This is a genomic window from Slackia exigua ATCC 700122 (assembly GCF_000162875.1).
Classification (GTDB): Bacteria; Actinomycetota; Coriobacteriia; order Coriobacteriales; family Eggerthellaceae; genus Slackia; species Slackia exigua.
This window is the reverse complement of the sequence record NZ_GG700630.1, coordinates 78328-135880: the sequence shown is the minus strand read 5'-3', so window position 1 is coordinate 135880 and position 57553 is coordinate 78328. Positions and strand designations below refer to the sequence as shown.

The window sequence follows — 57553 nt, the reverse complement described above, 5'->3', positions numbered from 1 at the left end:
ACGCCGGCGTCGACCGCCTCGACCGCGGCGCGGGCGGCGGGAATCATGCCCGTGTGCCCCACCATGTCGCAGTTCGCGAAGTTCACGATATACACGTCCGCGACGTCCGACTCGATCGCCTCGACGAGCGTGCGCGCAACCTCGGGTTCGCTCATCTCGGGCTGCAGGTCGTAGGTCGCGACCTTCGGCGAAGACACGAGCCTGCGCGTCTCCCCTGCTTTGGGCTCTTCGACGCCGCCGTTCAAGAAGAAGGTGACGTGCGCGTACTTCTCGGTTTCGGCCGTGTGGTATTGCGTGAGGCCTGCATCGGCGATGACGTCGGCGAGCACATGCTCGGGAAAGGTCTTCGGGAAGGCGACCAGCGCATCGAGCGTCGGGTCGTATTCGGTCAGGCAGACATAGGTCACGCGAGGCGCGCGCCCGCGCACGAAGCCGTCGAAATCGGGTTCGGTGAAGGCGCGGCTGATCTGGCGGGCGCGGTCGGGGCGGAAGTTGAAGAAGAGGACCGCATCCCCGTCGACGACGCCGCGCCCGTCGAATGCGCCGGGAACGATGAATTCATCGGTCGTGCCCGCGTCATAGGAAGCCTGCACGAACGCCTCGGGCGCTTGGTCGAAAAGAGGCTGCGCGCAGACGACGGCATCCCAAGCCGCGTGGACGCGCTCCCAACGGTTGTCGCGATCCATCGCGTAGTAGCGCCCGGAGATCGATGCGATGCGGACTCGATCGCCCCATTCGTGTTCCTCGATCATGGTCTCGAGCTCGCGTACGAATCCGATGCCGCTCGTCGGCGAAACGTCGCGGCCGTCCATGAAGCAGTGGACGCGCACATCGGGAACGCCCGCCGCCACGGCATGGCGTATGAGCGCGAGCAGATGCGTGATGTGCGAATGCACCCCGCCATCCGAGAAGAGCCCCATCAGGTGCAAGGCGGAACCCGGCGTCGATGCGGCCTCGAACGCCGCCTGAACGCCCTCGCTGCGCGCGATGGACCCGTCGGCGCAGGCGGTGTTGATGCGCGTGAGCTCCTGATGCACGACGCGTCCGGCGCCGATGTTGAGATGCCCGACTTCGGAATTGCCCATCTGGCCCGCCGGAAGCCCCACGGCTTCTCCCGAGGCCTCGAGCGTCGTGCGCGGACAGGTCTTCCAATATCGGTCGAGGTTCGGCGTGGATGCGAGCGAAATGGCGTTTCCTTCTCCCGCCTCGTCGATTCCGAAGCCGTCCATGATGACGAGCAGGGCCGGCAGGGTGTATTCGTGCATGTCGTGGTGCATCTCGAGGCTCCTCTGGAACAGGGCCGGACGGATAGTGCCGTCCGGCTGGATCTAACGTATCGTCGCGGCCGCAGCGACAAGGTAGGCGAAATCGTCGACGTTGAGCGAGGCGCCGCCGATAAGCCCCCCGTCGACATCGGCGAGCGCAAGGAAGCCCTCGACGTTTTCAGGCTTCATGGAGCCGCCGTATAGAACGCGCATCTCATCGGCGACGCCTACGCCGAACAGATCCGCGAGCGTCGCGCGGATGGCTGCGCATACCTCCTGCGCCTGATCCGGCGTCGCCGTGCGTCCCGTTCCGATGGCCCAGACAGGCTCGTAGGCGACGACCGCCAGCCGAGCTTCTTCCGGTTCGAGTCCGGCGAAGGCCGCACGCACCTGGTCGACGACGAAGGGCACGGTCGCGCCCGACTCGCGCATGGCGAGGCTTTCCCCCACGCAGATAATCGGATGCAGCCCGGATTCGCAGAGCGCGCGCACCTTGAGATTGACGGTCTCGTCGCTTTCGGCGAACATCTCGCGCCGTTCGGAGTGCCCGACGATGCACCAGGTGCAGCCTACATCCTTGAGCATAGGGATGCTCGTTTCGCCCGTGAAGGCGCCGGAAGGTTTCCAATGGACGTTCTGCGCACCCGTTTCGACAAGGGATTTATCGAAATCGAGCACCGTGACCACAGAGCGCAGGTCGATGGTGGGCGGACAGAGCACCACGTCGACGGCATCCCAGGCGCGGTCGTAGCGGTTCGAGATCCCCTGCGAGAGCACGACGCTTTCAGCCGGAGTCTTGTTCATCTTCCAATTGCCGATGATGAGCGGTCTACGCATCGGGTTACCTCCTCAAAGCCTCGACGCCGGGAAGCGCCTTTCCTTCCACGAGCTCCATCGCGGCGCCGCCGCCGGTCGAGATGAAGGACATCTCCGACGCCATGCCGAACATGTTCACGGCCGCCACGCTGTCGCCGCCGCCGACGATCGTCGTCGCGGCTTCATTCGCCGCCATGGCATCCGCCACGGCCTTGGTGCCATGCGCGAACGGCTTCATCTCGAAGACTCCCATGGGGCCGTTCCAGAAGACGGTCTTGGCCCTGGCGATGGCCGCGGCATACGATGCCTCGGTCGCAGGTCCGATGTCGAGTCCCATCATATCGGCAGGCATGGCGTCGACCGAACAGGTGACGACATTCGCATCCTCTGCGAAGCGGTCTGCGCAGACAACGTCTTCAGGCAGCATGATCGCGCACCCGACCTCTTCGGCGCGCGCAAGCATGTCCTGGGAACGATCGACCCAGTCATCCTCCTTGAGCGAGGCGCCGATCGCCTTGCCCTGGCCGAGCAGGAACGTGAAGCACATGCCGCCGCCCACGATGATGACGTCGGCCTTGTCCATGAGCGATTCGATGACGCCGACCTTGTCGGAGACCTTCGAGCCGCCGAGGATGGCCACGAACGGACGCTCAGGCGCGTCGAGCACGCTCGAGAGCGTTTCGACCTCCGCGCTCAGCAGGAAGCCGGCATAGGCGGGAAGCAGCTTCGCGACGCCGGTCGTCGATGCGTGCGCGCGATGGGCGCAGCCGAACGCATCGTTGACATAGAGGTCGCCGAACGCTGCGAGCTCTTCGCAGAATGTCGGATCGTTCTTCTTCTCGCGTGCGTCGAAGCGCAGGTTCTCGAGCAGCACGACCGCGCCGTCGGAAAGCTCCGCCACCTTCGCGCGGGCATCCTCGCCCGTCACGTCGGATGCCATCGCCACCGGGCGGCCGATGAGCTCGGAGAGGCGGGCCGCAGCGGGAGCGAGGGAGAAATCCGCTTCGAAGCCCGTGCCGCGAGGACGGCCGAAATGGCTCATGAGCACGACTTTGGCGCCCCGTTCGACGAGGTGTTCGATGGTGGGAAGCGCCGCTTTGATACGGGTGTCGTCGGTCACGCGCCCGTCGGTGACGGGAACGTTGAAATCGACGCGGACGAGGACTCGCTTGCCGGCGACCTCAGCGGTCTCGACGCTCTGGATCGGCATGGATGCATGCTCCTTTCTCTGTTTTCGCAGGCGTGCCAAGCACGAGGGCCGTCGCGTCCCGCTTTCTCGAAGCGGCTTGCGCGACGGCCCCCTTTTGCAGCATCTCGCCTTACATGAGGATCTTCGTGAGATCCTTCACGCGATTGGAATAGCCCCATTCGTTGTCGTACCAGCCGACGACCTTGACCAGATCGTTCGTGCCGCCGAGCACCATGGTGAGCATGCTGTCGAAGACGCATGAAGAGGAGTTGCCGATGACATCGGTCGATACGATGGGTTCGTCGCAGTATTGGAGGTAGCCCTTCATGGCCCCCGCGGCGGCGGCCTTCATCGCGGCGTTGACCTCTTCCTTGGTGACGGGGCGCGAGAGCTGGACCGTCAGATCGACCATAGAGGCATCGGGGGTCGGAACGCGCGTGGCGAAGCCGTCGAGCTTGCCGGCGAGCGCAGGAAGCACGAGGGACACGGCCTTGGCCGCGCCCGTGGTGGTCGGGATCATGGAAAGGGCCGCAGCGCGGGCACGGCGGAGATCCTTGTGGGAACCGTCGAGGATGCGCTGGTCGTTGGTATAGCTATGGATGGTGTTCATGTAGCCGCGTTCGATGCCGAAGCTATCGAGCAGCACCTTTGCCATAGGTGCAAGGCAGTTCGTGGTGCAGGACGCGTTGGAGACGATGCAATGGATGCTCTTGTCGTAGACTTCATCGTTAACGCCCATGACGATGGTGGCGTCCTCGTTTTTGCCCGGGGCGGTGATGAGGACCTTCTTGGCGCCGGCTTCGATATGCATGCGCGCGTCTTCGGCCTTGCGGAACGCGCCGGTCGATTCGATGACCACATCCACGCCCAGATCGCCCCAGTTCAGGTTCAGCGGGTTGCGGTCGGAAAGGACCTTGACCTTGCGGCCGTCGGCGACGAAGCCTTCGTCGTAGGTTTCGACCGTCTCGAACGCCTGGCCGTGCACGGAATCGTATTTAAGCAGATACGCTGCGGCTTCGATGCTGCCCGTGTCGTTGACTGCCACGACTTCGATGTCGGGATCGTTCGCCATCGCGCGATACGTGAGACGACCGATGCGACCGAATCCGTTAATGCCAACCCTTGTCGTCATACCAACCCCTTTCTAGGTTTCACAGCAAGGCGATTATAGACGAAAAGCCCCGCCTTCCCCGAAATCGAACTGAAACGTCGGGGCGGGCGGGGCGATGCGTGAATCCTAGGGATTCCGGCCGTCCATCATATCCTCGATGGCCTTCAGATCCTTCATGGACATGCCGCCGGGAAGCATCGGACGGCGGCGTTTGCCGCGCTTGCCCTTCTTCCCTTTCTTGCCGCCTCCACTGGGATCGACCTGGGACATCGTGCGCTTCATCATCTTCTTGGTCTCGTTGAACTGCTTGATGACCTGGTTGACGTCCTGGACCGTCACGCCTGCGCCCGCGGCGACGCGGCGGCGGCGCGACGCGTTGAGCGCATCGGGATGCGCGCGTTCATACGAGGTCATGGAGAAGATGACGGTCTCCATGCGGTCGAGCGCGCCGGTGTCCACCTTGCCCGACGCCATCGCGCGGTCGCCGCCGGGAAGCGCGCTCACGAGCTTCGAGATGCCCCCGAGACGGGCGACCTGCTTCTTCACCTGGAGGAAATCGTCGAGCGTGAACTGGGCGCGCGCCATGCGCTCCGCCGAGGCGCGCTCGGCCTCGTCGGCTTCTATGCGGCTCGCCTGCTCGATGAGCGAGACGACGTCGCCCATGCCGAGGATGCGCTTGGCCATACGGTCGGGGTGGAACTCTTCAAGACTGTCAGGCTTTTCGCCTGCGGATATGAATTTGATGGGCTTGCCCGTCACCTGCATGAGGGAAAGCGCGCCGCCGCCGCGGGCATCGCCGTCCATCTTCGAGACGATGGCGCCGTCGAAATCGACGCGCTCGGCGAAGGCGGAAGCCACGTTGACGATTTCCTGGCCGGTCATGGCATCGACGACCATGAAGATCTGATCGGGTTCGACCGCGGCTTTGATATCGGCGGCTTCCGCCATCATGGCTTCGTCGACCTGCAGGCGGCCGGCGGTGTCGACGATGACGACGTCGCGCAGGTTGTCGATGGCGAATCGAACGCCTTCTTGCGCGATGCCGACCGGATGGGCCCCATCGCCGCGGAACACCTTCACGCCGATCTCGCTGCCGAGGGTTTCGAGCTGATCGGCTGCGGCAGGACGGTAGGTGTCGCAGGCCACGAGCAGCGGGCTGTGCCCTTTGGACTTCAGCAGGTACGCGAGCTTCGCGGCGGCCGTCGTCTTGCCGGAGCCCTGCAGGCCCACGAGCATGATGACGTTCGGGATGCGGCTCGTCAGCACCATGCGCGACGACGTGCCGCCCAGAAGCTCCGTGAGCTCGTCGAGGACGATCTTCACGACGTTCTGGGCGGGCGTCAGCGATTCGAGCACGTCGGCGCCCATGCATCGTTCCTTCGTCTTGGCGACGAAGGTCTTGACCACCTTGTAGTTGACGTCGGCCTCGAGCAGCGCCATGCGCACCTCGCGCATGGCCGCGTCGATATCGTCGGGGGTCAGGCGTCCTTTCGATTTCAGGCCGCCGAAAACCCCCTGAAGTCGGTCGGATAGGCTCTCAAGCATGCGTTACTCCTCGCTGCCCGTGAGCGCACGGGCGTAGTCGAGCGCGTCGAAATCGCGAAGGTCGTCGATTCCTTCGCCGACGCCGATCTTCAATATGGGAAGTCCCAGCTCATAGGATATCGCAAGGGCGATGCCGCCCTTGGCCGTGCCGTCGAGCTTGGTCATGACGATGCCGTCGAGGTCGAGCGCCTCGTCGAATCTCTTGGCTTGCGTCAAACCGTTCTGGCCTGCGGTCGCGTCGATCACGAGCACGGTGACCACGCGCCAGGCGCACCGCTTGCGCACGACGGACGTGACCTTCTGAAGCTCGCGCATCAGATCGGGCGAGGTGTGGAGGCGCCCGGCCGTGTCGATGAGCGCAAGGTCCGCCCCGATGCGCTCGGCTTCGTCGAGCGTCTCGTAGCAGACGCTTGCGGGATCGGATCCGCGTTCGCGCTCGACGATGGGCACATCGCTTCTGCGGGCCCACTCCTCGAGCTGCTCGATGGCCGCGGCGCGGAAGGTGTCCGCAGCTCCGAGAACGACGGTGTCGCCCCGGCCCTTGGCCTCGGCGGCCATCTTGCCGGCCGTCGTCGTCTTTCCCGATCCGTTCACGCCTACGAGCAGGACGCACAGCGGACGCTCGTCGAGCGGGTTGCCTTCCTCGGGCACGGCGAAGCCGCGCGCGATCTGCGCGCTCAGCTCTTCGAGGATCGCAGGAGCGTCAGGAAGGGCGCGCCTCTGCGCCGCGTCGCGCATGTCGACCGAGATCTTGAACGCCGCCGGATATCCGATATCGCTCATGACCAGCGTCTCTTCGAGATTCTCCCAGAAGTCCTCATCGACTTCGGGACCCTTGAAGACGAGCATGTTGATGGATTCCTGAAGCTTCTCCCGGCTTTTCGACAGGCCGGACTTCATGCGATCGAACCATGCCATGGGATCATTCCTTTCCTGACGGCGCGCCTGCCGTGCGCTCGAGCCGCTGGGAAACGACCTTGGTGACGCCGTCGGCCTGCATGGACACGCCATAGAGGACGTCGGCCATCTCCATCGTGCGGCGCTGATGGGTGATCATGATGAGCTGCGTCTCGCGGCGCAGCTCATCGAGGTAGGCGATCAGGCGGCGCAGGTTGCTGTCGTCGAGGGCCGCCTCGGCCTCGTCGAGGATGTAGAACGGCGTCGAGCGGATCTTGTAGACGGCGAAGAGCAGCGCAAGCGCGGTCAGCGACCGCTCGCCGCCGCTCATGAGCATCATCTTGGTGATGCGCTTGCCGCGCGGCTGCGCGTTGACCTCCACGCCGACAGGTTCGTCGTCCTCGCCGCCGACGAGCGTGAGCTCGCCGGAGCCGCCCGGGAAGAGGCTGGCGAAGATGTTTTGGAAGTTCCGGTTCACAGCCTCGAACGTGAGATCGAAGCGCTCCTTCATACGCGCATCTATGGCCGCGTCGATGCGCTTGAGCGCGCGGCGCGCCGCCTCCATGTCTTCGATCTGAGACGAGAGGTATTCGAAGCGCTCCTTCGCCGCCTCGTATTCCTCGGCGGCCGACGAGTCGATCGTGCCCATCTTCGCGATGCGTCGCCGCGCCGACGCCGCCTGCTCTTCGAGTTCGGAACGATCGTCCACGGCTCCGAGCAGCAGCGCGGTTTCCAGGGGCACGCCGCATTCGTCGACGATCTTCGCCTGCGCGGCATCGACCTGGACTTCGAGGCGGCCGCGCTCGACACGGACGTCGGAGAGCGCGGATACGGACGCGTCCAGCGCGGCTTTCGCCCGAGCCGCCGCTTCCCGGGCGTCGGCGATCGATTGCGTGAGCGACTGGGACCGAGCCTGTTCGAGCGTCGCCTTCTCAGCCAGATCGTCGACCCATCCCTGCACGCCTGCGCGCAGGGATGCCACGACGGCGCGCAAAGGCTCGATGCGGCCATGGGCGCGACGCAGCCCGACGAGCTCGGCGGCGGCACGGTCCCTCGCACGCACGGCGCGCTCGAGATCGCGCTCCCTCTCCGCGCATTCCCGTTCGAACGAGCGCGCGCGCTCGACGGACGTCATGCAATCGAGCTTCGCGTCGGCGTGCGCCTGCGCCGCCTTCTGCTCGGCGTCCGCTTTCGCATCGCGGTCGGATTGGATCGCCTCGATCTCGGCCTGCAAGGACGCGCGGCGGGCGCGCGCATCGGCCGCACGGGCGGAAAGCCCGTCCATATCGGGCGATGCGCCCGAAAGAGCGTCGCGTGCGCAGTCCAGGTCGGCCTCGACCGAGGCGAAGGCCGATTCGAGCGTCGACAGGCGCTGAGCGAGTCTGCGTCGCTCGGCTTCGGCCGAGGCGAAGGCGCCTTCGAGGCGCGCCTTCTCGGATGCATAAGAAAGGCACGATGCCTGCGCCTGCGCAAGGGCGGCCTCGGCATTCTCGAGGGCGACGGCGGCCGATGCCTCTTCGGCCTCGAGGCGCGCCTGCTCGTCTGCAAGCTCGGAGAGCCGGCGCTCGCGGGAAAGGGCGCCTGAGCGCGCGTCGCGATCGGGCGCGGCGGCAAGCGCCTTCGCACGAGGCCTGACGACGATGCCGTCCGGCGTCGCATAGCGCAGAGCCTCGGAAGAACCCGCGAACGCCTCTTCGGCGGTTTCAACCAGCATGACATCGCCCAGCAGGGCATCCAGAAGCCCTTGGACGGATGCATCGGCATCGATGGCGTCTATCAGACGACCGGTCGCCTCCGCAGACCGATCGCGGTCCGATGCGAAGAGAACGCGGGCATCGCCTCCGATCCCTGCTTCGCGCACGGCAGAAAGCAGGGACGCGGCGGCACGCCCGTCGGCGGCGACGGGACAGGTCAGGTCGTCTCCCAAAAGGAATTCGACGAGATGCTCGAGATGCGGCGGCACGTGCATGAGGGATGCCAGGGTGCGCGCATGCCCGTCATGCGCGGCATGTTCGTGCATCCACGCGGATGCCGCCGTACGTGTCCGGATGGATGCGAGCGCGCGCTCGACGGCGGCGCGCTCCCCCGCCGCGCCCTGCAAGCGCAGGCGCGCTTCTTTGAGCGCGCTGCGCGCAGCGCGCTCCGCATCGGCTGCATCGATGCGGAGCGTATCGGCATGGGCCGCCTCGGCGAGCACGGCATCGAGCGCCTCCCGTTTCGCCGCGCACGCATCTTCATGCGAGGCAAGCTCGCCGCGCACATCGGCAAGCTCGGCGGAAAGCGCGTCATGGCGAGCCGACAGCGCGTCGACGCGCGCGGCGAGCGCATGGTGGTCGTCGCGCGCCCGCGACAGGCGCGCATCCGCATCGGCGATCGTGCGCTCCGCTTCGGCAAGATCCGTGCGCAGACGTGCCGCCTGCGCGTCTGCGTCGCGCCTCGCGGCGCGCGCGTCCTCGAGCGCGTCTGCGAGCTCGGACATATCGGCCGACAAGGCATCGCGCTTCGCGACCTGGGCATCGCGTCGTTCCTTGAGCGATGCGACCTCCGCGCTCAGCGAGGCGATCCTGCGCTTCGATCCGGACGCCGTTCCCTCGGCAGCGGACAGGCGGGACTCGATCGAGCGTTCCTTCTCGCGAAGGACGCGCTCGACCGATTCGAAGCGCTCGACGAGCATATGGAACCGTCCGCGCCGTTCGGTGAGGTCGCCGACGTAGAGCCCCCGATCCTGCAAGAGCTGCGAGAGCTTCTGGACCCGTGCATCGGCATCCTCGGACGCGAGGCGATCGACGTCTATCTTCGCCGCGGCCTCCTTCTCGGCACGCTCCACGGCATCCCACGCCGTGCGCAGGCGACGAAGATCATCGACCGCGAGCAGAAGGTCCATCTGCGTGAGCTCGGTCGAGAGCGCTTCGTAGGCCTGCTGCCGCGACGCCTTGCGCGCCAACGGCTTGAGCTGGCGTTCCACCTCGGCGGCAACGTCTTTCACGCGCGCCAGGTGCTCGTCCATCGATGCGAGCTTGCGAGCCGAGCGTTCCTTTCGCTGCTTGTGCTTGAGGATGCCGGCGGCTTCTTCGATGAGCGCGCGACGGTCCTCGGGCTTTCCCGTGAGCACCGCGTCCAGGTTGCCCTGGCCGATGATCGTATGCGTGCCCGTGCCGAGCCCCGTGTCATGCAGGATGTCCATGAAGTCCATGCGCCGGGCGACGATGCCGTTGATCAGGTATTCGCTCTCTCCGCTGCGGAAGATCCTGCGCGTGAGCGATACCTCGTCGAAATCGACCGGGAGCATCCCGTCGGAATTATCGAGCACGAGCTCGACCTCCGCGACGCTCACGCTGCGACGTGCCGTCGAGCCGGCGAAGATGACGTCTTCCATGGCCTGGCCGCGCAGATGCTTGGGGTTGCGTTCGCCCAGGACCCACAGGACGGCGTCCGAGATGTTCGATTTGCCCGATCCGTTCGGACCGACGACGGCCGTCATGCCCGGTTCCAATGTGAGCTGGATGCGATCGGCGAACGATTTGAATCCCTTGAGCGTGAGCGACTTCAGGTACAAGGGGCTCAGAGCTCCTTGTCGGCAGGCGATGCCTCGTCATCGGCCGCCGCAGGAAGCTCGCGCGGTTCGGCCGGCTTGAGAGGCCAACCGAAAAACGATGCGTCCTTTCCTTTGCGGGCCTCGGCACGCTGGCGCTTCGCCTCCTCCTTGGCGCGACGCTGCTCCTCCTTCGCCTTGGCCTGGGCACGCTTCGCCTCTGCCTTCTGGAGCTCTTTCATGGCGCGCGCGTCCGGCGCCTGGGCGCCGTCGGCGTCGATCATATCGAGCGCCGCCTTGGCGGCCTGGCTTTCCGATTCCTTCTTCGTGCGCCCGATGCCTTGCGCGAGCGCGGTCAGACCGGCGAACACCTGGGACACGAACGTGCGGTCGTGCGGCGGACCCTGCGTCTCGACCAGCTTGTAGGTAGGCGTGATGCCTTCTTCCTGAAGCTTTTCCTGAAGCGCGCTCTTGGGATTCTCGGGTTCGCGCGCCATCTCGATATCCATGCGCGGGATGAGCGTGCGGCGCACGAAATCCCGCGCGCCGTCCATGCCCTTGTCGAGGAAAAGCGCGGCGACGAGGGCCTCGTAGACGTTTTCGAGCGCGGAATGCAGGCCGCGACGTCCCGTGCCGCGCTCGGAGGACCCGAAGACGATGATGTCGGCGAACCCGAGCTTGGCGGCGACATCGGACAGGCTGGAGCCTGAAACGAGCGCGACCTTGATGCGGGTCAGCCCGCCTTCGTCGATTTCAGGATACGCGTGAAAGGCCTCGTTCGCGACGATGGCTCCCAGAATGCTGTCGCCGAGGAATTCCAGGCGTTCGTATGAGAACTTGACCGGCTTGCCCTCGGTGGCGGAAGGATGGGTGATGGCAGCGAGGAGGATGTCGATATCGTCGAATGCAACGCCGATCACGTGCTGCGCCAAATCGAGCTTGGCCGATTGCTCGGGGGTATGGCTCATGCCTGCACCGCTTTCTCGATGAGCCCGCAGACGTCTTCGCGCACGCAGGCCGCCGTGGTGAGGATGCCGTTCTTGATCGCGAGCGGGCTGCTCGAGCCATGGCCGACGATCACTGCGCCGCGCACGCCGAGCAGGGGCGCGCCGCCGTAGGTATCCGCGCTGAGCCGGGATGCGAAACCGCGCAGCGACCCTTTCAGGACGGCGGCGGCGAGAGCATTCAGGGGATTTGCGGTCATGACGCCTTTAAGGCTTTTGAACAGCTGCTTCGATGTCCCCTCGATGGTCTTGAGCGCGACGTTGCCGGTGAATCCGTCGCAGACGAACACGTCGTAGGCGCCGGGGATGATATCGTTTCCTTCTCCGTTGCCGGCGAATTCGGGCACCTGGGCGCGCAGAAGCCCATGGGTTTCCTGATAGAACTGGGAGCCCTTGGTCGGCTCGGAGCCGATGTTGAGCAGCGCGACCCGAGGGTCGGCGATATGGATGATGCGGCGCGCGTATATGACGGCCATCTGAGCGAATTGCACGAGATATTCGGGCTTGCAATCGGCATTCGCCCCGACATCCGCCATGACGACGGGCTTTTCAGGGGACGGAATGATGGTGGTGAGCGCCGGACGGCGCACGCCCTTGATGCGTCCGATGACGCGCACGGCCGCCGCGAGGCAGGCGCCCGTCGAGCCTGCCGAGAAGAACCCGTCGGCGCGGCCTTCCTTGACGAGACGGCATCCTACGACGATCGACGAATCCTTTTTGACCCGCACGGCGTTCGCAGGATGCTCACCCATGCCGATGACCTCGGTGGCCACGCAGGGCTCGCACCGGTCGTGCGTGCGGCAGAAATCCTCGACGACGTCTTCGGGGCCGACCAGGACGACCTCGAGGTCGGTATCGGCGGCAAGCGCTTCGGCCACTCCCTCGAGCACGACGCCCGGGGCATCGTCTCCGCCCATGGCATCGACGCTGATGACGATGCTGCTCATTGCACTACCTCTCTATACGCAAATTGCCGACCCTAAAGCCGGCAATTCAAGGCGTTCGGTTCCAAGGCGAGGCTACTCGACTTCGATGACCTCACGCTTGTTGTAGTAGCCGCAGTTGCCGCACACGCGGTGAGGAAGCTTGACGGCGCCGCACTGCGGGCAGGTGGAACGAGCGGGCATAGGAACGACGTCGTTGGCGCTGCGACGCGAATGGGTGCGGGCACGACCGGTTTTACGCTTAGGGACTGCCATGGTTCTCCATCTCCTTATCCAGCCGGCCGAACCACCGGCCGAACATTCACTACGAAATCACGCGACGAGATATGCTATCAAAGGAAACGCCACCTCGCAAGGCTACTCCACACCTAAATCAAGGTTTTTCAAAACCGCGAACGGATTCTCCCTGAAAGGTTCCGCGGAGCCCGGCGCGCAGCCGCAGGGACCGTCGTTGAGATTCGCGCCGCAGGTCGGACAGAGCCCGAGGCACTCGGGTCTGCACAGCGGCATAAGCGGCGTCTCGAGCAAGACCGCGGCATTGAGCAGAGGTTCGAGATCGATGACGTGATCGCTGGGCAGGACGTCGAACTCGTCGGCCTCCATGCCGTCGGGCGCCGTGCCCTTGCCGGGAATGATGAAATACCCCTCGACGTCGCCCGAAACATCGATGGGGACATCGGCGAGGCAGCGGCTGCAGCGCGTGGTCAGGCTGCCTGCGACCGTGCCCTCGACGAGCATGGCCCCTCCGACGTTCGTGACGCGCACGTTCCAGGCGAAGGGGGCGTCGGCCCGGTATTCGTCCGAACCCGATGCAAGGATGCCGACATCGTAGGCGCCTGAAAAGGGAACGCTCTCCGCGGTGGCGAAGAGCGTCGAAGGCAATTCGATGGACAGGCCGTTCCTCATCGTTGGACGCTCTGGTTGTTGAGACGGTCGCGGCTGCGGCGAACGCTCGTGATCAGCGAATCTAGGCTGGATTCGACGTGGCCGAGCACTTCGTCGGCGTAATCTTCCGCCCCGGCGCGCGTCTGGCGCTCGAGCTCGCGGGCATCCGCCATAATGGTATCGGCCTGCTGCTGGGCGATGCGAACGATTTCCTGTTCGGAGGCGATCGTCATGGCCTGGCTGCGGGCATCGTCGATGAGACGCGCGCTTTCGGCATCGGCATCGTCCAGAAGGCTCTGACGCTCGCGCACGATCTGGCGGGCCTGGGCGAATTCCCCGGGGAAGGTTTCGCGAATCTCATCCATGATCTCGAAGGCCTGGTTGATGTCGACCTGACGGAGATTGTTCTTGCCGAAGACCGGCTTCGAGTCCTCAAGAAGGATGGAAAGCTCCTCGATGAGCCCCAATACTCCCGTTTCGTCCATGTCTTCCCTTCCTAGATGCTCTGCATGCAAATCCGCAGCATATGGTACCCGATGTGCGAACGCGCGTGGAGCCGATATCCCGGTGCATAGAAAATACTTCTTGGCATTCTAGCACGAAAACTTTTCCTTCAACGCGCGCTCGGCGCAGGGAGGCACCATGGACGAGATGTCGCCATGGAACTGCATGAGCTCGCGCACGATGGAGCTGGACAGATGCATCTTGTCAGGCGACGACATGATGAACATGGTGTCGACATCGCCGTCGAGCTTGAAATTGATGGCCGACATCTGGAATTCGTATTCGAAGTCGGTCGTCGCGCGCAGACCCTTGACGACGACCGTGGCACCTGCTTGACGTGCGAAATTGACAAGAAGGTCGTCGAAGCCGACGGCCGTGACGTTTTCGAGGCAGGCCGTCGACTCCTGGACGAGGGCGACGCGCTCTTCCAATGTGAAGATGGGACGCTTCTTCGCGGATGCGGCCACGCCGACGACGACTTCGTCGAAGATGCCGGCCGTGCGTTCGATGACATCGAGGTGGCCGTTGGTGATCGGATCGAACGTTCCCGGAACGAGCGCTCGTTTCATGTCAGTCCCCCCTTTTTCGATGCCGCGCCGTCGCGCAGCGTGAATATGTCGTAGGCCACGTCGCGCATGCGTTTGCGCGACCGAACGTCGACGGCCAGGCCCGCAGACGCCGCCTCCGCATCGAAATCGAGCGATGCGCCGTGCTCGTAGCACACGACGGCGTCGGCGGTAAGCGCGCGCGCCGCGGCAAGGCGTCGTACGAGGTCGAATACCTCGGCTGCGGGCATCGCATAGGGCGGGTCGAGCAGCACGACGTCGAACGGGCGGCATGGCGAGACGGGCGGACGCTTCAGGACATCGCATGTCACAAGCCGGCCTCGCCCGGCGTCGATGCCCATGGATTTCAGATTCGCCTCGACGGCCGCGCGCGCATCGCGCGACGAATCGAAGAACACGGCCAGATCGGCGCCCCGAGAAAGGCACTCGATGCCTAAGGCGCCGCTTCCGGCGAAGGCGTCCAGGACGCATGTCCCCTCGAAGCCGCCCGTCGCCGATACGAGCGCGCTCATCATGGATTCCTTCACCCGGTCGGCCGTCGGACGCGTATCCAGGCCCTCAGGAGCCGTGATCCTGCGTCCGCGAAACTCGCCGGCGATAACCCTCATCATATGTCAACCTCCTAGCACCGCATCCGGCGTCGCCGGACCGAACACGACTTCGGCCTCGTGCAGCAGAAGCGCCGAGACGGCCTTGCCTTCTTCGGAATCGTCGTCTGCGAGCTCGGCCGCATCGGCATGGGCCGCCTCGATGAGCGCCCCGTCGCGCATGATGTTCACGAGCTTGAGAGCCGATGCCCCATGCTGCCGGTTCCCGAGGATATCGCCTTCGCGGCGCAGAGCAAGATCCCGTTCGGCGAGCTCGAAGCCGTCGTCGGTCGCCTCCATCGCCGAGAGCCGCTCGAGCGCTTCGTCAGAAGACGTCGCCGCGACGAGATAGACCTCGCCGCGCATGCCGCCACGGCCCACGCGGCCGCGCAGCTGATGGAGCTGCGAGAGCCCGAAGCGTTCGGCGTCCTCGACGACCATGCAGGTCGCGTTTGGCACGTCGACGCCGACCTCGACGACCGTCGTCGCGACCAGCACATCGATGCCCCCTTCTCTGAAGCGAGCCATGGCCTCTTCCTTCTCGGCGGGCTTCATCTTGCCGTGCAGAAGCCCTACGCGGAATTCCTTGAAGACCTTGGCTTGGAGAAACGCCGCTTCGGCCTCCGCCGCACGCACGTTGTTCTCGGGGAGGTCGTCGAAGGAATCGATGAAGGGTTCCCTATCCGCCTCATCGTCGCGAGGACGAGGATGCGCTCCCTCGTCTCGCGGCGGCTTCGTGCCGACGAGCGGGCAGATGACGAACGCCTGCCTTCCCTTCGCGCATGCTGCTCGCACGGCATCGTAGGCGCGGCCCCGCTCTCGAAAACCGAGGACGTGCGTCGTACGGCCCGGCCGGTTTTCCGGCATATCCTTCAGGTATGACAGCGAGAGATTGCCGTAGAGCGCAAGCGCCAGCGTGCGCGGAATGGGGGTCGCCGTCATATAGAGCGCGTCGGGCAGAACGCCCTTCGCGAGCAGATCGGCGCGCTGCCGCACGCCGAAACGCTGCTGCTCGTCGACGATGACGAGCCCGCAATCATGGCAGACGACGTCGGGCTCGATGAGCGCATGCGTGCCGAAGAGCACGTCGATGTGCCCGCTTTCCAAGAGGGCGAGCATGTCCCGACGATCGGCGTCGGGCGTCGATCCCGTAAGCAACGCCCACGTGATTCCTGCCGCATCGAACAGAGGGCCGAGCGCGCGAGCGTATTGGGAAGCCAGAACCTCGGTCGGCGCCATCATGAGCGTCTGCGCGCGCGCATCGGCCGCAGCGGCGGCGGCGAAGGCTGCGACGATGGTCTTTCCGGTGCCGACGTCGCCGAGCAGCAGATGCGACATGGCCGAATCCGTCGCCATGCGGCCTTGGATGTCGGCGACGGCGCGCAGCTGATCGTCGGTCAGGGAAAACGGGAGCGCGGCGGAAAGCGCGCGGCTGAACGGTCCGTCGAAGACGTGAACATGGGCCGCTTTCCCCTGCGTGAAGGAGCGGGCCGAGGCGAGAAGGTGCATCTCGAGCAGGAGCAGTTCTTCGTAGGCAAGCCTGCGTTTGGCCTGCGCGATGTCATCCGCCGTCTGCGGGAAATGGATGGACGCGAGCGCGGCGGCACGGCTCATCAAGCGATACCTCGTGCGAAGCCTGAGCGGCAGCGGATCGAAGCAGCCCTGGATGGACGCAAGCGCGGCTCGGATCACCTTGCGCATGATGCCGGCCGAAACCTTCTCCGTCGCGCCGTGCACGGGAATGATGGAGCCGGCGAGCATCGGCCCGCCCTCGTCGATCACGTCGAGGAAGGGCGACTTCATGCGCTTGTAGCCGTAATTGAATTCAAGCTCCCCCGAGACGCCGACGCGCATGCCCTGCCGTATCGAGCGTTGCAGCCACGGCTGCTTGAAGAAGGTGACGATGAGCGTTCCCGTACCGTCGACGACGGTGACCTCGACGAGGCTCAGATCGCGGCGCGGACGCTTGAGCACGACCTCATGCACCTCGCCGATGATCGTGACCCTTTCCCCGAGCGGCGCATGCTCGATCGTGTCGAGCCTGGTCATATCAATGTAGCGTCGAGGATAATGCTGAACCAGGTCGCGTACCGTTTCGATGCCGAGATGCAGGAACGCCGCCGCCCTGCCCGAGCTGACGCCGGTCAAGGCAGAGACCGAAGCATCGAAGGCGAGGGTGGCGGCTAGGCGATCCTGCATGCAGGGACATTCCTCTACGTAGGCTTATTCGAGCGAGAAGACGACAGGGTACAGGGGCTGTTCGCCGCGCTGGGAATCCACCTCGAGCTCGGGATATGCCTCTTCGATACGTTCCACCAGAGCCTCGAGGGCATCGTCGGCGAAGTCCTCGCCTGCGAGGACGGTGGCGGTGTCGGCTTCATCCGCGTCCATGACCTTGAAGAGCGCCAGCACGACGTCGGAGACGTCGGTGCCGACCGATTCGATCGAGCCGTCGGCGATACCGATCACGTCGCCGTCCTTGATGGGATTGCCATGCGCGTCCTTGGCATCCTTGATGGCATGCGTGACTTCTCCGGTCTTGGTCTCCGCGCAGGCATCGGCCATGGCCGAAAGGTTGTCTTCGAGCGCGGCGTCGGCATCGAATCCGAACATGGCGCTGAAGGCCTGGGGAACGCTCGTCGTGGGCACGAGCCCGCACGGCTTCTCGGACACATCGCAGCAGGCCTGGGCGGCCATGATGATGTTCTTGTTGTTCGGCAGGATGATGACCGCATCGGCATTCACGCCCTTGACGGCTTCGAGCAGATCGGCCGTCGAGGGATTCATCGTCTGCCCGCCGGACACGACCTTGTCCACGCCGAGCGACTCGAGGATCTTGGCGTTGCCTGCGCCCGGAGCCACGGCGACGACGCCCAAGGGCTTGCGTGCCGCGGCGGCATCGGCTTCGATCTTGGCTTCGCGCTCTTCGCTTTGCAGGCCCATATTGTGCACATGGACCTCGGAGATCTGGGCATCATGCGTGAGGAACCAACCGAGGACCTGGTCGGGACGGTTGGAATGGACATGCACCTTGAAATTGGGATGCATGCCGACCATGAGGTCGCAATCTCCCATCGTAGGGAGGAAATCCTTGGCGGCATCCACGTCGATGGTGTCGGAATGGACGAGAAATTCGGTGCAGTACCGGAACGCCGAATCGGGATCCCAGTCGTTAATCTGCTCGATTTCGACCTTCGGGGCCGGACGCGAAAGCGCCAAGGCGCTTTCCGTGAAGCCTTCCTTGCCCGTGAGCGACGCGACGAAGGAATCGAGAAGGATGGCCAGGCCGAAGCCGCCGGCATCCACGACGCCGTTTTCCCTCAGCACGGGAAGGAGATCGGGTGTGCGCTGGACGGACGCGTAGGCCTCCTTGACGACTTCCTCCATCGCCTCTTCGACGCCGAGCTTGCGCTTCTTGGCCTTGCGCGCCGCCGCTGCGGCATCCTTGATGACGGTGAGGATGGTGCCTTCGACCGGCTTGCGCACGGCTTGGAAGGCGACTTCGCGCGCACGGTCGAGCGCCGCGTCGACGGCCGAGGCGGTCAGCTCGGTCTGGGATGCGGCTCCTTCGCAGATGCCGCGCAGGATCTGCGACGTGATGACGCCGGAATTGCCGCGGGCGCCCATGAGCGCGCCGGTGGTGACGGCCTTGCAGATATCGTCGCCCGTCGCGCCGATCGGAAGCTTCGCGAGGTTCGTGACGACCATCTGGAGGGTCAGGGACATGTTGGTGCCCGTGTCGCCGTCGGGGACGGGGAACACGTTGAGGCGGTTGACTTCTTCCTTACGGCCGTCGAGGGTCTTCGCAGCAACGGCAACGGCATTGAGGATGCCGTTGAGCGTGTAGTCACTCATACGTTACGTACTCTCTCTTCCTTGTCGAATAGCCCCTGGCCGCGTTACTTGCGGACCTTGACGCCCTGCACGTGCACGTCGATGCCGTCAAGCGGCACCTGGACGTACGTATCGAGCGTATAGGTGATGTTGTCGATGAGGTTCTGGGACACGGTGCCGATGTTGGTGCCGTACTCGAGGATGACGTAGACATCGACGTGGATGCCGGCCTCCGAGGACGTGACCTGGATGCCGCGGCGGAGGCGGTTCGCCGGCAGCAGCGTCGCGATGCCGTCTTGCAGCGAGGGAGAGGACATCCCGACGATGCCGTAGCATTCCATCGCAGCCTTGCCGGCGATGTCGGCGATTACGTCATTGGAGACATGCAGGTTGCCTGAAACCTGGAGAGCCATGAAATCATCCTTTCTCACGACCGCGCGTATATGGGAAAAGTATAGCCCATCGCCCGCTCTGCGCTGCGGCGTCGCCGCATCTCACCTGATTTCACAAACGGAGAAGACGACCGATACGAAAAAAGCCCGCGAAGGCGGGCTTGATGCATGCGAAGACGGACGTGATTATGCGCGCGTGACCTTGCCGGAGCGCATGCACTGGGTGCAGACGTTCTTCTTGACCGGATGGCCGTTCTCAAGAACCGTGATCTTCTGCACGTTAGGACGGAACATGCGATTGGAGACGCGGTGAGAGTGGCTGATGCTGCGACCCGCCACAGGGTGCTTACCGCAGATATCACAAACCTTGGACATAATTCACACTCCATCATAATCAGATATCTATCTGGCTATACGCAAAAAAGCTCAAGCAATATAGCACAGGGCCATCCGCCATTGCAAGCGGGTAGGCGCAAGAACCTGGACGTCGTGCGCCTTACGTGGACACGATGATACGGCTTGCGCAAGGCGACGTGCCGCACAGGAATTCGTCATCAGGAGATTCACACAAAGGAACCTACCTCTCGGGAACGACCATCATGCGGCCGCATCGCGGGCATGCGCCGAGCGGCGCCTCCGCACGGAGGACGAGGATGCGTTCCGGCTCGATGGGCGCTCGGCAGGCGGTGCACTTCCCTTCCTCGAGGCGCCCGACCGCCACGCCGCCTTTAAGCGCCGCGATGCGTCCGTATTCGGCGACGATATCGTCGCCTGCAGCCGCGACGAGACGCGCACGGCGCTCCTTCAGGGCTTCGAGCTGCGATGCCAGCCCCGACGCCGAATCGCGGAACGCCGAGACGAGAGCGCGTTCGCGCGCATCGAGCGCAGCAAGGGATCCGTCGACCGCCTCTTCGAGCTCGGACGCTTCGAGCACGCGGGTCTCGAGCTCGTCGATCTTCGCAGCCAATGCCGCGCGTTTGGCCGTATGGTTTTCCAGCGCCCTCGTACGCGTCGATATCTCATGATAGTTGCCCGCGGCATCGTTGATGGCCTCTTGGGCCTCGACCTGCCGCGCGGCGTGGACGGCATCCTGGTCTTTGAGGTCGTCGATATCGGCTTCGGCATCCTTGCGCATGCCGACGAGCGTGCGGCGGCGATCCTGGAGCGCCGCGCGCCGACGGCGGACCTCTGCGATCTCGGCGCGCTGCGGGAGCGCCTCGATCTCGCGCGTCAGACGCGAAATGGCCGTATCGGCCTTCTGCAGCCCCTCGAGGGCTTCGACTTGCTCTTCGGTCGCACGCATGGTGGCCGCCTTTCCGTTCAGAGGGTATGCCAGGAGTCTTCCCGTCCGATGATGAAGGCGTCGTCCGAGGGGACTCCCGCCCGCACGCAGGCGCGCGCGAGCACGTCGGCGAACGGAAGCTCCGACGCGTCGTGGCCCAGCTCGACGAGGGCAAGGCCCTGCGAGGCGGCGGCCAAGGCCGCGTGGTACTTCACCTCGCCGCAGATAAGCAGATCGATACCGCGCGCAAGGCATTCCCGTTCGCACCCTCCGGCAGAGCCCGTCCAGGTGACGAGCGTGCGTATCGACAGGCCGGACGCACCCCAGATACGCGGCATGCGCCCGAAGGCACCCACGCACGCACGGGCTATGTCGTCGAGCGCGCAGGGGGCGTTCAGGCGGCAGATATGCCCGTATCCCTTGTCGGATCCAGGAGATACGGGTTCCAGAACGCCTTCGACGGAAAGGCCGAGCATCGCCGGAAGCGTCTCGCGGGCATCCGTGCTCACGTCAAGCGCCGTATGAAAGCTCATGAGCGCGACGTCCGATGAAAGCGCGGCCATGACGATGGACGCTTCGTAGGAAGCGCGGCCGCGCACGAAGGACGACGGAGGCTCGAGAAAGGCGGGATGATGCGTGAGCAACACGTTCGCGCCTGCATCGCGCGCATGGGCGATGGCATCGGGAGTCGCATCGAGCGCGCAGGCCACGCGCGTGACGGCGGCATGCGCATCGCCGACGAGCAGGCCGGTGCGATCCCACGGCTCGGCGTCCGAGGCCGGATACCGCTCGAGAAGCCTGCGCTCGAGCTCGCCTACCGTCAGCATAGCCATCACCTATCCCCTGCCGAGACGATATCTTCGAGCGCCTGCGCGACGGCTTCCACGTCTTCGATCGTCGTGTCGGAGCCGAACGACAGACGCAACGACCCTTGGGCACGCTTGCCGTCGATGCCGCATGCGGACAGCACATGAGAAGGCGAAAGGGAATTCGAGGAGCAGGCCGATCCGCCCGAAACGCTGAACCCGCGCATATCGAGGCGCAGCACGAGCGATTGGCTTTCCCATCCGTGCACGCATACATTGACGATATTCGGAAGAAAACCGGGGCCGGTAGCCGATGCAAGCGTCGGCGTCACGCCCGGAACGGCCGACAAGCGCGCGTAGGCCGCGTCCCGCAGGAGCGCCAGGCGCGATCCTTCCGCATCCGCATGCGCAGCCGCCTGCGCGAAGGCGGCGACCGACCCCGCGATGCCCATGACGTCCTGGGTGCCGCTGCGCAGCCCGCGTTCCTGCCCGCCTCCGGCGAGATATGCAACGAAGGGCGTGCCCGTGCGCAGGTACAGGATGCCCTGCCCCTTGGGTCCGCCGACCTTATGCGCCGAAAGCGAGAGGGCGTCCGCTCCGAGGGCGTCCACATCGACGGGAAGCTTTCCGAACGCCTGGACGGCATCGGTGTGGAAGCGCGCGCCATGCGTGCGGGCGACGCGTGCGAGCCCGGCGATCGGCTGGACGGTTCCCACCTCGTTGTTCGCCATCATGATGCTGACCAGCACGACGTCATCGTCCATGACGCGCTCGAGGGCTTCGGGAGAAATGCGGCCGGCGGCGTCGTTATCGACGAAGGACACATCGAAACCGAGGGCGCGCAGCATCCGATCGCAGTTGAGCACGGCATGGTGCTCGATGCGCGACATAGCCACGCGCCCCGAGGTCGCGCGACCTGCAAGACGGCGTTCTTCGCGCATGCCGAGCGCGATGCCGATAAGGGCGGCGTTGTCCGATTCGGTGGCCCCCGATGTGAAGACGATCTCGTCGGGACGACGTGCGCCGAGCGTGCGCGCCAAGGATACGCGCAGATCTTCGAGCAGGGCGAAGGCATCGCGCCCCGTCTGGTGGAGGGAGTTGGCGTTGCCGAAGAGATAGCCCGCATCCGCGATGAAGGGCTCCATCGCCGCACGCGCCTCGGAAACGAGCGGCGCGGTGGCGGCGTAGTCGAGATAGGTCATCGCGCGCATCCTGTCCGAGCCTCGGATGCCGCCGCGCGGATAGCGGCGATGTTCGTCGCGAAATCGCCGTTCGAGAACACGGCGCTGCCCGCGACGAGCACGTCCGCTCCGGCGGCGACGACCGCACGCGTCGCCTCGTTGGCACCCAGGCCTCCATCCACTTCGATCAGCGGAGAAGCGCCGGCGGCGCGGGCGATTTCGACCACGCGCGCGACGCGCGCATCGGATCCTCCGATATAGGACTGCCCCGAAAAGCCCGGATAGACGCTCATGATGAGCACCATGTCGAGATCGGCGATGACGGGCGCGAGCACATCGACGTCGGTGTCGGGCCTAAGCGCGATGCACGCCTTGGAGCCGGCGGCATGGATGGCATCGATGGCCTGCGAGAACTCGCCCGCCTCGGCATCAAGCGCCTCTGCATGAACCGTGACCAGATACGGTGCATGCTTCAGAAACCACGGCAGCTGATCAAGGGGATTCGAGACCATGAGATGCACGTCGAGCGGTATGCGCGCGACGTGCGACAGCCCTTCGACCACGGGCGCGCCTATCGTCAGATTCGGGACGAAGTGCCCGTCCATGACATCGACGTGGATCAGATCCGCGCCGCCCATCGTGATCGCCTCGATATCGCGTTCCATGTTCATGAAGTCGGCCGAGAGGATGGAAGGTGAGATGCGGACATCGGAATGCATGCGGGACTCCTTGGAAGGCGCGTGTGACTTCATGTCATTCTACCCCAACCGGGAAGTCCTTCGGCGAGGGTGCGCCGTTCGCGTCTAAGCAACGCCGCACCGACGCGTTTTTCACGCGATGCCGCAGGAAGGCCGGAAACGCACGCCGAGACGAATCCGTATAATCGGAATACGAGCCGAAGGAGGACCGATGAACCACTACGTCTATGCCATGCCCCAGGGCCGCATGACCATCGTCGACAGCGGAGGAGCCGTCGTCCGCATCGGATTCGGCGTGCTGGACGTCGAGGGCAGCGCGCTTTCTCCCACGGCGCTCACCAACGAAGCGGCGACCCAGCTCATGGAATACTTCGCGGGCAAGCGTCGCACGTTTTCGCTGCCGCTCGCCCCGAAGGGCACGCCGTTCCAGAAAGAGGTCTGGCAGGCGCTTTCATCCATACCGTACGGCCAGACGCGCAGCTATGCCGACATTGCCGCGCAGGTGGGACGGCCGAAGGCGTTCAGGGCCGTCGGCATGGCGAACAACAGGAACCCCATCCCCATCGTCATCCCCTGCCATCGCGTCGTCGGATCGTCGGGGGATATGGTCGGTTATGCATACGGAACCAAGATCAAGCGCTATCTGCTGGAACTCGAGGGCATAGACGTGGATGCCCTCGGACGGAGGAATGCGCGCTCGTAGGCGTCCCGACCGAGCGGCGGGAAAATGCGTGAAGGGCACCCGTCCGACCATCGATCCCGCAGTATCGGGACGATCGGACAGGCGCCCTTCGACGCAAGGAGCCACGCCTATCGGACGCGGCGCAGCCTGACCGCGTAATGCGCGTCGGGACCGCCCTCGACGAGCTTGACGGCCATCGTGGATTCGACGACGAACGATTCGCCCGTCTTCATCTTCAAGAACCGATCGACGACCTGTTCGTTTTCCTCTTTGAAGGCGGTGCAGGTCGAATACGTGAGCATGCCGCCGACGCGCACGAGGCCGGCAGCCTCGATGAGCATGTCGAAGCCGGTCATCGCGAGCGTCGACACATCCGATGCGGTCAGGCGCCACTTGATCTCGGGATGGCGACGGAGCGTGCCGATGCCCGAGCAGGGTGCGTCGACGAACACGGCGTCGAAGGATCCGGCGTCGAACGACTTCGAAAGCATGCGGCCGTCGGCGACGCGCGCCTCGACGCCTTCGATGCCGTAGGACTCCATGCGCTCGCGCAGGATCTCGGCCTTGAAAGCATGGTCGTCGACCGAGACCATATCCATGAACGCGCCGTACCGGCGATACGCGGCGCTTTGCATCAAGACGGTCTTGGTCGCCCGTCCGCTGCCGATTTCGAGGAAGCGTGCAGGACGTTCCTTGGGAAGAGCGAAGAGGGCGACGGCTTGGGCGGACTGGTCGGACACGAGCATCTTGCCTTCGTCGAAGAGCCTCTTGATGCGCGGCGTCTTGAACGCCTTGGCGCCGTGGACGCGCAGGCATCCGGGAACGCCCGCGATCGGCTCGACTTCGGTGCCGACCTCTTTGAATGCCTGAATGATCTCGGATACCTTCGCACGGACGAAATTCACCGCGACGAAGACCGGGGCATCGCCCATGGAGGCCCGCATGAACTCGGCGGCATCTGCGCGCCCGAGCTCGTCGATCAGGCGGCGCGATATCCAGCCTGGGAACGCGCATGAGCGGGCGAGCGCGGCATCGTCGGTCTCGGGATCGCCGAACGGGAAGTCGTCGGCGGCCTCGACCATGCGGTGCAAGACCGCGTTCGCAAGGTTCGCGGCCTTGGGCTCGACGAAGCGCACGAGCTCGACGCCCTGGTCGACGACGACATGCGGAGGCTTATGCAGGAACACGAGCTCGTAAGCGCTCACACGCAGGGCATCGCGCACGTCGGCCTGGATGTCGTCGGGCGACGACATGGTGCGATCGATGAATTCATCGAGGGTGCCCCAGGTGGCCGCGACGCCTTTGGAAAGGCGCGTCGCGAAGGCGACGTCTTTGGGATCGATGTCTTCGATGCGTGCGGTGACCGTCGGCGCGACGGAGGACACGTAGGCGCCGCGCTCGCGCACCGCGCGCCCGATGGCGTACGCGGCCACGCGGCCGTCGGCCACGCGGAATTTCCGTTCGATGCTCTCGTCCTTCAGGCGCAGCTTCAAAGGCGCGGGACGCTTCTTCGCATCGCGGCGCGGCTTATCGTCGAACGGGCGTCGAGGCTTGGCATCGAACCCGCGTCCGCCGCGAGGACCCGTGCGCGGACCGCCCATGCGGTCGCGCTTGTCCTCGAGGGCGCCGCGATACACGAAACCGCTCTCCTTGAAGCGCGCGTCATGACGTGCGGCGGGAGTCAGATGCGTACGACGTGCAGGCGCACCTGCACGGGCCCCTGAACGGGAATCGCGCTCGGAAGAACGCTTCGGGCGATCGGTCCCTCGAGCGTTCGGACGGGCGTCGGAGCGCTTCGCGTCGCGATCGAACGGCCGGCCTTGGCCGGAACCCGGCTTGCGATCGAACCCGCGTCCGCCGCCGGAACGCGACGCGCCATACGGCGCACACCCGTTGCTCCGACGCGGATCCGATGCATGCGGCTTGCGGTCGCTGCCGCGATGCGGACCGGATGAATACGACGTGCGGCCGTCGTCCCGACGCGGGCCGGATCCGTACGGCTTTCGGTCCCCGCCGCGGCGTTCGTCCGTTCCGTAGGGCCTGCGCCCCTGGGCCCCTCCATCGCGGGAACGATCGTTATACGGCTTCTTCCCTGCATACGGCTTCTTGGACCCATGAGGCTTCGAATCGCCGTAGGATCTCTTCCCGTCGTACGAACGCGCGCCGTACCCCCGTTTCGCACCATCCGCGCGGTCGGACGAGGATCCCGGATGATTGGACCGATACGGTTTGCCGCCCCTCTGACCGCCCGAAGAACCCTTGCCGGCGTATCCGCCGTCGCGGCGATCCCGCCTATCCGAGGAAAAGCCCCTCGAAGGGCCGGAGCCGTGCGACGATGACCCGGGCCTGCCCCCCTTGCCCGCGCCGGGACGCCCGCCGCGGCCCTGATTCGACCCGTACGAACGATATCCCCCGCGCCCTGATCCGGGACGCCTGCCGCCGTACGAGCCCTGTCCGCCGCGCGGAGAGCCGCCCTGGCTGCGCTTGCCGTTCGAAGACGACCCGTTATGCGAATGCTCCGTCATTATCTCTTCTCCCAATCGATATCCGAGTTCTTCAATCCCTGCACGCCCGCGGCGAAGGCCTTCGCGCTCATCGTCGCCTTCCCGTCGGGACGAACCTCATGCAATTCAACCGCTCCGTCCGCGCATCCCAGAAGGAGCTTTTTGCTAGAAAACGTCGCCATGCCCTGCGCGGGCGCACGCGCTCCTTCAGGAGCCGCCCCGGCGGAAACAACCGTTATCCCCTTCGCGCCGATACGGCAGCGCGACGTATGGGCCGTAGACGATGCCTGCACCCGTCTGAGGTTGACGGCGACGGGCTCCGCAGGATCGAGATCGAGCTCGCCGCGCTCGATCTTGGGCGCGTAGCTCGCGCACGCGTCGTCTTGGTCGATCCACCGCACCGCTCCCGTTTCGAGTTCGGCGAGGGCGGAAAGCAGCGCGCATGATCCGATATCGGCGAGTTCCCCCGTCAGATGCTCGCAGCCCCGGCCGGCGACGGCGACCGAACGGCTGATGCAGAACGGGCCGGTATCCAAGCCCGCCTCCATGCGCATGATGCAGACGCCTACTTGCTCGTCGCCCGCGAGAATCGCACGCTCGATCGGCGCGGCGCCGCGGTATTTCGGCAGAAGCGAGGCATGGACGTTCAGGCATCCGAAGCGCGGAACGTCGAGGACGACCTGCGGAAGGATCTTTCCATAGGCGGCGACGCAGACGACATCGGGGGCAAGGGATCTCAGGAAAGCGAGCTCTCCGGCATCGCGCAGGGTGCGCGGTTCGCGCACAGGAATGCCGGATTCGAGCGCCACGCGCTTCACGGGAGACGAAACGAGTTTGGATCCCCTCCCTCGCACGGCATCGGGTCGGGTATGCACGCACACGATGTCGTGCTGCTCCTTGATCTCGATGAGGATGCGTGCCGCGAATTCAGGCGTCCCCATGAAGGCTATGCGCATTGGCGCTCCTTTATGTCGCTGTCAAAAGGAATGCGGGGCATCGCGCCCCCTCGCGAAGATACGTGGCTCGAAAGCCGTCCTAGATGGACGGGACGGCCGTGTCGCCCGCCTTGGCACCCGCCGCCAAGGCGGCTTCGTAGGCCGTCATGGCCTTGATGCGTTCGTTCAGATCGCAGCTTTCGAACAACGTGATGCCGTTGAGATGGTCTATCTCATGCTGCAGGCAGCGGGCCAGAAGGCCGTCGCCTTCGATGATCCAGTCCTCGCCGTTGAGATCCGTATAGCGCACGATGGCATACGCGGGACGACGGATGGGAACCGTGATGCCCGGAACGGACAGGCAGCCCTCCTCTTCGACCACCTCGGGACCGCGCGTCTCGATGACGGTGGGATTGAGGAGCGTGATGGGGTTCTTGGCGCCGCTATCCTGATCGCAGTCGATGACGATCAAGCGCTTCAGAACGCCGACCTGGGGCGCGGCAAGCCCGCAGCCGTTGTCGGCATACATGGTCTTCGCCATCCTGCGCGCGAGCTTGCGCAGGCTCTTGTCGGCAGGATCGCAATCCTCGCAGACCTGGCGCAGGGTCGGGTCGGGGTATGCAAGGACCTCGAGAGTATCCGCAACCACGTCGTATCGCTCCAATCATGACAGGCAAGCCCCGCGCCACCCGTCGGGACATCGTTTTTCCGAAAGGCAAGTATACCAGAGCGGCGCACATCCGTGCAGGCAGCGGGCATGGCTCCATGAAAGAAGGAAGCCTGCACGGCCAAGCGCAGGCCGCTTGGCGCATCGAATCGTCGCGCAGAGCGAAAGCCCTTGTGAGAGGCTTGCCGTGGGATGCGCGCTAGAGAATGGATTGAGGATCGACGTCGACGGCGACCGACACGCCGCGCGGCGTGCGCCAAGGTCGCAGCACGGAGGCAAGCGCCGAAGAGATATCGGAAGCGGGCGGCGCCTTCACGAGAACGTGCCAGCGATGCATGCCGCGCAGCTTGCCGAGCGTGCAGGGGGCGGCGCCGAGCGTCTGCCAGCGGGCATCGCCTTGCTCCCTCCGCGCATCGGCGACAACGGCGGCGATCGCGCCCGCGACGTCGTGCGCGCAGGCACGGACCTCCTGCTCCGAAGCGCCCCAGATGCGCACATCCGCGACGCGCGCATACGGCGGATATCCGAGAACCTTTCGTTTTCCCAATTCGCACGACAAGAATGCGCTGCGGTCGTAGCGTGCGGCGCAGGATATGGCCGCATCTTCGGGCGCGTAGGTCTGCACGAAGACGCGTCCGGGGAAGCGGCCGCGTCCGGCGCGTCCGGCCACCTGTTCGATCAGGTCGAAGGTGCGCTCCCCGCTGCGGAAATCGGGCAAGGCGAGCTGCGTGTCCGCATTGATGACGCCGACCACGGTCACGTCATCGAAATCCAGGCCCTTCGCGATCATCTGCGTGCCTAGAAGCACCGAGGCGCCGGGACGCGAGAATCGCTTGAGCAGGCGCGCATGCGCGCCGCGCGATGAAGTCGTGTCGGAATCCATGCGGATGACGTCGGCGGCGTGCCCTTCGAGCAGGCGCTCGAGTTCAGATTCCACGCGCTGGGTGCCGGCGCCGAACTTCTTGAGATAAGGGCTCGAGCATCGTGGGCAGGCAGGCGGCACAGGCAGGCGCCTGCCGCAATGGTGGCAGACGAGCGCGTGATCGACCTCGTGATACGTCAGGGATACCGAACAGGTCGGGCATTCCGGCACGAATCCGCACTCCCGGCAGAGCAGAAAGCTCGCGAACCCGCGCTTGTTGAGCATGAGAACGACCTTGCGCCCTGCATCCACCGCTTCAACGATGGCGTCGGAAAGCTCGCGCGAGAACATCATGCGCGATCCTGAGCCGAATTCACGCGCCATATCCACGATGCGGATATCGGGAAGCGGCCGTCCGTTCACCCGGTCGGGCATGGACACGCGATGCCAAAGCTCGTCGTGGGCGCAGGCGTCGAGCGCTTCGATGGACGGCGTGGCAGATCCGAGGACCAGGGGGATCCCCCGGCGTCGCGCGATCCACGCGGCCACGTCGCGCGCGTGGTAGCGCGGCGCGCTTTCCTGCTTGTAGGTGCTTTCATGCTCCTCATCGATGATGATGATGCCCAGATCGCGCACCGGGGCGAACAGCGCGCTGCGAGGCCCGACGACGATGCGGCAGGTGCCGTCGCGCGCGGCCTTCCATTGGTCGAAGCGCTCGGCCTGAGTCATGTTCGAATGCATGACGGCGACGGTCGACCCGAAGCGAGCCTCGAACCGCGCGACCGTCTGGGGCGTGAGGGATATCTCAGGCACGAGCGCGATGGCGCCGCGCCCCTGCGCGAGCACGTCTGCGATGGCGCGCAGATAGACCTCGGTCTTGCCGCTTCCCGTCACGCCGTCCACGACGACGACGTCGCCGCGCGCGAGCTTCCGGGCCCGGGTTATGGCGCGTACCGCCTTTTCCTGCCCTTCCGTGAGCGCAGGAGGCGCCGAAGGCGGATCCTGCTCGGTCGCGGCGGGCGAAGAGGCCTGCGCGCGACGGGCAGGCGGACGCTTGAGCACCCATGCGCCATCTGCATGCGAGACCGTGGGACGACGTCCCGCCGGCGTCAGGAGGCGCGCGCATGAAGCAGGCGGAGCGACATAGCGGCTCGCAAGGAAATCGACGAGAGCGGCGCCGTCCTCGTCGAAATACGGTTCGGACAGCACCGAGAGGATCGGCCTGACCGCATGCGGCACATCGTCTTCCTCGACGTCTTCGACGGCCGTCACGTATCCGACCGCGCGACGTTTGCCGAACCCCACGAGCACGGCGCACCCCACCTGCACCGAGGCGCAGTCCGTCGGAACCGAGTAGGTGAAGGCCCCGTCAAGCGACCGGGTCGCGATATCGACTATGACCGACGCGACGCGCACAGGACCCCTTCCCTACCGGCTCGAGATATACGGAAAAGGCGCCGAGGCCATCGCCTGGCGCCTTGGATCGCAGAGGCGCGGCGCGCCCGCACGAACCCCCGCAAAACCTATGCGAGGCCGCAGGCGGCGCGCAGATCGTCCACCTTGTCGCGGCGTTCCCAGGTGAACTCGGGAAGCTCGCGGCCGAAGTGGCCGTAGTTCGACGTAAGGCGATAGATCGGACGACGAAGGCCGAGAGCGTCGACGATGGCGGCCGGGCGCAGGTCGAACACCGAGCGCACGGCCGCTTCGATGTCTTCGACGGGCACGTGCTCGGTGCCGAAGGTCTCCACCATGACGGAAACGGGACGCGCCATGCCGATGGCGTAGGCGATTTGAACCTCGCATCGGTCGGCAAGCCGTGCGGCGACGACGTTCTTGGCGACCCAGCGGGCGGCGTAGGCGGCGGAACGGTCGACCTTGGTGCAATCCTTGCCGGAGAAGGCGCCGCCGCCGTGGCGGCCCATGCCGCCGTAGGTGTCGACGATGATCTTGCGGCCGGTGAGCCCGACGTCGCCCTGGGGCCCGCCGATGACGAAGCGGCCGGTGGGGTTCACGAGGATCTCGACGTCGTCGGAAAGCCTGACGCCTTCGCGTGCGAACACCACGCCTATCACGTGCTCGGTCAGCGCCGAGCGAAGCTCGGCCGGCGTGACGTCCTCGGCGTGCTGCGTCGAGATGAGGACCTTTTCGACCTGGGTCGGAACGCCGTCGATATAGCGAACGGAGACCTGCGTCTTCCCATCGGGACGCAGATACGGCAGCGTGCCGTCCTTGCGGACCTCGGCCAGACGCTCGGCCAGGCGATGGGCGAGGTAGATCGGCATCGGCATGAGGGTCGGCGTTTCGTTGCAGGCGTATCCGAAGACCATGCCCTGGTCGCCGGCGCCGACGGTGTCGGCCGAATCGGAAGCTTGGTCATGCTGGGCCTCGTATGAGGAATCGACGCCCATCGCGATATCCGCCGACTGGCCGTGGATCGCATTGAGGACGCCGCAGGTGTCGCAGTCGAAACCGTATTTCGCACGGTCGTACCCGACGCTACGCACGACGTCGCGCACGATGTCGTCCACGTCCACGTACGCGTTCGTGCGGATTTCGCCGCTGACCATGACCATGCCGGTCGCGGCCATGGTCTCGCACGCGCAGCGCACGGCGGCCACGTCCGCAGGCTGGCCGGTCGGATCGACATAGCCCTTGGCCTCGAGATCGGCCTCCTTCGCGAGGATGGCGTCGAGGATGGCGTCGGAGATCTGATCGCACAGCTTGTCGGGATGGCCCTCGGTCACCGATTCGCTCGTGAACAGATAGGAAGAATGGGTATCGGGCATAGTTCCGCCTCCTTCAGGCGTCGCGCATCATGCATTCATAGAGAACCATGGATGAACGTGGATAGATGAGAAGGAATGCGACTGTACCACAGCCTGACCCGCTTGAGCGGAATGCGCGCGCAAGACCCCATCATTTCGTTCGAAAGCGCAGGAAGCGTCTGCACGCGGATGGGCCGCCGTTCGAGGAAACGGTTGCGAAGAGATGTAAGGATTGCGCAAAAGCGCATCCGCGCAAAACCCGATGATACACTTCGACGGATGATTGCACGCTTGGCTCGCACCCCTGACAGGTGCGCGTTTCCCGAAAGGTCGCCGCATGAGCGATAACGCCGCGTTCACCGCCGAGTACCTCGGCATCATAGATGCGCTCGACGGCGATGAGCCGGGCCGCCGGGCCGCGCGCGATCACATGGAGCATTCAACGGCCATCTGCCACGGCATCGTCGTGGATTCGTCCTACGTGCCGCGCCTGTACGACGCCCGGACCAGACAGGCGTTCGAGCATATCGCCGAGACGACGCACGCCATCCTGGTCAAGGTCATGCGCGCATACCTCGAGAACCCCGCGTACCGCCATGTCTACGACCTCGACGAACGCCTCGTCGACCTGATCCTGCTTCCCCGAGGATACGACGCGCTTCTTCCCTTCTGTCGCCTCGACGTCTTCTTGGACGAAGACACGCTGGAAGGCCGGTTCTGCGAATTCAACGCCGACGGCTCGAGCGGCATGAACGAAAACCGGGAGATCACGGCATCGATCGTCCATACGCGCCCCTTCGAGGAATTCGCCCGGCACCATACGGTCGGCACCTGCGACAGAACCCTCTTCGACGGCTGGATCGAAGAGTTCGTCTCCATCTATGAATCCTACGATCTGCGCGTCGACAACCCCCGCTTCGCGATCGTCGATTTCCTCGAAAACGCGATCGTCGACGAATTCGGCGTATTCAAGGATCTTTTCGAGAAGGCCGGGCACCCGTGCTCCATCGCGGATGTGCGCGACCTCTCCTTCGATGGCGAGACCCTGCGCGATGGCCAGGGCAACCGCATCGACGCCATCTGGCGCCGCTGCGTCACCAACGACATCATCGATCGCTGGGAGGAATCCCAACCGCTCATCGAAGCCGTCCGCGCACGCAAGGTCGCGCTCATCGGCAGCTTCGCGGGGCATCTGGTCCACGACAAGCAGATCTTCGGCGTTTTGCGCATGCCCGAGACGCGCGCCCTGCTCACCGATGAGGAGAACGACTTCATCGAACGCTTCGTCCCCTTCACCGCGTTCCTCGACGACGAGCACGTGGACGTCGCGCGCGTCATCGCCGACAAGGACGAATGGATCATCAAGCCGACCGACGAATACGGTTCGCACGACGTCTTCGCGGGCAAGGATTTCGACCAGACGGAATGGAAAGAGATCGTCGCCGCGCACGCAGGCGGCGCCGCAGGATCGCCCTTCCTCGCGCAGACCTACTGCACCCTCTACCGCACGCCCGCGATCGGGCTGTACGGCGACGAGGAGGACTTCACGACGCGCTCGACCGTGTCGTGCGGGAACATGTCCGGCATCTACGTCTACAACGGACGCTTCGCGGGCATCTTCTCGCGCCTGGGACCCAACCCCATCATCAGCAAGGCGACGCGCGGCCTAACCGCCGCCAGCATCTGGGTGGACTGAAGCGAGCACGAGGGAAACGCATGACCGAGAAGACCATGCAGGACGAACACGGAGGCTTTGCGAGGCGCGCGATGGAAGCCGCCTGCGCCGTGCTCGTCGCCGTCACGCTCGTATACGCGGGATTCCTCGCCTGCGCCCTGCCTCGCGGCATCACCGAAATGCTTTCCGAGAAGTACTCGACCGCGGATTCGTCGCCCTTCAACCGCGAGGAGCTCGTGAGCCTGGCCGTCGCCACGCAGGACTACACCGTGCGCAGCCACGACCTCAACGCGCTCATCGCGGCGGAAACCAGAGCCAACGTCTCGGTCATGAACGACAATCGCGACCGCATCCCCGGCGCTCCGAACCTTCCGAGCAATCTTGCCTCTGCATCGCCCGAGCAGGTCATGTTCGCCTTGAACCACGCCGGCGAGCAGTACGTGCTGAACGAAGATGCGCTGGCGCACCTCGACGACTGCCACGACGTGATATCGTCCGCCCGATTCACGCTCGACATCGTCGCTCTCGCGGCGCTCGTCGCATGCGTCATCGTCGGCGCGCGCCACGGGTCGCGCAGCCTCGGCAGCGCGCTCATGTCGGCCGCGGGCATCGTCGTCGGCGCCTTCGCCGTGATCGCGATCTGGATCGCGGTCGACTTCTACGGGTTCTTCACGGCGTTTCATTCGCTCTTCTTCCAGGCAGGCACCTGGACATTCTCATGGGATTCGCTTCTCATCTGCATGTATCCCGAAAAGTTCTGGATCGGCATGGGCGAGGTCTGGCTGTGCGCCACCGTTTCCACCTGCATCCTTTGTACTATCATAGGCATCGTCGCACGCTCGATACGCCCGCGCGACGTCTCCGCCACGCGCTGACAGAAGGAGTCCCATCCCATGGCACAACCCGTACGGGTGCGCTTCGCACCGTCGCCCACCGGCAAGCTCCACATCGGCGGAGCGCGCACGGCCATCTACAACTGGGCATTCGCCCGCGCGACGGGAGGCGCCTTCGTGCTGCGCATCGAAGACACCGACCCCGAGCGCTCGACCGAAGAGAACACCCAGATCATTCTCCGCGCCATGCGATGGCTCGGGCTGGATTGGGACGAAGGCCCCGAAGTCGGCGGCGCTCACGGCCCGTACCGTCAGACCGAGCGCATGGAAACCTACGCGCATGCGCTCGAGGATCTGAAGGCCAGAGGCGCCGCGTATCCCTGCTTCTGCACGAAGGAGGAGCTCGACGCGAAGCGCGCGGCCGCGGAGGCCTGCGGCGGCGCATACGGCGGCTATGACCGCGCATGCCGCGACATCGATCCGGGCGAGGCCCGGGCACGCATCGAAGCGGGAGAGCCGCATGTCTGGCGCCTGAAAGTTCCCGACGACCGCGGTCCGATCGAATTCGACGACGCCGTATACGGCCCCATGAGCTTCCCGGCGGACGTCATGGACGACATGATCCTCGTGCGCTCGGACGGCACCCCTACGTATAATTTCGCTGTGGTCTGCGACGATGCGAACATGGGCATCACGCATGTCATACGCGGCGACGACCATCTGTCCAACACGCCGCGTCAGATACTCATCTACGAGGCGTTGGGATACGCGGTCCCCACCTTCGCTCACCTTTCGATGATCCTCGGCGCCGACGGCAAGAAGCTTTCAAAGCGCCATGGCGCCACGAGCGTCGAGGAATACCGCGACCAGGGATATCTGCCCGACACCATGGTCAATTTCCTCGCGCTTCTCGGCTGGAGCCTCGACGGCGAGACCACGATCATTCCGCGTGACGTGCTGTGCTCGGCATTCTCGCTCGACCGCATCACGAAAAAGGACGCCGTCTTCGACGAGACCAAGCTTTCTTGGATGAACGGGCAGTACATCCAACGCATGGATCCCGATGCCTGGGTGCGTCTGTCGCGCCCCTGGCTCATCGAGGCCGGCGCGACCGAATCCGACATCGATGAACGCCCCGAATGGTATGCACGGCTCTATCCGCTGCTCGCCGAGCGCGAGACGCGCCTGTCCGAATGCGCCCAGAAGCTTCCCTACCTGTTCTGGGGCCCGCATGTCGATCTGGACGAGACGTCGATTCGGAAGGTGCTGCTGAAGGAAGGCGCCCGCGCCGAAGAAGCGCTGCGCGCCTGCCGCGCGGTGCTTGCCGACGAGACGATTCCCTGGGCCTGCGATCCTCTGCAAAACGCCTGCCGCGCGCTCGTCGAGACGCTTGATATGAAAGCCAAGCTCCTGTTCCAGCCCTTGCGTGTAGCGGTCTGCGGAAACATGGTGTCGCCGCCCCTGTTCGAATCCATCGAGCTCATGGATCGCGCCGACGTGCTCGCCCGCATCGATTCGACGCTCGAGCGCGTCTTCGCTTCGCAATGAAGATCATCGCGCTTCCCGAACTCTGCGTCCGACCTCACGGCGCCTCATGCAGGCGCTGCGCGCTCGCATGCCCGGTGGACGCCATCTCGTTTCCCGATGACGCGTCCGCACCTGTCGTCGACGAGGAACGTTGCACGAAATGCGGGATCTGCATGGGCGTCTGCGATGCCTTCACCTCGTCGACCACGAACACGCGCAGGCTGTACGAGCATTTGCGCCGCGTCGCCATGCGCGGAGAAATCGTCTATCTGACCTGCAAAGAAAATATCTTTCCCGGGTTCAAGCCCGCCGAGAACGTCACGGTGCTTCCCTGCCTTGCCTGCATCCCGCCCGAGCTCTGGACGCTGCTCCTCGCGGAGAACATCCCGCTCTGCGTCGCCTGCGACCTGCATTACTGCGAAGACTGCGATATCGCCCCCGAGCGCGGGCAGATGCTCTACACGCACGCGATGGACCTGGCCCAGGAATGGACCGGGCGCGAAATACGGTACGATCGCGAGATTCCCGAACGGCAGAGCAAGGCCGACATGGCGCTTGAACGCTATGGACGCCGCGAAGCCTTCGGCAGCCTGAAGAACGATGCCCTGGATGTGGTGAGCGGACGTCGATCTCTGAAGAGCTCCGATGCCCTCAAGGAAATGTATCGCACGCGCGAGAGGCGCCGCATGCAGGAGAAGCTTAAGCTTCGCGATGGCGAGATCGTCAATCCGCATGCCGACGCGGGACGCACGAAACGCATTATGATGCCGCGGCGGCGCATGCTTCTCGAATCCATCGTCGCCGAAGGCAGCATCGAGGATGCCGTCAGCCTCACCATCAGCGCGACCGATGCGCATGCCTGCATAGAAAACCATGACTGCGTCAAGGTCTGCGCGACCGGAGCGCGCAGCATCTCCCCCGAGACGGGCGATCTCGACTTCGACCCGAAGTACTGCATCGGATGCGGCGCCTGCGTGAACGCATGCGCCATGGGAGCCATCTCGCTCGAAACCGTCTCTGCACGGACGTTCGGGCTTTCCGATGAATCGCAGACCGAGCTCACCTAGCGGACGCTTGCACGAGAATCGACGCGAACGGCGAGACGAACCCGGCATTCCTTTGCCAGCCCGCGTTGCCGAATCGAAACCGAGAAAGAAGGACCCCATGAAGATCGTGAACGAGTTCAAGGAATTCATCTCCAAAGGCAATGTCATGGATATGGCCGTCGGCATCATCATCGGCGGCGCATTCACCGCGATCGTCACATCGCTGACCAACGACATCATCAACCCGTTCATCAAGCTGGTGACGGGCGGCGGCGCCGAGGTCGCGGGACTCACCATTCCCGTGCCGGGTACCGAGAACGGCATCGATTTCGGCGCCTTCATCAGCGCCGTCATCAATTTCCTGATCATCGCGCTCGTCGTGTTCTTCCTCATCAAGGCCGTGAACGAATTCAAGAACCGCTTGATCAAGGAAGAGGCCGCCAAGCCCACCCCCACCTGCCCTTTCTGCAAGGAAGAGCTCAAGGAGGGCGCGACGCGCTGCCCGCATTGCGCCGGCGAGCTGCCCGCTCCTGCCAATGCCGCATAGACGGCTCCGCATCTCTCGTCCGCCGCATTCCTGCGTGCCCGCATCTTCGAATCGGCCGCCGTCGCCTGCAGCGAAAGGCGGCCGATCCATGCGTACCGAGCCTGTCGCGACGCGCTGGAAACCCGAAATCTCGGCGATCCTCACATGGCCTTCGGGGACGGGTAGCCCTTGCCCGTGCTTTCCACCTGGCAAAGCGCCGAGCGGAAAGGCGGAAATCCCGTGATGGGATCGAAGTCGCGCGATGTCAACAGGTTGATGTCGGCCTGGTGCCAGCCATGGAGCACGTCTACGACGCCCGGAAGGACCATGTTGGTGACCTCAGCGTTCACCACCACCTCGCCGAACTGGTTGAATACGCGCACCTGCTCCCCGTCGCCGATGCCGCGCTCCTTCGCATCGAACGGATGCAGCCGGACGACCGGCCTTGGCATGAATTGGTTCAGCCAAGGAAGGTTGCGCAGCTTCGAATGGGTGTAGTACGGCGCGCGGCCGCCCGTGTTGAGGACGAGCGGATACGTCTGCGCAAGATCGGGCGTGCTGACCGGGCTGTACACCGGCTCTTCATAGACGGGACGTCCTTCGAAGCCTAGATCCTGAAGCACGTTGGAGACGAATTCGATCTTGCCGCTCGGCGTGTTGAATCCAGGTTCGCCGTCCTTGCGGATCTTGCCGCTCTCGTACTTCCTGATGTCCTTATTGCCGCCGGGAATCTCGATTCCCTCGGGATGCGCGCGCAGGTCGTCCACGGTGCAGCCGAGGTCGGCCTTCTCAAGCATATCGTTGAGCGCCGCTTCGACATCGCCGCCGAAGCACTCCTCCTCATAACCGAGCGCGCACCCCATTTCGAGGATGATGCGGAAGTCTTCTCGCGCCTGGCCTGCGGGCTTGACCACGGGTTCGCGGAAGAAGATCCTGCGGCCGAATATGGCGAACGGAGCCATGCGCTCGTAGCACATCGCCGCCGGCAGAATCATGTCGACATAATCGTGCGTCCATGGGCGCATGTAGTAATCGATGGCGACCGTGAATTCCATATCGCCGATGGCTTTCTGGTATTCCGGCGTCTGAGGCCACATCATCGCATTGGCGCCCAGAAGAACGCCTGCTCTCAGACGCCCGTCAGCGACCATCTCGGGAAGCCTGTTCACCTGGATCATCTTGAAATACTTGGCCCAGACGGGAAAATCGTCCTTGTCGGGCCTGATGTCTTGCAAGCCTTGCTCCATATACGATTTCTCCATACGGAAATCGGCGGTGCTCGCCGTGTAGTCGAAGGGCAGGCCTCCTGTCGGCATGGTCAGACCGCCGGGCACGTCTATGCAGCCGGTCAACGCGATGATGGAGAAGACGGCGCGTTCGAAATGGCCCACGTTGGTCGCGTGGCATGCGCCGGCAGAGCTGCTCACCAACGTAGCGGGCGTGTTCTCGCAGACGAGCCTCACGGCCGCTTCAAGCTTTTCCTTGGGAACCCAGGTGATTTCCTCGACCTTCTCGGGCGTGTATCCGGAGGCGAGCTCCTTGAGCTCATCGAAGCCGACGGTCCAGTTCTCGACGAAGTCTTTGTCGTAGAGCCCGTCGCGAATCATGATGTTGATGAAGCCGAGGGCAAGGGCGCCGTCGGTGCCGGGACGAAGCTGGAGATGGATATCGGCCAAGCCCGTCACGGTCGGCGTGATGCGCGGATCCACGACGACGAATTTGCAGCCGTCCTCCTTCCGATCCATCATCGCGCCGAAACGGTAGGGCTGTGACCAGGCGGGATTAAGCGACCAGATGAGGCACGACTTCGAATCGGGCGTAGGATCGACCCCCATGCTGAGCGACCCGAGCGTGAGAAACGTCGACATCCATGTCGCAGCCGCGCAGGTCGAACTCTCGAATCCGCATGAGGGCGATCCGAAGAGAGTCGCGACGCGCTGCATCGCCCCGCGAGGCTCCTTAGGATCTCCGCAATAGAAGAACACCTTGTCGGCACCGTAATCGTCTTTCACGCGATTGAATTCCGCCGCGATGCGCGCATAGGCGTCGTCCCAGGATATCGGCTCCCACTCAGGCGCGCCCGTACCCTTGGGGTTGGTGCGCGCCATCGGATAGAGCAGACGTTCGGGATCATAGAGCTCCTGCAGGCTGGCGATCCCCTTGGCGCAGATGGGATCGGCCCGGTACCCTTCCGTCGCGCGCGCTTCGACGCGCACGACCTTGCCGTCCTTGATCGATGCGGCGATGCCGCACTTAGGAATATGGTTGCACATGTCGCAGTACGTGAATTTGATCTCGACCGGCGCGTCTTCGGCGAAGGCGCCTTCGGGATGAATGATGTCGAAGCCCGTCGATCCGACGGCCGATACGCCTGCGGCGGCAGCTGCGCCCTTCAAAAAGGAACGGCGCGTGACCATGCATTCGGATCCTGTCATCGCTGATCCCCCTCCCGATGGCTCGAAGCATGCGCGGCGACGCCGTCATCCGCGTCCATGCGCGCCTTGCGCGCTGCATACGCAACTCCTGCAGCGGCTGCAGCCGCGACGCCCACCCCTATGCCGACGACGGCGGGATCGACCGCCGCATCGGCCTCCTCGACGGAGTTCGCGCCGATGGCGAACGGAAGCGCGCCTTCGGGCGTGCCCGCGACCGGCAGGTAATAGCATGCGGTCTCATCGACGCGCACGGCATCGTGCGAGGCGAGAAATGCGGATACGTTGCTTTCCGGGTCGTCGAGATCGCCGAAATACCGTGCCTTGCCGGGACAATTGGATACGCAGGCGGGTTTCAAGCCCTCCGCAAGCCGCTCTTCGCAGAAGATGCATTTCTCCACGACCATGCTCCTCTGCACGCCGAAGGCCTCGTAGGGCGCGGGCGCATACGCGCCGAAGAAATGCGCATCGGTCTCATTGATGCGTCGCGCCTGGTACGGACAGGCGGAGATGCAGAATCCGCACGCGATGCACGCGTCGTAGTCGACCACGACGATTCCGTCGTCGCGCTGCATGCTCGCGCCCGTCGGGCACGCATGCACGCACGGCGGATCGTCGCATTGCATGCAGGCATGCGGCACATAGGTTCGACCGGATTCCCCCACTTCGTCGCCCCACTCGTACGAATCGAGAACGTTCCATGAAACGCCTGGGCTTTGATTGTGCTGCATCTGGCACGCGACGACGCACCCTCCGCATCCTGCGCATCGACGTAGGTCGATGGCCATGCCATACCTCGCCATGATCGCTCCTTCCCCCTTGGAGCGGCCCGGATCGTCATGCCGGGCCTCTAATGATCTTCACGATATCTTTATGGAATCATCATTCAATATGCATATGCATACATCGCACGCTGGCGTGCGCAAGGTCGAAAACATGGCGTCGACCAGTCTTTTCGCGGAGTTCCGAAACAGGCGGCCACGCAATTGCGACGCACGCCGCAAGACCCTACAATCGCATAGAGGGGAAAGACCGAAGGCATGACGGGGGGATTATGGCCACGCAGCAGGACTATGATGCGATTCTCATGCCGGACCGACCGTTCAGGCAGCTTAAAATCGCACGCTATATCGACCGGGCGAAAAAGAAGAAGCTCTTCAAGGGGGAGATGCTGCGCCAGAAGGCGAACGGTCCCGACGACCTGTACTACTACTACATCGACGAAGGCCGGATCCGCATCACCTTCATGCAAGAATCAGGGGAAGGCGTCTTCGTGTACCAGCGGAACGCCGGCAATGCGTTCATGTGCGAATACAACGGCCTCGCAAGCATCGGGGACTACGCCGCACGTTTCACCGCAGTGAAGAACACCGTGCTCTACGCCTTCACGCAGAACCAGCTGTACGACCTCATACGCGAGGATAAGGATGTCTTCTTCGAGCTCATCTATGTCTACCACATGTCATTCGCCCAGTTCGGACATCGAATAAGCGGTACGGGCAACCAGAGCGCGATCGCGCGTTTCACCATGTGGGCCGACAAGCTCTGCGCGACGCGCACGCCCACGGACGACGGCATCTACATCGTTCCCTGCACGCTTACGATCAAGACGCTCTCGCAGCTGCTCATGGTGCATGTGACCACCTGCAACAAGCTCATCCTGTCGCTCGAGGGTCGGGGAATCATCCAACGTTCGCGCACCGAGCTGCGCATCGACCTTGCTGCGCTCAAGACATACGCCGAAGAGGTCCGCTGACGACGCCGCGGCCCCGACGAGCGCAGATACGCGTCGGGGCCGCATAAGGGCGCGTGAACGGGCGGCTCAGAACTGAAGGTTCTTGAACGCGTCGGGCACCTCTTTGTATCCGCGCGACTTCACGGCGCCCACGATCAGACCGATGACGAACCAGCTCACGCCAACCGTGTAGGTCAGCATGTCGAAACCGGTGAAGACGTAGGCGAGAATCACGATGCCGAACCAAGGGCAGACGATGTATTTCACGATGTTGCCGATGCCTGCACGCCTCTTCTCCTTGATGAAGAAGAACCAGAACACGGCGAAGTTCAGCATGGCGAAGGAGCTCAACGCACCGAAATTGACGAGCGTGGCAAGCGCGCCCATATCCAGGAAGAGCGATAGGATGAGCGCGATCGCGCCGATGAACAGTGCGCCCACGTACGGGGTCTGATACTTCGAATGCACCTTTCCGAAGATGGCGGGAATGGTCTTGTCGCGGCCCATGCCGTACAGCAGGCGCGAGGCAGCGGTCTGGGCGTTCATGATGTTCGCGATGCCGATGGCCACGATATTGATGACGAGCATGATCTTCTGGAACACGGGCCCGCCGATGAGCGCGACGCCCACGAAGAAGCCGTTGTCCTGATCGATATTCGCCCAATCGGGCTGAATGAGGGCGGCGATGTAGGTCTGGGCGATGAATACGACGACGATGAGCGTCAATGCGATCATGATGCCGCGCCCGATGTTCTTCTCGGGCTGCTCGGTCTCTTCCGCCAACGTGGATATGCCGTCGAAACCGAGGAAGTTCAGCGCCGCGATGGAGATGCCGGCCGCGATGAAGTGCGCGTCAACCTTGCCCGGCTGATAGATGGGATCGAGCGTGAAGGCGCCCGCACCGCCGCCTCCCAAGATGAATTTGCAGCCCAAGGCGACGAACGCGATGACGGCCAGGATCTCGATGATGAAGATGACGATATCGATGCCTTTGGTCATCGATATGCCGCGAATGGTCACGAACGTATTGAACGCGACGAAGGCGATGACCCACACATACCACGGGCTGCCCGGGATCAGCAACGTCCCCCAGTTCGCCACGATGACGTACAGCAATGCGGGAGAGAGGCAGTAGTCGAGCAGGATGAGCCAGCCGGATATGAAGCCGACATGGGGATTGATGCCGCGCTGCACATAGGAATACACCGACCCCGCGATGGGAAAGCGATTGCTCATCCGCATATAGCTCAAGGCCGTGAAGCTGATGGCGATGAAGCCGATGATGTAGACGAGCGTGGGCATGCCTTGGGACTGGAAGTCCACCAGACCGTAAATGGAATGCGGGGCGATGATGACCATGAAGAGCACGCCGTACAAGACGACGTCGCGCAGTCCCAGCCCTCTTTTCAGTTCCTGCTTGTAGCCGAACTGCTCGATGCCCGCTCCTGCGCGGACGGCTTCGCTGTTCTCCGCCATGCGAATCCTCCTCCCATGCCGATGGCCTTATGGGATGCCCTTGGGAACAGATTCGAGACGAACGTGCTGCCAGAGATATCCCGGTAAAACCTGTCTCACCTAACCGACGTCGAAGCCCGGATCGCATGCCGCATTCGCTTCAGACTCCGACTGAATCGAAGAGAACTACCTATAATACCGCTAGGTTTAAGGTGAATATAGCTCCCTTCGATTCTTTAAGCAGAGCATCTTGGTGTCTAAGGTGTGCGACATTACCTTCGAAAACGGCGGAAAGAACGAAACTATCGGCAAACGGAGGCAAGCTGCAGCGAAATGCCGTCGATGGAGCATCGGTTTCAGTTCGGAATCGCTCGATTGGCTCGAACCTCCGCATGCCTCGTCGCGAACCGAGACCAACGGCGCCGCAACGTGCCTCGCGTGCACCGCACGCCGAGCGCAGCGGAAGCATGCGCCGGGACGAAACGGCCACGAAAGGGAAATTCCGGATTACGCGACGTACACGATACGAAGTAAATCCCCCATTTTCGAGACAAAACCGATGGACATAGGACCAGCCGTAGTTTAGAAATTCACCTATCGTATACATGGATTGCCTCATGCGTGTTGATAGCGTCGTACATCCATTCACCAAGGCTATGACAGGATTCAGGTGTCTACATGAAGAAACCCGGCTCTCCCCCTTCGTTTTCCCGAGAGCAGATTGGGCGCTGCGCCTTCGATCTCATCAACGAGATCGGCATCGAGAACTTCTCCATGCGCGAGCTCGCCCAGAAAATCGGCATAAGCCCCATGGGCATCTATACGTATTTCCCTTCGAAGCGCACGCTGCTCTGCACCGTGTTTTCCATGCTCCTCAATAAGATCGACAACCATCCGATTCCCGAGGAATACTGGGAAGACACCGTGCGCCGCGAGTTCCGCTCGATGCATCAGACCTTCAAAACGCACCCGAACATCCGCCGCATGACGCTTGTCGAGTCCATCCCCTGGCCCGATCATTTCGCGCGCCATACGTATCAGCTGCACATGGACCAAGGCGTGCCCGAAGAGATCTTCACGCGGCTGTTCTGGGTCTTCAGCTCCTATTTCACCGGATTCATCGACAACGAGATGTACCTTTCGCTCGGCCGCCGCATCACCGACGGCGACGCGGATGCTCCTTGGAATCGCGAGAAGATCCACGCCTACACCGACGAGACGTTCGAAGAAGGCATCAATCTGCTCATCAACATGGCGAAGAAGAAGGCAGGCGGCGCATGTGACTGGCGCACGCCGCTCGATGCCAGCACCTGGAGCTGGACGCTGTAGACGCATCGGAGATGCAGCATGGATCAAGCTCATCCATGCTGCGGTCGGGACGGTTCCATCGTTTCTGCCCCGCGGCATCCGAACATGAAGAAGCCCGTCGGCGACCGCCGACGGGCTTCTTCATGCAATCATCGTTCGAGGGCGAGCGTCTCATCAGTCCATGTTCCGTGTGGCTATGACGTCGACGCCGGTGCCGCAGACGTTTGCCAGGACCACATCGCCGATGCGCACCGGAGGCATGATGTCAACGGAGCGCAAAGCTTCGATGCAATCGGGAATGAGGGCTTTAGGAACGGCCGAGGCCGATCTGACGCTTGCGGGCATCGTGCGGCCGTCCACGCGGACGAGCGAGGTGAGGACACGCTTCGGGTCGGTCACTTCATCGATGGCGTACGTGATGCCGCGCTTGCAGGTATTGCCCGCGACCGAGGCGACGGCGCCTTCGTCGTCGACAGCGACGTCGAGCTCGCACCCGATCGGGCAGCTCACGCATGTGAAATGTCGAACGGAAGCCATGCTTACTCCTCCTCCCCTTCGATGCGCACCTCGATGGCCGAACGGCCGGCGATGAGCGCAGGGTCGATCCTGATCTCGGACATCTCGGCGGGAACCATGACGGGGCGCTTGAATCGTTTGACCTCCACTCCATCGGCGAGCACGATGATGGATGCCTTCTTATAGATGCGACGCACGCGGAAGCGCATGAGCACCTTGGATGCCGCCCGGGCGGACACGCGTTGCGGAACCACATAGCTCACGCCCGACCCGGCGCTTACGCGTGCGGACGCGACGATATCGCCTGCGTCGTGCGCCTGTTCCGATGCCCCGACGCCGGCCAACACGAATGCGGCCGCCGCCTTGCCTGCGCCCTCGCCTTCCTCGGATACGAAGTCGACGAGATCATGGATATGCAAGACGTTGCCCGCAGAGAAGATGCCGGGGATCGTGGTCTGGTACGTCTCATCGACCGATGCCCCTGACGAACCGCGATCGATCGCGACGCCCGCCTGACGGCTCAGCTCGTTTTCAGGAATGAGTCCGACGGAGAGCAGCAGCGTGTCACACGGGATGATCTCTTCCGTGCCGGGAATGGCCGCTTTCGTCTCCTTGTCGACCTGCGATACGCCCACCGCTTCGATGCGGCTCGTACCGTGGATGGACGTGATGGTATGCAGCAGGCGCAGCGGAATGCCGTAGTCGTCCAGGCATTGCACGATATTGCGCTTCAAGCCGCTCGAGATATGCGAACGGTTGAGCACCATCTTGACGTGCGCGCCTTCGTACGCGAGACGGCGCGCGACGATCAGGCCGATGTCGCCCGATCCGAGCATCACGATCTCCTTGCCGGGCATGATGCCCTCAAGGTTGATCATGTGCTGCGCGGTGCCGGCGGTGTAGACGCCTGCCGGCCGAGCGCCCGGGATGCGCAGCGCCCCACGCGTGCGTTCGCGCGAACCCATGGCGAGGATGACCGCCTTCGCATGGACCTCGAGCATGCCTAACGTGGGGCTTACGACGCTCAAGACGCGGTCGCGCGAAAGCGACAGGACCGATGCCTCGTATTCGATTTCGATGCCGCGCATCTCCGCAGCCGCAAGTTCGCGCGCAGCGTATTCGGGACCGGTCAGCTCTTCCTTGAAGCGATGCAGGCCGAACCCGTTATGGATGCACTGCTTCAGAATGCCGCCCGTCGCGTCTTCCCGTTCGAAGATCACGACGTCCTCCACGCCCGCATCGTATGCGGCGACCGCCGCCGCAAGGCCGGCCGCACCGCCGCCGATGATCGCGATGCCTACATCACGCCTCATGCGCGGCCTCCTTCCAGAACGACCGTCGGCAGGTCGTCGAAGCAGCCGCGGTGCCCGAACGAATGCTCGGAGCCTGGGCGGCCTTTGCGGATCTCGGTGATGTCGCATCCCGTTTCACGCGCGATGATGTCGGCGACGAGCGGCAGGCAGAAGCCCCCCTGGCAGCGACCCATGCCGGCACGCGTGCGCCACTTGACGGCATCGGTCGTGCGCGCCGGCACCGGCGAATGCACGCAGGCGGCGATCTCCGCCTCGCTCACGCATTCGCAGCGGCAGACGATGCGCCCCCATGCGGGGTCTTCGGCCACGAGCCGTGCGCGGGATTCGTCGTCCAAGCGAGAGAAATCGACGGGCGCTGCGCGATGCGGATCGTGTCCTTCCCTGCGAGGAGCGGCCATGCGCGTCGCGATGGCGTCGGCGATATCCTTGCCGACGGCAGGCGCCGCGGTCAGGCCTGGAGAATCGAATCCGAGGATATTGAAGAATCCCGGCGCGTCGTCGGGTTCCCCGATGTGAAAGTCAGGATCCTCGACGCACGAGGCGCGCAGGCCGGCGAAGTTGGTGATGGCATCGCGCGCAGGAAGGTCTTTCCAGGTCTTGCGCGCATGAGCGGCCACGTAGTCGAGCCCTTCGGGCGTCGTGTACGCGGCGTCGGCGTCGTCGCGCGGCACGGCGTTCGGACCAACGATGATATTCCCGCCGGTCGTCGGGGAGACGAGCACGCCCTTGCCGGCAGCGGTAGGAACCTGGAACACCGTGGAATGGAACGCGTCGCCCCAGACGGAATCAAGCAGAAGGTATTCGCCGACGCGCGGCGTGATCGCGAACGCATGCGCGCTCACCATGTTATTGAGTTCGGCGGCATGAAGACCCGCCGCATTGACCACGAAACGCGCTTCGATGTCGATCGCCTCGGCGACCGATGCATCGCCTGCATCCGTGCGAACCGCATGCACCCGCCAAGCGTCCCCTGCACGCTCGACGCCCTCAACGTGCGTCAGAAACGAGAACGCGACGCCGTTGTCGGCCGCATTCTCCGCGAAGGCGAGGCAGGCGCCGTACGGGTCGGCGATGCCGCCGGTCGGAACCCAAAGCGCCGCGACGGCTTCGGGCGCGAGATTCGGCTCCTTGACATGCAGCGCATCGGCATCCAGAATCTCAAGGCCTTCGACGCCGTTCACCACGCCGCGCTCAAGAAGGCCTTCGAGCGTGGGAATCTCTTCATCGGAAAAGGCGACGACGAGCGATCCGCACCTCTCGAATTCGAAGCCGAGCTCGTCAGCAAGCTCCGGATACATGCACGAGCCTTCGACGTTGTAGCGAGCCTTAGCCGTGCCAGGCGCAGGATCGTAGCCGGCATGGACGATGCCGCTGTTCGCGCGCGTCGTGCCGCACGAAACGTCGTACGCCTCGTCCACCACGACCACATCCATATCGTAGAACGCAAGGTACCGTGCGCACGCGCACCCCGCTATCCCTGCCCCGATGATGCATACATCACGCATAGGCGCCTTCCCCCATACTTTCGATCGTTCGGTCGCCGAGCCGCATGAAATGGCCGAATCGCATTCTGGGCGCAGCATTCGCAAGTGTACTCCAACGACATGCATATATGCGCACGGACTTCGCAAAGGTTTGCGATGCGATGATACTTTGAGCATCAAGATAAATCGCCGCTGCGCCGATGGGATGCCGCCGCGTTCGATGCCTGCTTCGGATGCCGAAACGATACGGAGCCGTAAGAAAACAGAACCCGAACGCGCCTCCCGAGAGAAGCGACGTCCGGGTTCTCGAGGTTCCCGATATCGGATTCGGCTATTTCTCCTTCGGCAGGGCCGATCCGGCCGCGAGCATCTGCTCGAACATGGACGAGGTCTGCGTGAAGTCGCTCGGGAGCACCACCGTGGAGGCCTTGCCGGTCTTCGCGAACTCATTCATCATGTCGGTCCACTGCGTGAACAGGAAGAGCTGGTTCGCCTCGTTGGCGGACACGCCGGACTGTTTGATGACCTCGAGCGAATCGGCGATGCCGTCGGCAATGGCCTTGCGCTGGGCCGCGATGCCGCGCCCGGCCTGCTCCATGGCCTCGGCGGACGCCTTGGCCTCGGTCACGATCTTGATGCGCTCGGCTTCTGCCAAAGACTGCGCAGCGATCTGCTCGCGTTGGGCGGAATTGATGCGGTTCATGCTCTGCTCGACGTCTTTCGGCAGCGCGATGCTCGTGATGAGCGTGCCGACCAGGTCGTAGCCGTACGAAATCATGAGGGCGGACACGGTGGCGTTCACGTCGGAGGCGATGGAATCCTTCTTTTCGAACACCTCGTCGAGCGTGTAGCTCGGCACCGAGCTGCGCAGCGCGTCGATCAGATACGAGCTCATCTGCGCGACGGGATCGACCAGCATATAGTAGCTGCGATAGACGCCCGATTCCTGCGGGATCTGGCCCCAGCTCTGGTTGACGTGGTACTGCGCGGCGATATCCATCGTCACGGTGACGTTGTCCTTGGTCTTGGCGTCGATGCGGAACGACACCTGGTTCGTGCGCATATCGACGCGCTTCGCCATGCGCTCGAAATACGGGATCTTCACGTGCAGGCCGGGCCCCGTGATGCGGTTGAACTTGCCCAGACGCTCGATGATGACGAAGGTCTGCTGCTGCACGACGTAGATGAGCCCGCCCGGAAGCCCGAGTATGACCAAGACCACGACGATGAAGAGAAGGAAGGACAGAAGTCCGATGAATGCGCCCATGCATGCTCCTTTCGAAAATGACAGGGTTCATTCTCTCATAACGCATTCCCTGTCATGCGTACGTTCGAAAAGAGGCGAAGCGGACGGAAAGGGCGCGAGAAGGCTTCGTGGACGATACCGGCCGCGAAGCTCTCGAAGCATGTCCCGCGCCGAGGAAAGCCTGGAATCGACCATACGCGTTCCGGCGAGGCAAGCCTTCGCCCGACTGAAGCCGTTTAGAACACCAGGATGAAAACGCGGGCCAGCACGAATCCGATGACGCCGCACGCGGGAAACGTGAGGACCCAGGCGAGCAGCATGTTGCGCGCGATGGACCAATTCACGTTCTTGAAGCCCTTGCCTGCTCCGACGCCCATGATGGCCGAGGTCGAGCAATGCGAGGTGGACACCGGCATACCGGTCATGGACGAGAAGAACAGCGTGAACGTCGTGGTGACCGACGCGGAAAGCCCCTGGTAGATTTCAAGGTCGACCATATCCATGGCGACCGACTTGATGATGCGCTTGCCGCCGATGAACGTGCCGGCGGAAATGGCAAGAGAGCAGAGGATCATGAGCCACAGAGGAAAACCGTGCACGCCCGTCGTGTCCATGCCGAAGCTGAGCATGATGCCCATGATGCCTATGGACATGAACTTCTGGCCGTCCTGCGCGCCATGAAGGAACGCGAGCATGCAGGCAAGCACATCCTGAATCGCGGCGAACACCTTGTTGCCGGACTGCTTCGACACGCCGTTGAACAGAAGCGTCACGACCTTCACCGTGATAAGGCCCAGCACGAAACCTGCGACGAGCGAGAACACCATGCCGTAGATGACCTTCGCCCATTCTCCGATGATGACGCCTTCGAACCCGTTGAGCGCGATTGCGCCGCCCGTGACGCCCGCAATGAGCGCATGGGACTTCGAACAGGGAATGCCGAGCACCCAGCAGAACGCCCCCCAGACGATGGAGCCTATCATCGAGGCCATGAGCGCCATGAGCGCTTGATGGGAATTGCCCGAGAAATCGACCATATTGAACATCGTGCTGGCGACCGATGTGGAGATGTACGTCATGCCGATAAGGCCGACGAAGTTGAAGACAGCGGCGAGGATTAGCGCCGTGGAAGGCTTGAGGCACCGCGTGGCGACGGCGGTCGCGATGGCATTGGGGGCGTCGGTGGCGCCGGATACCACGGTCACGCCTATGACGAGGAAGATGATCACCGCAAGCGACGGATACGCCGACACTTGGTCAAGCACGGAGAAAAGAGAAAGGTCCATCGGACTCCTCGTGAACGAACCATGGTTCCTGCCCTGCGAAATGCTGGTTCATTGTAGCTCAACCGATTTCGTATATCACGTGCCGTTCATCCCCATACGTTCTCTGCAAAACCTCGAAGCACACGCATCCGCATGCACGTCGACGCCTTATCGGCATGCCAGTTTCCTTCCTCTCGAAGTTACCCTCGGCGAACCTGAAGAGACCCTTCACATGTTGTCATGCCAACATACGGATGCCTTCATCGTCCCTATCGTTCGAATCACCGTTTTGGGGGACTCCGAGGCGCATCGCGTCCCGGACGGACAGAAAGAAGGAATCCATGAGCAACGAGATGTTCTGCTTCCAGTGCGAGCAGACCGCAAGCTGCACCGCCTGCACCGGCCATGCCGGCGTATGCGGCAAGACCGCCGAGGTCGCCGACGACCAGGATAAGCTTACGGGCGCGCTCATCGGCCTCGCCCGCACCTGCGCCAAAGGCGCGCAGGCCACCGACGAGACCTACGGCCTTGTCATCGACGGCCTGTTCACCACCGTCACCAACGTGAATTTCAACGATGAGACCGTCAACGCCCTCATCGACCGCATCCATGCGGAGTCCGCCGCGCTCGCTTCGGCGGCCGGCATCGACGCCGCCGCCGATTACGACGTCGCGAACATCTGGAACGACGACGAGGACATCCGCTCCCTCAAGTCCCTCATCCTCTTCGGCCTGCGCGGCACTTCCGCCTACGCATCCCATGCGCGCGTTCTCGGCAAAACCGACGCCGTCGCCGACGCGTTCTTCCTCGAGGCGCTTGCCGCGCTCGGCGAGGAAGGCTCCATGGATTCCCTCCTTCCGCTCGTGATCAAGACCGGCGAAGTCAACCTCGCCGTCATGGGCCTGCTCGACGCTGCCAACACCGGCGCGTTCGGCACGCCGGAGCCCACCGAGGTCACTCTGGACGTCGAAGCCGGCCCCTTCATCGTCATCACCGGCCATGACTTGGGCGACATCAAGGCCCTGCTCGAGCAGACCGAAGGCCGTGGCGTCAACGTCTACACCCACAGCGAGATGCTGCCCGCCCACGGCTATCCCGAGTTGAAGAAGTATCCGCACCTCAAGGGCAACTTCGGCACCGCTTGGCAGAATCAGCGCACCGAGTTCGCGAACATCCCGGCGCCGATCCTGTTCACCACCAACTGCCTCATGCCCCCTGCGAAATCCTACGCCGACCGCGTTTTCACGACCGGCGAGGTCTCCTTCCCCGGCACTCCGCACATCGGCGCGGACAAGGACTTCACGCCTGTTATCGAGCGTGCGCTCGAACTGGGAGGCTACTCCGAGACCCAGCGCTTCACCGGCATCAACGGCGGCTCCAAGGTGACCACGGGCTTCGGCCAAGGCACCGTCCTGTCCATCGCAGGCGACGTCGTCGAGGCCGTCAAGGCCGGCAAGATCCGCCATTTCTTCCTGGTCGGCGGCTGCGACGGTGCACGCAACGGACGCAACTACTACACCGACTTCGTCAAGCAGACCCCGTCCGACACCGTCATTCTGACGCTTGCCTGCGGCAAGTACCGCTTCAACGACCTTGACCTGGGCTGCGTTCCCGGCACTTCCATCCCTCGCCTGCTCGATGTGGGCCAGTGCAACGACGCATACGGCGCCATCCAGATCGCCGTCGCCCTTGCCGGCGCGTTCGAATGCGGCGTGAACGACCTGCCGTTGTCCATGGTGCTTTCCTGGTACGAGCAGAAAGCCGTATGCATCCTGCTGACGCTTCTGTCCCTCGGCATCCAGGGCATCAAGCTCGGTCCCACCCTGCCGGCGTTCGTAAGCCCCAACGTTTTGAACTTCCTGGTCGAGAACTACCGGATCGCTCCGACCACCACTCCCGAGGCCGACCTCGCCGAACTCCTCGGCTAGACGGCGTGCGCCATCCATCTCCCGCCGGCTGCGGCAGCTCGGCCGCCGCGCGTCCGCTTCCCCATACTGTGCGCGATGCGCCGTGGGCGGCTTCCCCTCCATCGGACGGGCCTGCATGGATCACTCATGCAGGCCCGCCTCGCATGCGTGGGGTTTTCCGGCTGAAACCGTTCCGTCACACGGCATCCGCACGCAGTCGGTATACTTTCAGCTCGGCAATGAACGACCGCGCGCCAAGCAAGGCGCCGAAGACGATATCGAGGATCTACGCATGGAAACGCCGATCGAAGTCGTGCGCACGCACGGCCGGGACATCCTTGCATCGGAAGGCATGCAGCTCGAGAAGACCTTCATGCAGCATGGCGACGTCAGCGTCTACGCACACAGCGTCGGCGCAGCCTGCATGAGCATCCGCATCGCGCGCGCGTTGAATATCAGGCTCGACGAGCGCTCGCTCGTGCGCGGCGCCCTGCTGCACGACTACTTCCTCTACGACTGGCATGTTCCCGGCCCCGAGAACCACCGTCATGCCACGATGCACGCGCGCTATGCCTTGCGCAATGCCGAGCGCGACTTCGTTCTCAACGACATAGAACGCAACGTGATCGAACGGCATATGTTTCCCGTGAATCTGCGGCCGCCTTCGACGAAGGAAGCGGCCGTCCTCTGCCTCGCCGACAAGATCTGCGCTACGCAGGAAACCGTCGCGGGCTTCGCGAAAGCGGCCCTTGCGTTCTTCAGGGGCCCTGCAAATGACCTATGATCTCGCCCTTCTGTTCCTGTCCTTCCTCTTCTACAGCTTCTGCGGCTGGCTTTTCGAGGTCATCTATTGCTCCCTCAAGGAAGATCGGCTGATCAACCGCGGATTCCTGAACGGACCGTACTGCCCCATCTACGGCGCCGGCGCCATTGCGGCGGTGATTCTGTTCGGCGATGTGCGAAACCCCATCGCCCTCTTCTTCGCGAGCGCCTGCACCTGCACCGTCATGGAGTACGCCACATCGTATGCGATGGAGCGCATCTTCCACGCGCGCTGGTGGGATTACGACGGACGTTTCCTCAACCTCAACGGACGCGTCTGCCTGGCAGGGTTCATGCTGTTCGGCGTCGCCTGCATCGTCGTGATACGCATCATCCATCCTGCGCTCGCGAGCTTGGCGGAAGCCGTTCCCGTCAAAGCCGTCGTCATCGTCGGAAGCGCCGCGTTCGTCGCGTTCGTCGCGGACATTATCGTCACCGGCATCGGGCTTGCGAACCTGAGGGCGCGCTTCGATGCTTTCTATGCGGGCGTATCCGATCGCACCCGCGCGCTCTACGAAGCGCTTGCCGCCGAGGAAGGGGCGTTCGAACGGGTCAGGAACGCGCTGCCTCAGAATGCCGCGACCGAAGGCATGGCTGCAGCGGCGTCCAAAGGGCTTGATCTTTTGCGCAGCATACCCGCCAACCGCGTCGCCGGCGACATGTACCGGCGCTTGAAGGATCGCGGCGTGGATCTTTCGCCTGCCGATCTGATCGATGCGTTCCAAAGCAAGCTCAACGACCAGGAGCGCCGCATCTTCGCCGCATTCCCTCATCTGCAGGCGATCGATTACAAGGAAGAATTCGCCAAGCTGCGCGAACGCATCGACCCGCGTGCGAAATAGCGCATCGGTGCGCCGCGAACGCGAAAAGGATCGATTCCGGAGAAAGTCAGGAATCGATCCTTGGCAGCATGATCGCACGCATCGGACGCATAAGGGAACACGGCCCGATTTCGGAGCCTTGAAGCGCCGCCGACGCTGCAGATTTACGATGCCGCCTCTTCGACGAAGCGTTTGAGAAGCGCCTTCTCTATCGCGAGCACGTGCGAGAAGAAGCCGCCCTGCGCCGCGGATTCGACGGATTCGGCAAGCTTGTCGATCCATGCGAGCGGATGAACATGCACGAAACGGACGGTCGAACCCCTATCGAACGGAGGATGCGAACCTCCCGTCGCATGGTTGGCGCATGCGACGGAAAGATAGAGGAGCTCGAGTCCCATGTGGTCTTCATACTGCTTGTTGATCTGAGCAAGCGTCACACCTGCACAACGCATGAGCTCGCGCATCTCGTGCGTGGCCCGTCCGAACCCGACGTTCGTGCCGCCTGCGCTATGCATGGTTTCCCAGGGTGCGGCTGCGGGACGCGGCGGACCGACGAACAGGCGCGTATATTCGACCGATATATCGGTTACAGGATCGTTGACGGGATGCGCGACGACGTCTGCCACATAGTCGGCCATGGATTCGAGCTCGTCTTCAAGAACGACGCTTCCGAAATTCGGGAACGAGCGCCAGAACCCAGGATCAAGAGCCGGCCCTTGCGTCTGCGACAAGGGTGCAAGCAGGGTATTTCCGATGAATGCGAACGCTTCAGAATACGCCTGCCAATCTTCTTGGGAACGCATCCCCATGTCTGCACCTTTCAATCGAAGTCCTCCCGCGCCGCAGGCCGCAGTTTTCGCAGCATACAGACGCTGCGGAAACCGACGGATCGATGCGACGCGCATACGGATCGAAACTTGGAACCGAACGCTATGCCGCCCGTGAGGAAAGAAGCTTCTTCGACAGCATCGTGAACATGATGACGCCGAGGGAGATGACGCCTACCCAGATAGCGATTTCGAACGCGGTCGGCGCATAGGTGCCAACGGTAGCCCATACCGACGCTGGACTATGCGTGGCGACGGCATCCGAGGTGCCCAGCGAGATGCCAGGACCGCCATAGACATTCGGCGTGATGAACGACGTCAGCAGAAGCCAGATGCGCTTGCAGAACACGCCGCAGACGACCAGCGCCGAAGCAATGATCACCAGCGCGGTGTTCTCGCGATTCTTAGCGAATACGAGAATCAGGAACGGGACCAGCAGACCGCCGATGATTTCCGCCCAGAAGAACGGTGCCGTGGCGCCGGTCAGCATATGGGATAGGGCAACGGACTCGCCCGCTCCAGGATATGCCATCGTGAGCACCTCGCAGCCGATGAAGAACGCATCGACGGCAATGCAGGTGGCAAGCAACCCGGCAAGGGACTTGAAAACGTCCTTCGACAGGACGAACAGGCCGACCTTGTCCAAGCATGCCAGTGCGATGAGCAAAATGGCCAGACCGGAATCGAGTGCGGAGGCCACGAAGATCGGCGCCATGATGGCAGTGTACCAGGCGCGGGCGATTTGCAGGCCGAAAATCCACGCGGTCACGGAATGGACCAGGATGGCGACGGGCAGCGCCACGCGAGAAAGCGCTTCGACCTTGCGATCATCGGCGTTCTTGCCGCACATCCAGAGCAGGTCGAGGATGTTGATGACGAGATAGGTCGTGATCACGCAAACGTCCCACAGAAGCGGCGAGGTGAAATTCGGATTGGCGAACAGACGCCAGATGCGTTGGACGCCGCCGAGATCGATCAGGATGAACAAAGCCGCGACCAGGATGCAGACGGTCGAAGTGATGACCGCGGGCACGGCTACCTGCTTGTATTGCTTGATGTGGAACACGGATGCGGACGACGCAACGATCAGGCCGCCGGCCGAGAGGCCGACGAAAAGCATGAAGCTCGCAATATAGAGGCCCCATGAGTTCACGTTGCTCATGCCCGTGACCCCGAGACCATTGATAAGCTGATAGACCCAGGCGCATACGCCGATCGCGGTAAGGAAGGCCAGCACCGCGAGGCCGCCTTTCGCTTTGGAAGAGAATTGCATGGATGACACCCCTTACTGAAGGTAGAAGACCTGGGGATCAGTGCCCATGTCCTCGAGGAGGATGCGAACGTTTTCCTTGGTGCGTAGCTTGGAGATCTCGGAATTCGGGTCGTCCAGATCGCCGAATATACGTGCAGCCGCAGGACAGCAGATGACGCACATAGGTTCTTCGCCGCGGTCGGTACGCTCCTGGCACAGCGTGCATTTCTCCATGATGCCCTTAGAACGGACAGGGACCTCGGCATCGCCGTAGGTGAATCCGCACGAACGCTCAGGCTCGTTCCAGTTGAACACGCGCGCATTGTACGGACAGGCCGCCATGCACATGCGACAGCCGATGCACTTGTCGTATGCGATTTCGACGCGCCCGGCATCGTCTTTGTAGGTGGCGCCAGTCGGGCACACCTTCTTGCATGCCGGATTCTCGCAATGTTGGCATGCAAGCGGCAAGAAGGTGCGTGAAAGATTCGGATAGGTGCCTTTAGCACCGTCGATCACGTCGCACCCCTCGGTGAGCACACGATTCCACAACATGCCGTCGGGTATGTCGTTTTGCATCTTGCATGAGATCGCGCAGGTGTGACATCCGACGCAGCGGCTCAGGTCGACCGCAATGGCTAGTTTCGTCATGGCTCCCCCTAAGCCTTCTTGATGCTGACGATCGTGTCGGAATATGGGGCCACAGGACCCATCATCATGTCGTATCCGCGATCGAGCCGGGTGTTGTTCGTGACGGATTGGAGGTTGCCCTCCACCGTATAATCAGCCGTCGCGCCTTCGTAGATGCGCGCCGACCCAGGTCGGATGGCCTCGTTCAAATGGACAGGAACCTTGAAGCTTCCTCGGTCGTTAGCCACCTCGACCACGTCGCCGTTTCGTATGCCGCTGCCTTCGAGGTCCGAAGGATTGACGTCGACGGTGGGAACGTACAGCTGCTGCAGCCACTCCGCATCGTTGAACTGGTTATGGATGCGAAAGCGGGTGCGCATGCCGCCGAGCTGGAACGGCATCTCCACGCGATCGGGATTGTCGCGACGCGCTTCAAGAGGCGGCTCCCATGCGGGAAGCGCCTGACCGTGCTTCACCAAAGAATCGTAGTAAAGGTCTATATTGCCCGATGCGGTCGCGAACGCGTAGTCGGGCACGACGCGTCGAACCTCCGCGATGTCCTTCGCGGGCCAGACGCATTGGTTTTCCGCAAGCTTCTCGACTGTAAGCGCATTGACGTACTCGTCGGGCGAAGTCGACAGAATCGCGTCAGCCCGTTCGCGCGCCGTCGCAGGCAGCACCGAATCGAGCTCGAGCCTCTTGGCGAGCTCGCGCACGAACCACAGGTCGGTTTTCGCCTCGAACAGCGGATCGATGACCTTCTGCTGCATCACGATATGGCTGTATCCGTTCGTAATGTTTCCGAAATCTTCATCGTATTCAAATCGCGTGGTCAGAGGCAGGACGTAATCGGCCCATTTGCAGCTTTCCGTGAAGTACGGATCTGCAGAGACGATCAGATCGAGGCTGCGCACCCAGTCTTCCGCAGCGGTGCAATTCGCCATACGCTGTATGTAGGAGTCGCCGACCGCTATCCACGCGTGCACGTTGTTCTCTTTGGTCGGCATGTCGTACAGGGCGACGGGGGATGCGCCCGGCATCATATCCGCCGGCAGGGCCCAGGCGCCGAGCACGGAGGCATGGCCGGAATACGAACCGCCGACATACACGCCGACGCCCGTCCCCTTCTTACCGATATTGCCCGTAAGCGCAACAAGGACGGCGACCGCATGCCCGCCTACATCGGCGTTGCTGATCTTGTCCCATCCGCCCCAGCCTACGCAGAGCGACGACGGGCCTTGGGCGTATTCTTCGGCAAGCCTCTCGATGGTAGCCTGCGGAATGCCGGTGACCTCGGAGGCCCATCGCGTCGTATATTCCTTCTGCCCCTCTACAAGCAAGTCGAATACCGTGCGAGCTTTGCATCCCTCCACTTCGACGGTGCCGGAGAGCGCAATATCGGAGGCTTCCCCCTGCAGCACGGCCGAGCCTTTATCGATGACGTAATAGATGTCTTTCTGACCTGGAACGACGACAGCGG

General features: G+C 63.5%; 50 protein-coding genes (2 of these 50 running past the window's edge). 11 read left to right on the top strand and 39 right to left on the bottom strand.

What is annotated here, in order from left to right; translation table 11 throughout:
- The 22 genes from gpmI to rpe all read right to left on the bottom strand — a co-directional run.
- Nucleotides 1-1277: the 5' portion of a 2,3-bisphosphoglycerate-independent phosphoglycerate mutase gene (gene gpmI / locus HMPREF0762_RS00595; protein WP_006361384.1), read on the bottom strand. It extends 271 nt beyond the left edge of the window; the window shows 1277 of its 1548 coding nt (coding positions 1-1277); the start codon lies at nucleotides 1275-1277; the stop codon falls past the left edge of the window.
- 51 nt (nucleotides 1278-1328) lie between these two features.
- Nucleotides 1329-2102 (bottom strand): triose-phosphate isomerase, encoded by a 774-nt coding sequence (gene tpiA, locus HMPREF0762_RS00590; RefSeq protein WP_006361383.1) that lies wholly within the window; start codon nucleotides 2100-2102, stop codon nucleotides 1329-1331.
- 4 nt (nucleotides 2103-2106) lie between these two features.
- Entirely contained in the window at nucleotides 2107-3291 is a 1185-nt protein-coding gene (locus HMPREF0762_RS00585) for a phosphoglycerate kinase (protein ID WP_006361382.1), read from the bottom strand.
- A gap of 109 nt (nucleotides 3292-3400) precedes the next feature.
- Nucleotides 3401-4402, bottom strand: coding sequence for a type I glyceraldehyde-3-phosphate dehydrogenase (gene gap / locus HMPREF0762_RS00580; RefSeq protein ID WP_006361381.1), 1002 nt, complete (start codon nucleotides 4400-4402; stop codon nucleotides 3401-3403).
- Nucleotides 4403-4507: 105 nt separating this feature from the next.
- Nucleotides 4508-5926, bottom strand: coding sequence for a signal recognition particle protein (ffh, locus tag HMPREF0762_RS00575; protein ID WP_006361380.1), 1419 nt, complete (start codon nucleotides 5924-5926; stop codon nucleotides 4508-4510).
- Between the two features lie 3 nt (nucleotides 5927-5929).
- A complete protein-coding gene (gene ftsY / locus HMPREF0762_RS00570) occupies nucleotides 5930-6844 on the bottom strand; it encodes a signal recognition particle-docking protein FtsY (protein WP_006361379.1) in 915 nt (304 codons plus the stop codon).
- 4 nt (nucleotides 6845-6848) lie between these two features.
- On the bottom strand, nucleotides 6849-10379 hold the full coding sequence (gene smc, locus HMPREF0762_RS00565; RefSeq protein WP_006361378.1) for a chromosome segregation protein SMC: 3531 nt from the start codon (nucleotides 10377-10379) through the stop codon (nucleotides 6849-6851).
- Between the two features lie 5 nt (nucleotides 10380-10384).
- Entirely contained in the window at nucleotides 10385-11323 is a 939-nt protein-coding gene (gene rnc, locus HMPREF0762_RS00560; protein WP_006361377.1) for a ribonuclease III, read from the bottom strand.
- Nucleotides 11320-12306, bottom strand: coding sequence for a phosphate acyltransferase PlsX (plsX, locus tag HMPREF0762_RS00555; protein WP_006361376.1), 987 nt, complete (start codon nucleotides 12304-12306; stop codon nucleotides 11320-11322). The genes rnc and plsX overlap by 4 nt, the downstream gene beginning before the upstream one ends.
- 72 nt (nucleotides 12307-12378) lie before the next feature.
- Nucleotides 12379-12558 (bottom strand): 50S ribosomal protein L32, encoded by a 180-nt coding sequence (gene rpmF / locus HMPREF0762_RS00550; RefSeq protein WP_009078180.1) that lies wholly within the window; start codon nucleotides 12556-12558, stop codon nucleotides 12379-12381.
- A gap of 102 nt (nucleotides 12559-12660) precedes the next feature.
- Nucleotides 12661-13209, bottom strand: a complete 549-nt coding sequence (locus tag HMPREF0762_RS00545) for a YceD family protein (protein WP_006361374.1) — start codon at nucleotides 13207-13209, stop codon at nucleotides 12661-12663.
- Nucleotides 13206-13673 carry an ATP synthase subunit B family protein gene (locus HMPREF0762_RS00540; protein WP_006361373.1) on the bottom strand — a complete coding sequence of 156 codons (468 nt, stop codon included), beginning with the start codon at nucleotides 13671-13673 and terminating at the stop codon, nucleotides 13206-13208. Before HMPREF0762_RS00540 ends, HMPREF0762_RS00545 begins: the two co-directional genes overlap by 4 nt.
- A 108-nt stretch (nucleotides 13674-13781) precedes the next feature.
- On the bottom strand, nucleotides 13782-14261 hold the full coding sequence (gene coaD, locus HMPREF0762_RS00535; protein WP_006361372.1) for a pantetheine-phosphate adenylyltransferase: 480 nt from the start codon (nucleotides 14259-14261) through the stop codon (nucleotides 13782-13784).
- Complete coding sequence (locus HMPREF0762_RS00530) at nucleotides 14258-14869, bottom strand: RsmD family RNA methyltransferase (RefSeq protein ID WP_006361371.1); 612 nt, start codon at nucleotides 14867-14869, stop codon at nucleotides 14258-14260. The genes coaD and HMPREF0762_RS00530 overlap by 4 nt, the downstream gene beginning before the upstream one ends.
- Nucleotides 14870-14872: 3 nt before the next feature.
- Nucleotides 14873-17044, bottom strand: a complete 2172-nt coding sequence (locus HMPREF0762_RS00525; protein ID WP_006361370.1) for an ATP-dependent DNA helicase RecG — start codon at nucleotides 17042-17044, stop codon at nucleotides 14873-14875.
- 24 nt (nucleotides 17045-17068) lie between these two features.
- A complete protein-coding gene (locus HMPREF0762_RS00520; RefSeq protein WP_006361369.1) occupies nucleotides 17069-18700 on the bottom strand; it encodes a DAK2 domain-containing protein in 1632 nt (543 codons plus the stop codon).
- 44 nt (nucleotides 18701-18744) lie between these two features.
- Complete coding sequence (locus tag HMPREF0762_RS00515) at nucleotides 18745-19092, bottom strand: Asp23/Gls24 family envelope stress response protein (RefSeq protein ID WP_006361368.1); 348 nt, start codon at nucleotides 19090-19092, stop codon at nucleotides 18745-18747.
- Between the two features lie 165 nt (nucleotides 19093-19257).
- Nucleotides 19258-19446 carry a 50S ribosomal protein L28 gene (gene rpmB, locus HMPREF0762_RS00510; protein WP_009078211.1) on the bottom strand — a complete coding sequence of 63 codons (189 nt, stop codon included), beginning with the start codon at nucleotides 19444-19446 and terminating at the stop codon, nucleotides 19258-19260.
- Nucleotides 19447-19648: 202 nt separating this feature from the next.
- Complete coding sequence (locus HMPREF0762_RS00505; protein ID WP_006361365.1) at nucleotides 19649-20374, bottom strand: zinc ribbon domain-containing protein; 726 nt, start codon at nucleotides 20372-20374, stop codon at nucleotides 19649-19651.
- A 17-nt stretch (nucleotides 20375-20391) separates the two neighbouring features.
- Nucleotides 20392-21180: a Nif3-like dinuclear metal center hexameric protein gene (locus tag HMPREF0762_RS00500; RefSeq protein ID WP_245935459.1), complete on the bottom strand. Its 789-nt coding sequence runs from the start codon at nucleotides 21178-21180 to the stop codon at nucleotides 20392-20394.
- 5 nt (nucleotides 21181-21185) lie between these two features.
- Entirely contained in the window at nucleotides 21186-22361 is a 1176-nt protein-coding gene (locus HMPREF0762_RS00495; protein WP_115314262.1) for a cysteine desulfurase family protein, read from the bottom strand.
- On the bottom strand, nucleotides 22358-23059 hold the full coding sequence (rpe, locus tag HMPREF0762_RS00490; RefSeq protein ID WP_040618729.1) for a ribulose-phosphate 3-epimerase: 702 nt from the start codon (nucleotides 23057-23059) through the stop codon (nucleotides 22358-22360). The genes HMPREF0762_RS00495 and rpe overlap by 4 nt, the downstream gene beginning before the upstream one ends.
- A 190-nt stretch (nucleotides 23060-23249) precedes the next feature.
- On the opposite strand from rpe, the gene HMPREF0762_RS00485 reads away from it, so the two are divergent.
- Nucleotides 23250-23741: a methylated-DNA--[protein]-cysteine S-methyltransferase gene (locus tag HMPREF0762_RS00485; RefSeq protein ID WP_006361360.1), complete on the top strand. Its 492-nt coding sequence runs from the start codon at nucleotides 23250-23252 to the stop codon at nucleotides 23739-23741.
- A gap of 107 nt (nucleotides 23742-23848) precedes the next feature.
- On the opposite strand, the gene HMPREF0762_RS09185 is transcribed toward HMPREF0762_RS00485, so the two are convergent.
- The 5 genes from HMPREF0762_RS09185 to metK all read right to left on the bottom strand — a co-directional run bounded on the left by HMPREF0762_RS09185 (nucleotide 23849) and on the right by metK (nucleotide 31474).
- Nucleotides 23849-26245 (bottom strand): transcription antitermination factor NusB, encoded by a 2397-nt coding sequence (locus tag HMPREF0762_RS09185; protein ID WP_115314179.1) that lies wholly within the window; start codon nucleotides 26243-26245, stop codon nucleotides 23849-23851.
- On the bottom strand, nucleotides 26245-27180 hold the full coding sequence (fmt, locus tag HMPREF0762_RS00475; protein ID WP_006361358.1) for a methionyl-tRNA formyltransferase: 936 nt from the start codon (nucleotides 27178-27180) through the stop codon (nucleotides 26245-26247). Before fmt ends, HMPREF0762_RS09185 begins: the two co-directional genes overlap by 1 nt.
- A 79-nt stretch (nucleotides 27181-27259) precedes the next feature.
- Nucleotides 27260-27808: a peptide deformylase gene (gene def, locus HMPREF0762_RS00470; RefSeq protein ID WP_009078683.1), complete on the bottom strand. Its 549-nt coding sequence runs from the start codon at nucleotides 27806-27808 to the stop codon at nucleotides 27260-27262.
- 217 nt (nucleotides 27809-28025) lie between these two features.
- A complete protein-coding gene (gene priA / locus HMPREF0762_RS00465) occupies nucleotides 28026-30104 on the bottom strand; it encodes a replication restart helicase PriA (protein ID WP_006361356.1) in 2079 nt (692 codons plus the stop codon).
- Between the two features lie 107 nt (nucleotides 30105-30211).
- The gene (gene metK / locus HMPREF0762_RS00460; protein ID WP_006361355.1) at nucleotides 30212-31474 is read right to left on the bottom strand and encodes a methionine adenosyltransferase; all 1263 of its coding nucleotides are present in this window, start codon (nucleotides 31472-31474) and stop codon (nucleotides 30212-30214) included.
- Between the two features lie 316 nt (nucleotides 31475-31790).
- On the opposite strand from metK, the gene HMPREF0762_RS00455 reads away from it, so the two are divergent.
- The 5 genes from HMPREF0762_RS00455 (at nucleotide 31791) to mscL (ending at nucleotide 37081) form a co-directional block, all read left to right on the top strand.
- Nucleotides 31791-33149, top strand: a complete 1359-nt coding sequence (locus HMPREF0762_RS00455) for a hypothetical protein (RefSeq protein WP_006361353.1) — start codon at nucleotides 31791-31793, stop codon at nucleotides 33147-33149.
- Between the two features lie 20 nt (nucleotides 33150-33169).
- On the top strand, nucleotides 33170-34003 hold the full coding sequence (locus HMPREF0762_RS00450) for a lipoprotein intramolecular transacylase Lit (protein ID WP_006361352.1): 834 nt from the start codon (nucleotides 33170-33172) through the stop codon (nucleotides 34001-34003).
- Nucleotides 34004-34021: 18 nt separating this feature from the next.
- Nucleotides 34022-35509 carry a glutamate--tRNA ligase gene (gene gltX / locus HMPREF0762_RS00445; protein ID WP_006361351.1) on the top strand — a complete coding sequence of 496 codons (1488 nt, stop codon included), beginning with the start codon at nucleotides 34022-34024 and terminating at the stop codon, nucleotides 35507-35509.
- Nucleotides 35506-36555 (top strand): 4Fe-4S dicluster domain-containing protein, encoded by a 1050-nt coding sequence (locus HMPREF0762_RS00440; protein WP_006361350.1) that lies wholly within the window; start codon nucleotides 35506-35508, stop codon nucleotides 36553-36555. The genes gltX and HMPREF0762_RS00440 overlap by 4 nt, the downstream gene beginning before the upstream one ends.
- Before the next feature lie 97 nt (nucleotides 36556-36652).
- The gene (gene mscL, locus HMPREF0762_RS00435; protein WP_006361349.1) at nucleotides 36653-37081 is read left to right on the top strand and encodes a large conductance mechanosensitive channel protein MscL; all 429 of its coding nucleotides are present in this window, start codon (nucleotides 36653-36655) and stop codon (nucleotides 37079-37081) included.
- 140 nt (nucleotides 37082-37221) lie between these two features.
- Here mscL and HMPREF0762_RS00430 read toward each other — a convergent pair whose 3' ends face one another.
- Nucleotides 37222-39495, bottom strand: coding sequence for a molybdopterin-containing oxidoreductase family protein (locus tag HMPREF0762_RS00430; RefSeq protein ID WP_115314178.1), 2274 nt, complete (start codon nucleotides 39493-39495; stop codon nucleotides 37222-37224).
- Nucleotides 39492-40295 (bottom strand): 4Fe-4S dicluster domain-containing protein, encoded by an 804-nt coding sequence (locus HMPREF0762_RS00425; protein ID WP_040618728.1) that lies wholly within the window; start codon nucleotides 40293-40295, stop codon nucleotides 39492-39494. Before HMPREF0762_RS00425 ends, HMPREF0762_RS00430 begins: the two co-directional genes overlap by 4 nt.
- A 251-nt stretch (nucleotides 40296-40546) precedes the next feature.
- Between HMPREF0762_RS00425 and HMPREF0762_RS00420 the strand changes: the two genes are divergently transcribed.
- Nucleotides 40547-41248, top strand: coding sequence for a Crp/Fnr family transcriptional regulator (locus HMPREF0762_RS00420; RefSeq protein WP_006361345.1), 702 nt, complete (start codon nucleotides 40547-40549; stop codon nucleotides 41246-41248).
- A gap of 66 nt (nucleotides 41249-41314) precedes the next feature.
- Here HMPREF0762_RS00420 and HMPREF0762_RS00415 read toward each other — a convergent pair whose 3' ends face one another.
- The gene (locus tag HMPREF0762_RS00415; RefSeq protein ID WP_006361344.1) at nucleotides 41315-42703 is read right to left on the bottom strand and encodes an APC family permease; all 1389 of its coding nucleotides are present in this window, start codon (nucleotides 42701-42703) and stop codon (nucleotides 41315-41317) included.
- Nucleotides 42704-43360: 657 nt separating this feature from the next.
- Between HMPREF0762_RS00415 and HMPREF0762_RS00410 the strand changes: the two genes are divergently transcribed.
- Nucleotides 43361-44011: a TetR/AcrR family transcriptional regulator gene (locus HMPREF0762_RS00410; RefSeq protein WP_006361342.1), complete on the top strand. Its 651-nt coding sequence runs from the start codon at nucleotides 43361-43363 to the stop codon at nucleotides 44009-44011.
- A 153-nt stretch (nucleotides 44012-44164) separates the two neighbouring features.
- On the opposite strand, the gene HMPREF0762_RS00405 is transcribed toward HMPREF0762_RS00410, so the two are convergent.
- From HMPREF0762_RS00405 to HMPREF0762_RS00385, 5 genes are all read right to left on the bottom strand, one after another.
- Nucleotides 44165-44527: a DUF1667 domain-containing protein gene (locus tag HMPREF0762_RS00405; RefSeq protein WP_006361341.1), complete on the bottom strand. Its 363-nt coding sequence runs from the start codon at nucleotides 44525-44527 to the stop codon at nucleotides 44165-44167.
- Between the two features lie 2 nt (nucleotides 44528-44529).
- Entirely contained in the window at nucleotides 44530-45819 is a 1290-nt protein-coding gene (locus tag HMPREF0762_RS00400; protein WP_006361340.1) for an NAD(P)/FAD-dependent oxidoreductase, read from the bottom strand.
- Complete coding sequence (locus tag HMPREF0762_RS00395; protein WP_006361339.1) at nucleotides 45816-47324, bottom strand: NAD(P)/FAD-dependent oxidoreductase; 1509 nt, start codon at nucleotides 47322-47324, stop codon at nucleotides 45816-45818. Before HMPREF0762_RS00395 ends, HMPREF0762_RS00400 begins: the two co-directional genes overlap by 4 nt.
- 310 nt (nucleotides 47325-47634) lie before the next feature.
- Nucleotides 47635-48570: an SPFH domain-containing protein gene (locus tag HMPREF0762_RS00390; protein WP_006361337.1), complete on the bottom strand. Its 936-nt coding sequence runs from the start codon at nucleotides 48568-48570 to the stop codon at nucleotides 47635-47637.
- 215 nt (nucleotides 48571-48785) lie between these two features.
- Nucleotides 48786-49835 carry an inorganic phosphate transporter gene (locus HMPREF0762_RS00385; protein WP_006361335.1) on the bottom strand — a complete coding sequence of 350 codons (1050 nt, stop codon included), beginning with the start codon at nucleotides 49833-49835 and terminating at the stop codon, nucleotides 48786-48788.
- 320 nt (nucleotides 49836-50155) lie between these two features.
- Between HMPREF0762_RS00385 and hcp the strand changes: the two genes are divergently transcribed.
- From hcp to HMPREF0762_RS00370, 3 genes are all read left to right on the top strand, one after another.
- Nucleotides 50156-51742 carry a hydroxylamine reductase gene (hcp, locus tag HMPREF0762_RS00380; RefSeq protein ID WP_006361333.1) on the top strand — a complete coding sequence of 529 codons (1587 nt, stop codon included), beginning with the start codon at nucleotides 50156-50158 and terminating at the stop codon, nucleotides 51740-51742.
- A 271-nt stretch (nucleotides 51743-52013) separates the two neighbouring features.
- Nucleotides 52014-52505, top strand: a complete 492-nt coding sequence (locus HMPREF0762_RS00375; protein ID WP_040619119.1) for an HD domain-containing protein — start codon at nucleotides 52014-52016, stop codon at nucleotides 52503-52505.
- Nucleotides 52495-53385: a putative ABC transporter permease gene (locus HMPREF0762_RS00370; protein WP_006361331.1), complete on the top strand. Its 891-nt coding sequence runs from the start codon at nucleotides 52495-52497 to the stop codon at nucleotides 53383-53385. Before HMPREF0762_RS00375 ends, HMPREF0762_RS00370 begins: the two co-directional genes overlap by 11 nt.
- Before the next feature lie 143 nt (nucleotides 53386-53528).
- Here HMPREF0762_RS00370 and HMPREF0762_RS00365 read toward each other — a convergent pair whose 3' ends face one another.
- The 4 genes from HMPREF0762_RS00365 to HMPREF0762_RS00350 all read right to left on the bottom strand — a co-directional run.
- Entirely contained in the window at nucleotides 53529-54173 is a 645-nt protein-coding gene (locus tag HMPREF0762_RS00365) for a TorD/DmsD family molecular chaperone (protein ID WP_006361330.1), read from the bottom strand.
- Nucleotides 54174-54294: 121 nt separating this feature from the next.
- On the bottom strand, nucleotides 54295-55464 hold the full coding sequence (nrfD, locus tag HMPREF0762_RS00360) for an NrfD/PsrC family molybdoenzyme membrane anchor subunit (RefSeq protein WP_006361329.1): 1170 nt from the start codon (nucleotides 55462-55464) through the stop codon (nucleotides 54295-54297).
- Between the two features lie 12 nt (nucleotides 55465-55476).
- Nucleotides 55477-56094, bottom strand: coding sequence for a 4Fe-4S dicluster domain-containing protein (locus tag HMPREF0762_RS00355; RefSeq protein WP_006361328.1), 618 nt, complete (start codon nucleotides 56092-56094; stop codon nucleotides 55477-55479).
- An 8-nt stretch (nucleotides 56095-56102) separates the two neighbouring features.
- A protein-coding gene (locus HMPREF0762_RS00350) for a molybdopterin-dependent oxidoreductase (RefSeq protein ID WP_040618727.1) crosses the window boundary here: on the bottom strand, nucleotides 56103-57553 show its 3' portion. The gene runs 958 nt beyond the window's last position; only the last 1451 of its 2409 coding nucleotides appear in the window; its start codon lies beyond the right edge, outside the window — the gene reads right to left on this strand; its stop codon occupies nucleotides 56103-56105.

Bases quoted from the DNA above. Each gene is read 5' to 3' on its own strand.
- tpiA (WP_006361383.1), bottom strand. From the start codon at position 2,102: ATGCGTAGACCGCTCATCATCGGCAATTGGAAGATGAACAAGACTCCG.
- HMPREF0762_RS00585 (WP_006361382.1), bottom strand. From the start codon at position 3,291: ATGCCGATCCAGAGCGTCGAGACCGCTGAGGTCGCCGGCAAGCGAGTC.
- gap (WP_006361381.1), bottom strand. From the start codon at position 4,402: ATGACGACAAGGGTTGGCATTAACGGATTCGGTCGCATCGGTCGTCTC.
- ffh (WP_006361380.1), bottom strand. From the start codon at position 5,926: ATGCTTGAGAGCCTATCCGACCGACTTCAGGGGGTTTTCGGCGGCCTG.
- ftsY (WP_006361379.1), bottom strand. From the start codon at position 6,844: ATGGCATGGTTCGATCGCATGAAGTCCGGCCTGTCGAAAAGCCGGGAG.
- rnc (WP_006361377.1), bottom strand. From the start codon at position 11,323: ATGAGCCATACCCCCGAGCAATCGGCCAAGCTCGATTTGGCGCAGCAC.
- plsX (WP_006361376.1), bottom strand. From the start codon at position 12,306: ATGAGCAGCATCGTCATCAGCGTCGATGCCATGGGCGGAGACGATGCC.
- rpmF (WP_009078180.1), bottom strand. From the start codon at position 12,558: ATGGCAGTCCCTAAGCGTAAAACCGGTCGTGCCCGCACCCATTCGCGT.
- HMPREF0762_RS00545 (WP_006361374.1), bottom strand. From the start codon at position 13,209: ATGAGGAACGGCCTGTCCATCGAATTGCCTTCGACGCTCTTCGCCACC.
- HMPREF0762_RS00540 (WP_006361373.1), bottom strand. From the start codon at position 13,673: ATGGACGAAACGGGAGTATTGGGGCTCATCGAGGAGCTTTCCATCCTT.
- coaD (WP_006361372.1), bottom strand. From the start codon at position 14,261: ATGAAACGAGCGCTCGTTCCGGGAACGTTCGATCCGATCACCAACGGC.
- HMPREF0762_RS00530 (WP_006361371.1), bottom strand. From the start codon at position 14,869: ATGATGAGGGTTATCGCCGGCGAGTTTCGCGGACGCAGGATCACGGCT.
- HMPREF0762_RS00525 (WP_006361370.1), bottom strand. From the start codon at position 17,044: ATGCAGGATCGCCTAGCCGCCACCCTCGCCTTCGATGCTTCGGTCTCT.
- HMPREF0762_RS00520 (WP_006361369.1), bottom strand. From the start codon at position 18,700: ATGAGTGACTACACGCTCAACGGCATCCTCAATGCCGTTGCCGTTGCT.
- HMPREF0762_RS00515 (WP_006361368.1), bottom strand. From the start codon at position 19,092: ATGGCTCTCCAGGTTTCAGGCAACCTGCATGTCTCCAATGACGTAATC.
- rpmB (WP_009078211.1), bottom strand. From the start codon at position 19,446: ATGTCCAAGGTTTGTGATATCTGCGGTAAGCACCCTGTGGCGGGTCGC.
- HMPREF0762_RS00505 (WP_006361365.1), bottom strand. From the start codon at position 20,374: ATGCGTGCGACCGAAGAGCAAGTCGAAGCCCTCGAGGGGCTGCAGAAG.
- HMPREF0762_RS00500 (WP_245935459.1), bottom strand. From the start codon at position 21,180: ATGCTGACGGTAGGCGAGCTCGAGCGCAGGCTTCTCGAGCGGTATCCG.
- HMPREF0762_RS00495 (WP_115314262.1), bottom strand. From the start codon at position 22,361: ATGACCTATCTCGACTACGCCGCCACCGCGCCGCTCGTTTCCGAGGCG.
- rpe (WP_040618729.1), bottom strand. From the start codon at position 23,059: ATGCATTCCGATGTCCGCATCTCACCTTCCATCCTCTCGGCCGACTTC.
- HMPREF0762_RS00485 (WP_006361360.1), top strand. From the start codon at position 23,250: ATGAACCACTACGTCTATGCCATGCCCCAGGGCCGCATGACCATCGTC.
- HMPREF0762_RS09185 (WP_115314179.1), bottom strand. From the start codon at position 26,245: ATGACGGAGCATTCGCATAACGGGTCGTCTTCGAACGGCAAGCGCAGC.
- fmt (WP_006361358.1), bottom strand. From the start codon at position 27,180: ATGCGCATAGCCTTCATGGGGACGCCTGAATTCGCGGCACGCATCCTC.
- metK (WP_006361355.1), bottom strand. From the start codon at position 31,474: ATGCCCGATACCCATTCTTCCTATCTGTTCACGAGCGAATCGGTGACC.
- HMPREF0762_RS00455 (WP_006361353.1), top strand. From the start codon at position 31,791: ATGAGCGATAACGCCGCGTTCACCGCCGAGTACCTCGGCATCATAGAT.
- HMPREF0762_RS00450 (WP_006361352.1), top strand. From the start codon at position 33,170: ATGACCGAGAAGACCATGCAGGACGAACACGGAGGCTTTGCGAGGCGC.
- gltX (WP_006361351.1), top strand. From the start codon at position 34,022: ATGGCACAACCCGTACGGGTGCGCTTCGCACCGTCGCCCACCGGCAAG.
- HMPREF0762_RS00440 (WP_006361350.1), top strand. From the start codon at position 35,506: ATGAAGATCATCGCGCTTCCCGAACTCTGCGTCCGACCTCACGGCGCC.
- mscL (WP_006361349.1), top strand. From the start codon at position 36,653: ATGAAGATCGTGAACGAGTTCAAGGAATTCATCTCCAAAGGCAATGTC.
- HMPREF0762_RS00430 (WP_115314178.1), bottom strand. From the start codon at position 39,495: ATGACAGGATCCGAATGCATGGTCACGCGCCGTTCCTTTTTGAAGGGC.
- HMPREF0762_RS00425 (WP_040618728.1), bottom strand. From the start codon at position 40,295: ATGGCGAGGTATGGCATGGCCATCGACCTACGTCGATGCGCAGGATGC.
- HMPREF0762_RS00420 (WP_006361345.1), top strand. From the start codon at position 40,547: ATGGCCACGCAGCAGGACTATGATGCGATTCTCATGCCGGACCGACCG.
- HMPREF0762_RS00415 (WP_006361344.1), bottom strand. From the start codon at position 42,703: ATGGCGGAGAACAGCGAAGCCGTCCGCGCAGGAGCGGGCATCGAGCAG.
- HMPREF0762_RS00410 (WP_006361342.1), top strand. From the start codon at position 43,361: ATGAAGAAACCCGGCTCTCCCCCTTCGTTTTCCCGAGAGCAGATTGGG.
- HMPREF0762_RS00405 (WP_006361341.1), bottom strand. From the start codon at position 44,527: ATGGCTTCCGTTCGACATTTCACATGCGTGAGCTGCCCGATCGGGTGC.
- HMPREF0762_RS00400 (WP_006361340.1), bottom strand. From the start codon at position 45,819: ATGAGGCGTGATGTAGGCATCGCGATCATCGGCGGCGGTGCGGCCGGC.
- HMPREF0762_RS00395 (WP_006361339.1), bottom strand. From the start codon at position 47,324: ATGCGTGATGTATGCATCATCGGGGCAGGGATAGCGGGGTGCGCGTGC.
- HMPREF0762_RS00390 (WP_006361337.1), bottom strand. From the start codon at position 48,570: ATGGGCGCATTCATCGGACTTCTGTCCTTCCTTCTCTTCATCGTCGTG.
- HMPREF0762_RS00385 (WP_006361335.1), bottom strand. From the start codon at position 49,835: ATGGACCTTTCTCTTTTCTCCGTGCTTGACCAAGTGTCGGCGTATCCG.
- hcp (WP_006361333.1), top strand. From the start codon at position 50,156: ATGAGCAACGAGATGTTCTGCTTCCAGTGCGAGCAGACCGCAAGCTGC.
- HMPREF0762_RS00375 (WP_040619119.1), top strand. From the start codon at position 52,014: ATGGAAACGCCGATCGAAGTCGTGCGCACGCACGGCCGGGACATCCTT.
- HMPREF0762_RS00370 (WP_006361331.1), top strand. From the start codon at position 52,495: ATGACCTATGATCTCGCCCTTCTGTTCCTGTCCTTCCTCTTCTACAGC.
- HMPREF0762_RS00365 (WP_006361330.1), bottom strand. From the start codon at position 54,173: ATGGGGATGCGTTCCCAAGAAGATTGGCAGGCGTATTCTGAAGCGTTC.
- nrfD (WP_006361329.1), bottom strand. From the start codon at position 55,464: ATGCAATTCTCTTCCAAAGCGAAAGGCGGCCTCGCGGTGCTGGCCTTC.
- HMPREF0762_RS00355 (WP_006361328.1), bottom strand. From the start codon at position 56,094: ATGACGAAACTAGCCATTGCGGTCGACCTGAGCCGCTGCGTCGGATGT.